This window comes from Trichothermofontia sp. (assembly GCF_053493415.1).
Map to the genome: position 1 here is coordinate 1 of NZ_JBRCAD010000178.1, position 53,532 is coordinate 53,532.

45 protein-coding genes are annotated in these 53,532 nt (G+C 54.1%); 23 read left to right on the forward strand and 22 right to left on the reverse strand.

Annotation, left to right across the window (positions count from 1 at the left end; all coding sequences use genetic code 11):
• Window positions 1–823: hypothetical protein (locus tag ACWIUF_RS15370; RefSeq protein ID WP_448573383.1), on the forward strand; the 823-nt coding region annotated here is incomplete at its 5' end.
• A gap of 166 nt (window positions 824–989) precedes the next feature.
• On the opposite strand, the gene ACWIUF_RS15375 is transcribed toward ACWIUF_RS15370, so the two are convergent.
• The 5 genes from ACWIUF_RS15375 to ACWIUF_RS15395 all read right to left on the reverse strand — a co-directional run bounded on the left by ACWIUF_RS15375 (window position 990) and on the right by ACWIUF_RS15395 (window position 6,143).
• Window positions 990–2,033 carry a glutathione S-transferase family protein gene (locus ACWIUF_RS15375; protein WP_448573385.1) on the reverse strand — a complete coding sequence of 348 codons (1,044 nt, stop codon included), beginning with the start codon at window positions 2,031–2,033 and terminating at the stop codon, window positions 990–992.
• 31 nt (window positions 2,034–2,064) lie between these two features.
• On the reverse strand, window positions 2,065–2,493 hold the full coding sequence (locus ACWIUF_RS15380; protein ID WP_448573386.1) for a hypothetical protein: 429 nt from the start codon (window positions 2,491–2,493) through the stop codon (window positions 2,065–2,067).
• Between the two features lie 15 nt (window positions 2,494–2,508).
• On the reverse strand, window positions 2,509–3,306 hold the full coding sequence (gene cobS / locus ACWIUF_RS15385) for an adenosylcobinamide-GDP ribazoletransferase (RefSeq protein WP_448573387.1): 798 nt from the start codon (window positions 3,304–3,306) through the stop codon (window positions 2,509–2,511).
• 128 nt (window positions 3,307–3,434) lie between these two features.
• The gene (groL, locus tag ACWIUF_RS15390) at window positions 3,435–5,105 is read right to left on the reverse strand and encodes a chaperonin GroEL (protein WP_448573389.1); all 1,671 of its coding nucleotides are present in this window, start codon (window positions 5,103–5,105) and stop codon (window positions 3,435–3,437) included.
• A gap of 78 nt (window positions 5,106–5,183) precedes the next feature.
• Entirely contained in the window at window positions 5,184–6,143 is a 960-nt protein-coding gene (locus tag ACWIUF_RS15395) for a DMT family transporter (RefSeq protein ID WP_448573390.1), read from the reverse strand.
• Between the two features lie 307 nt (window positions 6,144–6,450).
• Here ACWIUF_RS15395 and ACWIUF_RS15400 point away from each other — a divergent pair, with 307 nt between their 5' ends.
• Window positions 6,451–7,632, forward strand: coding sequence for a ferrochelatase (locus ACWIUF_RS15400; protein WP_448573391.1), 1,182 nt, complete (start codon window positions 6,451–6,453; stop codon window positions 7,630–7,632).
• 112 nt (window positions 7,633–7,744) lie between these two features.
• On the opposite strand, the gene ACWIUF_RS15405 is transcribed toward ACWIUF_RS15400, so the two are convergent.
• The 3 genes from ACWIUF_RS15405 to ACWIUF_RS15415 form a co-directional block, all read right to left on the reverse strand.
• Window positions 7,745–8,629, reverse strand: a complete 885-nt coding sequence (locus tag ACWIUF_RS15405; protein WP_448573392.1) for a class I SAM-dependent methyltransferase — start codon at window positions 8,627–8,629, stop codon at window positions 7,745–7,747.
• A 276-nt stretch (window positions 8,630–8,905) separates the two neighbouring features.
• On the reverse strand, window positions 8,906–9,607 hold the full coding sequence (locus ACWIUF_RS15410) for an energy-coupling factor ABC transporter ATP-binding protein (RefSeq protein WP_448573393.1): 702 nt from the start codon (window positions 9,605–9,607) through the stop codon (window positions 8,906–8,908).
• Window positions 9,608–9,722: 115 nt separating this feature from the next.
• Window positions 9,723–10,010 carry a hypothetical protein gene (locus ACWIUF_RS15415; RefSeq protein WP_448573394.1) on the reverse strand — a complete coding sequence of 96 codons (288 nt, stop codon included), beginning with the start codon at window positions 10,008–10,010 and terminating at the stop codon, window positions 9,723–9,725.
• 127 nt (window positions 10,011–10,137) lie between these two features.
• On the opposite strand from ACWIUF_RS15415, the gene ACWIUF_RS15420 reads away from it, so the two are divergent.
• Window positions 10,138–11,016 (forward strand): inositol monophosphatase family protein, encoded by an 879-nt coding sequence (locus tag ACWIUF_RS15420; protein WP_448573395.1) that lies wholly within the window; start codon window positions 10,138–10,140, stop codon window positions 11,014–11,016.
• An 87-nt stretch (window positions 11,017–11,103) separates the two neighbouring features.
• On the opposite strand, the gene ACWIUF_RS15425 is transcribed toward ACWIUF_RS15420, so the two are convergent.
• Window positions 11,104–11,541: a QcrA and Rieske domain-containing protein gene (locus tag ACWIUF_RS15425; RefSeq protein WP_448573396.1), complete on the reverse strand. Its 438-nt coding sequence runs from the start codon at window positions 11,539–11,541 to the stop codon at window positions 11,104–11,106.
• A 617-nt stretch (window positions 11,542–12,158) separates the two neighbouring features.
• On the opposite strand from ACWIUF_RS15425, the gene hoxE reads away from it, so the two are divergent.
• The 13 genes from hoxE to ACWIUF_RS15490 all read left to right on the forward strand — a co-directional run bounded on the left by hoxE (window position 12,159) and on the right by ACWIUF_RS15490 (window position 23,693).
• Window positions 12,159–12,698: a bidirectional hydrogenase complex protein HoxE gene (hoxE, locus tag ACWIUF_RS15430; protein ID WP_448573397.1), complete on the forward strand. Its 540-nt coding sequence runs from the start codon at window positions 12,159–12,161 to the stop codon at window positions 12,696–12,698.
• Window positions 12,699–12,766: 68 nt separating this feature from the next.
• Complete coding sequence (nuoF, locus tag ACWIUF_RS15435) at window positions 12,767–14,383, forward strand: NADH-quinone oxidoreductase subunit NuoF (RefSeq protein WP_448573398.1); 1,617 nt, start codon at window positions 12,767–12,769, stop codon at window positions 14,381–14,383.
• A gap of 176 nt (window positions 14,384–14,559) precedes the next feature.
• Entirely contained in the window at window positions 14,560–15,276 is a 717-nt protein-coding gene (hoxU, locus tag ACWIUF_RS15440) for a bidirectional hydrogenase complex protein HoxU (RefSeq protein ID WP_448573399.1), read from the forward strand.
• Window positions 15,264–15,809 (forward strand): NADH-quinone oxidoreductase subunit B family protein, encoded by a 546-nt coding sequence (locus ACWIUF_RS15445; protein WP_448573400.1) that lies wholly within the window; start codon window positions 15,264–15,266, stop codon window positions 15,807–15,809. Before hoxU ends, ACWIUF_RS15445 begins: the two co-directional genes overlap by 13 nt.
• 117 nt (window positions 15,810–15,926) lie before the next feature.
• A complete protein-coding gene (locus tag ACWIUF_RS15450; RefSeq protein ID WP_448573401.1) occupies window positions 15,927–16,544 on the forward strand; it encodes a CP12 domain-containing protein in 618 nt (205 codons plus the stop codon).
• A 150-nt stretch (window positions 16,545–16,694) separates the two neighbouring features.
• Entirely contained in the window at window positions 16,695–17,150 is a 456-nt protein-coding gene (locus tag ACWIUF_RS15455; protein WP_448573402.1) for a DUF29 domain-containing protein, read from the forward strand.
• A 65-nt stretch (window positions 17,151–17,215) separates the two neighbouring features.
• Window positions 17,216–18,643 (forward strand): Ni/Fe hydrogenase subunit alpha, encoded by a 1,428-nt coding sequence (locus tag ACWIUF_RS15460; RefSeq protein ID WP_448573403.1) that lies wholly within the window; start codon window positions 17,216–17,218, stop codon window positions 18,641–18,643.
• Between the two features lie 47 nt (window positions 18,644–18,690).
• Window positions 18,691–19,173, forward strand: coding sequence for a hydrogenase maturation protease (locus tag ACWIUF_RS15465; protein ID WP_448573404.1), 483 nt, complete (start codon window positions 18,691–18,693; stop codon window positions 19,171–19,173).
• Window positions 19,166–19,507 carry a hydrogenase maturation nickel metallochaperone HypA gene (gene hypA / locus ACWIUF_RS15470; protein ID WP_448573405.1) on the forward strand — a complete coding sequence of 114 codons (342 nt, stop codon included), beginning with the start codon at window positions 19,166–19,168 and terminating at the stop codon, window positions 19,505–19,507. The genes ACWIUF_RS15465 and hypA overlap by 8 nt, the downstream gene beginning before the upstream one ends.
• Before the next feature lie 2 nt (window positions 19,508–19,509).
• On the forward strand, window positions 19,510–20,424 hold the full coding sequence (hypB, locus tag ACWIUF_RS15475) for a hydrogenase nickel incorporation protein HypB (RefSeq protein ID WP_448573407.1): 915 nt from the start codon (window positions 19,510–19,512) through the stop codon (window positions 20,422–20,424).
• A gap of 100 nt (window positions 20,425–20,524) precedes the next feature.
• Window positions 20,525–21,742, forward strand: coding sequence for a site-2 protease family protein (locus ACWIUF_RS15480; RefSeq protein ID WP_448573408.1), 1,218 nt, complete (start codon window positions 20,525–20,527; stop codon window positions 21,740–21,742).
• Between the two features lie 183 nt (window positions 21,743–21,925).
• The gene (gene trpD / locus ACWIUF_RS15485; protein ID WP_448573409.1) at window positions 21,926–22,984 is read left to right on the forward strand and encodes an anthranilate phosphoribosyltransferase; all 1,059 of its coding nucleotides are present in this window, start codon (window positions 21,926–21,928) and stop codon (window positions 22,982–22,984) included.
• Window positions 22,985–23,066: 82 nt separating this feature from the next.
• Entirely contained in the window at window positions 23,067–23,693 is a 627-nt protein-coding gene (locus ACWIUF_RS15490; RefSeq protein ID WP_448573410.1) for a Uma2 family endonuclease, read from the forward strand.
• A 186-nt stretch (window positions 23,694–23,879) separates the two neighbouring features.
• On the opposite strand, the gene ACWIUF_RS15495 is transcribed toward ACWIUF_RS15490, so the two are convergent.
• The 6 genes from ACWIUF_RS15495 to ftsH2 form a co-directional block, all read right to left on the reverse strand.
• On the reverse strand, window positions 23,880–25,730 hold the full coding sequence (locus tag ACWIUF_RS15495) for a CHASE2 domain-containing protein (protein WP_448573412.1): 1,851 nt from the start codon (window positions 25,728–25,730) through the stop codon (window positions 23,880–23,882).
• A 407-nt stretch (window positions 25,731–26,137) separates the two neighbouring features.
• Window positions 26,138–28,366, reverse strand: coding sequence for a photosystem I core protein PsaB (gene psaB, locus ACWIUF_RS15500; RefSeq protein ID WP_448573413.1), 2,229 nt, complete (start codon window positions 28,364–28,366; stop codon window positions 26,138–26,140).
• Window positions 28,367–28,505: 139 nt separating this feature from the next.
• Window positions 28,506–30,800 carry a photosystem I core protein PsaA gene (gene psaA, locus ACWIUF_RS15505; protein ID WP_448573414.1) on the reverse strand — a complete coding sequence of 765 codons (2,295 nt, stop codon included), beginning with the start codon at window positions 30,798–30,800 and terminating at the stop codon, window positions 28,506–28,508.
• A gap of 732 nt (window positions 30,801–31,532) precedes the next feature.
• Complete coding sequence (locus ACWIUF_RS15510; RefSeq protein WP_265900284.1) at window positions 31,533–31,733, reverse strand: DUF2811 domain-containing protein; 201 nt, start codon at window positions 31,731–31,733, stop codon at window positions 31,533–31,535.
• A gap of 507 nt (window positions 31,734–32,240) precedes the next feature.
• Window positions 32,241–32,621 (reverse strand): hypothetical protein, encoded by a 381-nt coding sequence (locus ACWIUF_RS15515; RefSeq protein ID WP_448573416.1) that lies wholly within the window; start codon window positions 32,619–32,621, stop codon window positions 32,241–32,243.
• Window positions 32,622–32,757: 136 nt separating this feature from the next.
• Complete coding sequence (gene ftsH2 / locus ACWIUF_RS15520; RefSeq protein WP_448573417.1) at window positions 32,758–34,644, reverse strand: ATP-dependent zinc metalloprotease FtsH2; 1,887 nt, start codon at window positions 34,642–34,644, stop codon at window positions 32,758–32,760.
• A 394-nt stretch (window positions 34,645–35,038) separates the two neighbouring features.
• On the opposite strand from ftsH2, the gene ppk1 reads away from it, so the two are divergent.
• On the forward strand, window positions 35,039–37,171 hold the full coding sequence (gene ppk1 / locus ACWIUF_RS15525) for a polyphosphate kinase 1 (protein WP_448573418.1): 2,133 nt from the start codon (window positions 35,039–35,041) through the stop codon (window positions 37,169–37,171).
• Between the two features lie 80 nt (window positions 37,172–37,251).
• Window positions 37,252–38,565: a glycoside hydrolase family 10 protein gene (locus ACWIUF_RS15530; RefSeq protein WP_448573420.1), complete on the forward strand. Its 1,314-nt coding sequence runs from the start codon at window positions 37,252–37,254 to the stop codon at window positions 38,563–38,565.
• 126 nt (window positions 38,566–38,691) lie between these two features.
• Here the strand turns inward: ACWIUF_RS15530 and ACWIUF_RS15535 are convergent, their stop codons facing one another.
• Window positions 38,692–40,830 (reverse strand): glycosyltransferase, encoded by a 2,139-nt coding sequence (locus tag ACWIUF_RS15535; protein ID WP_448573422.1) that lies wholly within the window; start codon window positions 40,828–40,830, stop codon window positions 38,692–38,694.
• Window positions 40,831–41,045: 215 nt separating this feature from the next.
• On the opposite strand from ACWIUF_RS15535, the gene ACWIUF_RS15540 reads away from it, so the two are divergent.
• The 3 genes from ACWIUF_RS15540 (at window position 41,046) to ACWIUF_RS15550 (ending at window position 45,001) form a co-directional block, all read left to right on the forward strand.
• The gene (locus ACWIUF_RS15540; RefSeq protein ID WP_448573424.1) at window positions 41,046–41,276 is read left to right on the forward strand and encodes a DUF433 domain-containing protein; all 231 of its coding nucleotides are present in this window, start codon (window positions 41,046–41,048) and stop codon (window positions 41,274–41,276) included.
• Entirely contained in the window at window positions 41,273–41,614 is a 342-nt protein-coding gene (locus ACWIUF_RS15545; protein WP_448573425.1) for a DUF5615 family PIN-like protein, read from the forward strand. Before ACWIUF_RS15540 ends, ACWIUF_RS15545 begins: the two co-directional genes overlap by 4 nt.
• A 93-nt stretch (window positions 41,615–41,707) precedes the next feature.
• Window positions 41,708–45,001 (forward strand): glycosyltransferase, encoded by a 3,294-nt coding sequence (locus ACWIUF_RS15550; protein WP_448573427.1) that lies wholly within the window; start codon window positions 41,708–41,710, stop codon window positions 44,999–45,001.
• A 35-nt stretch (window positions 45,002–45,036) separates the two neighbouring features.
• Here the strand turns inward: ACWIUF_RS15550 and ACWIUF_RS15555 are convergent, their stop codons facing one another.
• From ACWIUF_RS15555 to ACWIUF_RS15580, 6 genes are all read right to left on the reverse strand, one after another.
• Window positions 45,037–45,516: a ribonuclease toxin HepT-like protein gene (locus tag ACWIUF_RS15555; RefSeq protein WP_448573428.1), complete on the reverse strand. Its 480-nt coding sequence runs from the start codon at window positions 45,514–45,516 to the stop codon at window positions 45,037–45,039.
• A complete protein-coding gene (locus ACWIUF_RS15560; protein ID WP_448573430.1) occupies window positions 45,491–45,874 on the reverse strand; it encodes a nucleotidyltransferase family protein in 384 nt (127 codons plus the stop codon). Before ACWIUF_RS15560 ends, ACWIUF_RS15555 begins: the two co-directional genes overlap by 26 nt.
• Before the next feature lie 65 nt (window positions 45,875–45,939).
• Complete coding sequence (locus ACWIUF_RS15565) at window positions 45,940–47,457, reverse strand: slr1306 family protein (protein ID WP_448573432.1); 1,518 nt, start codon at window positions 47,455–47,457, stop codon at window positions 45,940–45,942.
• A gap of 137 nt (window positions 47,458–47,594) precedes the next feature.
• A complete protein-coding gene (locus tag ACWIUF_RS15570; RefSeq protein ID WP_448573433.1) occupies window positions 47,595–47,972 on the reverse strand; it encodes a DUF760 domain-containing protein in 378 nt (125 codons plus the stop codon).
• A gap of 143 nt (window positions 47,973–48,115) precedes the next feature.
• The gene (scpB, locus tag ACWIUF_RS15575) at window positions 48,116–48,697 is read right to left on the reverse strand and encodes an SMC-Scp complex subunit ScpB (protein WP_448573434.1); all 582 of its coding nucleotides are present in this window, start codon (window positions 48,695–48,697) and stop codon (window positions 48,116–48,118) included.
• A 21-nt stretch (window positions 48,698–48,718) separates the two neighbouring features.
• Window positions 48,719–49,273 carry a DUF1499 domain-containing protein gene (locus ACWIUF_RS15580; RefSeq protein WP_448573435.1) on the reverse strand — a complete coding sequence of 185 codons (555 nt, stop codon included), beginning with the start codon at window positions 49,271–49,273 and terminating at the stop codon, window positions 48,719–48,721.
• Window positions 49,274–49,445: 172 nt separating this feature from the next.
• On the opposite strand from ACWIUF_RS15580, the gene ACWIUF_RS15585 reads away from it, so the two are divergent.
• A complete protein-coding gene (locus ACWIUF_RS15585; protein WP_448573436.1) occupies window positions 49,446–50,162 on the forward strand; it encodes a helix-turn-helix domain-containing protein in 717 nt (238 codons plus the stop codon).
• Between the two features lie 793 nt (window positions 50,163–50,955).
• Window positions 50,956–53,052, forward strand: coding sequence for a CARDB domain-containing protein (locus tag ACWIUF_RS15590; RefSeq protein WP_448573437.1), 2,097 nt, complete (start codon window positions 50,956–50,958; stop codon window positions 53,050–53,052).
• Window positions 53,053–53,532: the final 480 nt, after the last annotated feature.

Here is a 53,532-nt window from a genome sequence, read left to right on the forward strand (position 1 = left end):
GGAGAAGGGGGAACCAAACCCTCTTACTCCCCTCTCCCAGCTTGGGAGAGGGGCTGGGGGTGAGGGAGTCCAATGGCACTATCTCTACATCCCCCAAGGCGTGTTTGAACGCATGGCCGGTGATACCATTGCCGAACTGGCCCGTGCCTGTGCCCCTGCCTTACAAAACTTGCTGCAATCTGAGGAATTCCAAGACTTGCCCCTGTTTGTAAATTTGGGGCAATCCGACGAAGAAGTTGCTACTGTGGATAGCCTGATTGACCCAGCCATTCTCAAGGCGCTGCCTTCCCGCTATCGCCGCGCTGCCGATCAAGCCGTCATGCTCTATCGCTTCTTCGAGAACAAAGAAGGCATGAATTATGCGCCTGTCTTTACCGCCCTACTGGGTTCCATTGATGAAGTAGCAAAAGGCTTCCTGGTACGGCGACTGCAACCAGAGATGCCTGCTAGCGTGGATGACCAAAAAGCTTGGTTCGCTCCCTACTTGGGCGGTGTAGACCGTAAATCAGAGGACTATTACCGCAAACTGGCCCAAAATCTGAAACGGACGTTAGTGTTCAACAATGGCTTGTCACTGATTGGTTTGCTGCGATCGTGCCTAGACTACGCTCTCAATGACACCACAAAAATAGGGGGGGTATTTGAAGCCTTGCGAACTCAGTTGCGGTTTCAGGGTGGACGTAAGTTTTTGGAAACCGTGACCCGCATCAATGACTTTCGGAACACCTACATCGCCCACCAAGAGCAGGAATTGACGGATAAAACCCTGGCTGAGCAGGAACTCAAGATCTGGATCGAGGCATTGCACATGATCGGTAAGTAAACAAAATGTACTGGCCAAGCGAGATCACAAATCGTTGGCGTAGCCTCGACCTAGGAGTTTGGAGCCGACCGCCGCAAGGTGATCTGTAGGCATCAAAAGTGATCTGCGGCAGCTCATCTTAAGGTGTTGCAGGCTAAAGCCTGAACTACAAACGTTGCTTAGTTAATTAGGTGCTGCCCCCGGTAGTGGCAAGGCGATCGGCAGGTAGGTGATCGCGTCCGTGGGGAGCCGTAAGGACAGTCAGATCCGGTCCTACTGGGATGAGACCACCCGGATTCAGGGGAAACAGGTTGCCATAGTAGTCCCGTTTGATGATGTCCAGCCGACAGGTGTCGGCAATACCGGGTAGTTGGTAGAGTTCACGCAGGTAGCCACTTAGGTGGGGGTAGTCCTGGATACGGCGTTGGTTGCACTTGAACAAACCATAGTAAACAATATCAAACCGGATCAGGGTTGTGAACAAACGCACATCAGCGAGGGTCAGACGATCGCCACAAAGATACCGTTGTGCTGACAGGGTGGATTCAATCGCATCAAGGGTTGTGAAGAGTGCTTGGCAGGCTTGCGCGTAGGCCGTTTGGGTTTGGGCAAAACCGCAGCGGTAGACCCCATTATTCACATCCGTATAGATGCGATCGTTCCAATCATCGATCGCCGCCTTCAGGTCAGTAGGATACAAATCAAGCGCAGGGTTACGGGCAAAGGCATTGAACTCAGCATTGAGACTCACGATAATCTCGGCACTCTCGTTATTCACGATCGTCCCCGTGTGCGCATCCCAGAGAACAGGAACTGTGCAGCGTCCAGTGTAGCCCGGTTGGGCTTTTTGGTAGAGATCCGGCACCGTTTGACAACCGTGTTCGGGTTGGGTGAGCATCCACATCCCTGTCTGCGGAGAGGGTTCAACAATGACGATCGCGATCGCCGCTTCCAATCCCTTCAGGGCACGCACGACTAAGGTTCGATGCGCCCAGGGACAGCCCCAGCCGACAAATAACTGATAGCGGCCCGCCGCTGGCGGATAGACAGCCCCCGCTTGGGACGAAATCATCTGACGAAATTGGCTAGCCGGTCGCAGGTACTCCCCCGCCGCATTACGGGGGGCCATTTGGGCCATCATCGTCCGCCACATCGTCGTCCAGACAAATTTTCCTAATTTGATCACCGTACCGGGAGGCAGTGATCGACCCAAGCTCAGTTTGTTTTTCACCCTGTACCCCTCACGCTGGCAAATTCAAAATTCAAAATTCTTCCCCCTGGGTCTGGCCAAATGTCCAACGCCAGAGGGGATGGCTGGGTCCCTGTTGGTGAATGCGTTGGACCCGGCGCAGGAGTCGCTGCCGTTCCCGATCGCTGATGCCCCAGAGGGCATGTTGCGATTGCCAGAGTAGGGCCGAGAGCAGACTGGCCAAACATAGGGCTAAACCCAGGGTCGGCATGGGATTAAAGGCCAGCCCGTAACGTAGCGCAGACCAGGTGAAATGGTCGAACCAGAGGGTAACCTCCGATCGCAGAGCATACAGACTGAGGGGGGCAAGGCTGAGCCACAGGAGAATTACCGCCAGCCACCGTCCCCAAAGGATGAGTTGATGGAGCCGTTGGATCGCCACCTCGAATTGGGGATCAAGGTCCGCGATCGGGGCACTAGATTCGGGCTGGGACTTACTCATGCCGGGTCCGGCTGCTTAAAAAACGGTTGTTTCTAAAATCAGGGTAACTAAAACCAGCGAGAAGGTCTCGGTCCACTCAACCACTGCCCCATAGGTATCGCCCGTATGCCCCCCTAATTGCTGATTAAACCAAACCCCGGTCAAGATCGCAGGCAATAAGCCGACGATGCTCAGGGCAAATCCGGTCAGCATCACCGATCGCAAGCAGTCTGGGCGAAGCGCCTGTCCTAGCAAGGTCAGGTGGACAAAGCTGCCGAAACCCGCCAGTAGCACCAACAGGAGACCCGTGGGCAGCAATTCCCAGGGGGATTGGATTGCCGCTTTGTGGCAGGCCCCTTTGCCCGTGGGGCGCAGGTAGGGATAGCGCACGATCGCCAGCAGTTGCCCCCACCGTCCCCAGGCGGGCACCAGGAGCAGGGCTAACCAACGCCCCTGGGTTAAATCAGTCAGCGTTGCTACCTTGAGGAGGACGATCGCCACCGCCGCCATCACTCCAAAAGCGCCCGTGACACTATCCCGCATGACCGTTAACCGACGCTCAGGATCAGGAACGGCTAACCCATCCGCCGTATCGATCGCACCATCCAAATGCAACCCCCCTGTGAGGGCCAGCCAGCTAGCCACTAGGACGGCACTGCGCGTCAGAACGGGCATTCCCAGCAGGGATAGCCCCCCATCGGCGGCCACCAAAATGCTACCGATGAGTAAACCCACCAGGGGAGCCAAACGGGCAACCCCCTGGAAGTCTAACGGCCATGTGCTGGGGATGGGGAGACAGGTATAAAAGGCGATCGCAGCGACAAAACGCAGCATGGTTAATTGCAGATTGTGGGGTAGGCATCCTGACCTGCCTGGGGTAGGCATCCTGCCTGCCCCTGAGACAGCCGAATCTTCGATAGACTCAGACGGCTATCCCCTGTGCAACTTGTAATTTACTGAGCTTACATCATGCCCATGCCGCCCATACCGCCCATACCGCCCATACCGCCCATACCCCCCATGCCGCCCATGTCAGGGCCACCAGCCGGAGCGGGGGGTTCCGGTTTCTCCACAATCAGGGCTTCGGTGGTCAGCACCATCGCCGCAACGGAGCCAGCATCTTGCAGGGCCGATCGCACCACCTTGGCTGGGTCAACAATCCCGGCGGCAATGAGGTCTTCAAACTGCTGGGTCAGGGCGTTATATCCCACACTAAAGTCCTTCTCACGGACCTTTTCCACGATAACCGAGCCTTCCACCCCGGCATTTTCAGCAATCTGACGCAGGGGAGCTTCCAGGGCACGGATGACAATTTCCGCGCCGATCCGTTCTTCACCCTGGAGGCTGGCCACAAAGTCTTTCAACTGACCGCCCAAGTGGATCAAGGTCGTACCACCACCTGGAACAATCCCCTCCTCGACTGCCGCTTGGGTCGCATTGAGGGCGTCTTCGATCCGGAGTTTGCGGTTTTTCAGTTCCGTTTCCGTGGGGGCACCCACCTTAATCACGGCAACCCCCCCGGCAAGTTTCGCAATCCGCTCTTGCAGCTTTTCGCGATCGTAGTCGGAATCAGTTTCTTCCAGTTGCTTGCGGATTTGAGCAATGCGTTTCTGGACGGCGGTGGGGTTTTCGGTGGCCGAGACGATCGTCGTATTGTCCTTGGAGATGGTCACCTTGCGAGCAGTGCCCAGCATATCCAGGCTGACGTTATCAAGACCCAAACCCACTTCTTCGGAAATCAATTGGCCGTTGGTGAGGATAGCAATGTCCTGGAGCATGGCCTTACGACGGTCGCCAAAACCCGGAGCCTTCACGGCCACCACACTCAACACACCGCGCATCCGGTTCACCACCAGGGTGGCGAGGGCTTCCCCTTCCACATCTTCGGCAATGATCAGCAACGGTTGGCTAGAGCGGGCTACCTTTTCCAGGGTCGGGACGAGATCTTGAATCGAGGAAATTTTCTTGTCGGTAATCAAGATCAGGGCGTTTTCATACTCGGTGACCATCCGTTCCGGATCGGTGACAAAGTAGGGGGAAATGTAGCCACGATCGATCTGCATCCCTTCCACCACTTCCATCTCGGTGGTTAGGGACTTGGACTCTTCCACCGTAATCACGCCGTCCTTGGTAACCTTGTGCATCGCCTCAGCGATCATCTGGCCCACTTCCTCATCATTGCCAGAGGACACCGTGGCAACCTGGGCGATCGCATCCCCCTCAACCGGTTTAGCCACCGCCGCAATCCGCGTGACCAACTCGGCAATCGTCTTTTCCATCCCCCGCCGCAGGGCAACCGGGTTCGCACCCGCCGCCACATTACGCATCCCTTCGCGCACCATTGCCTGGGCCAGCACCGTAGCGGTGGTTGTGCCATCACCGGCAATATCCTTGGTTTTAGAAGCGACTTCCTGCATCAACTTTGCGCCCACATTTTGGAAGGGATCTTCCAACTCGATCTCTTTGGCGATCGTCACGCCATCGTTGACAATATCCGGGGCACCGAATTTCTTCTCCAGGACAACATTGCGACCACGGGGGCCAAGGGTGATGCGGACGGCATCCGCTAGGGCATTGATCCCCTGCTCCAGCGATTGTCGTGATTTTTCGTCAAACGAGATCAGCTTCGCCATATCTCAGGTCTCACCTTGTGTTAATACCAATAGTCCACCCTTGAATTTATCACTCAAGCTTGGAGAGTGCTAAACAAATTAAGGTGTGGATTTCTCCCGTTGGGGGGTGGTGTCGCGGCTGAGAAAGAGGACCCCCAGGGTGACGATCGCCACGCCCGTCAACTGTACCCCATTGAGATGTTCCTGGATCGCCAACCAGGCCAACACCACCGTTAAGGCGGGATTACTGGCCCCAATGATAGCGGCGGTGGTTGCCCCAATTTGGCGAATGCCTAAGTTATTGAGCAGATGTCCGGCCAAGGTGACGATCGCTGAAAAGCCCCCACCCACCCACAGGGGCCACCAGGACAAGGGTGCAGCCGCGTGCGGCCCCAGACTCAGGCTCCCAGCAGACAGGAGCAGGGTGACCGCAAAACTGATCCAGGTGAAGGGGACGGGGTGGAGGGACACAAAACTCTGCTGGGCGTTGATGGTATACAGGGCGTAGGCAAAGCCAGCCGTAATGCCACAGAGAATGCCGAGGGGACTGGCAACCCCGGCGATCGAGCGGCTGTGGGGTAAGGTCAAGACTGTCCCAACTAAAATCAGGCCCATGATGCCCCAGCGTTGGGGGCTAGGAGAACTGCCAAAGGTATACCAGGCTATCAGGGCCGTAAAAACGGGATAGGTAAAAAAGAGGGTGAGGGCAATCCCCGTGGGAATTAGGCCAACTGAGACATAGAGCAGGGCCAGGTACAGAAACATCAAACCGCCCCCAGCCAGCGATCGTCCCAGGAGAAACCGCTGACCGGACCTACTGATCACCTGCATATCCCGCCAGGTAGCTGGATAGAGCGTGGTAGCCAGGGCAGCCATCAGGGGGACCACGATCGCCATACGCATGAACAGTAGCAAGAACGAATGGGGCAGGGTAGGGGTGACAAAGCCCCCGGTGGGGAATAGGCCAAAGAGCGTCTGTTCCGTAAAGAGGACCCGCACAATGACATTTTGCAAGCAGAAACAAAAGGCCGCAGCCAGAACCAGCAGAAAACCCAACACAGCGATAGCCTCAAGAGAACGCGATACGCCAGGGTGAGCACTGGGGATGGATCACCGCTAAAATCGGGACCTCCCCCTCCCCCCCATACTCAGCGCCAGAACATTAAGGAAACCTACAACCTCCCCTATCCCCTCCAGGGGGATGCTAGCCTAAGTAAAACGGTTAGGACGAGTACCTTGTCAAGCATAAGGATGAGTGCTCTCGGTAGGCTCAGCCCAAACCGAGCAGTGCCGGTCCGCTGTGCGGTCTGGACTGCCTCCGAACACACTTGGCGAGTATTTCCTGATATTACGTGAGGTCTGCACTGTGGTTACAACCCCTGAATACGTCCAAAGGCCGGTTGCGGACAGGGGGGCGATCGGCGATCGCGTGGCTGTCCTACTGATGGGCTATGGCGAAGTGGAACGTTATGAGGACTTTGCCAACTATAACGAACAGGCCCTCAATCTACTCACGGCCAAGTTTGCCCCCGTGCCGACCTGGATTTATCCCCCTTTGGCGCGGTTGTTAGCGGTATTTGATTTGCATGAGTGGGGGCACCAGCATGGCAATTTCATTTCCCCCCACAATGCCATCTTTGAGCGGCAACGGGCGGGCATTGAGAAGCATTTACAAGCCCAATGGGGCGATCGGGTTAGGGTCTATAAAGCCTTTAACTTTTGTGCCCCCTTTCTGCCGGCCCAGGTCTTGGCCCAAATTCAGGCAGATGGGTTTGATAAGCTGCTGATTTATCCGCTGCTGGTCGTGGATTCGATTTTCACCAGCGGCATTGCGATCGAGCAGGTAAACCGCGCCCTCGCGGGGATGGGCACCGAGACCCCCCATTGGGTGAAGGGAATGCGCTATTTACCGTCGTTCTACGATCGGGCGGACTATTTAGATCTGTTGGCCGATTTGGTCGAGGCGAAGATCCAGGCGGATGTGATTATGGCCCATTTGCCCTCCCAGATTGGGATTGTGCTGATGAACCACGGCTGTCCGCACAAGGCGAAGGGATTCACATCAGGTATTACCGAAAGTCAACTTCTGTACGATCGGGTGCGCGATCGCCTTATTGAACGCTATCCCCTCATTTCCATCGGTTGGCTCAACCATGATACCCCCTTGATTGAATGGACCCAGCCCAATGTCCGACAAGCCGCGCAGAATTTGCTTGATTTGGGGGCAACGGCGATCGTGCTGATGCCGATTGGGTTTGCCACGGAAAACCATGAAACCTTGCTCGATGTCGGGCATATTATTGAAGACCTGCGACGGCGGCGGCCTGATGTTACCTATGTGCAAATGGACTGTGTGAATGATCATCCGGACTTTCTGCAAATGGCGGCGAGTTGGGTTAATCCCCTGATTGCCGACCTTTTGGCAGAGCAAAGTTTGGCGGTGAATCCAGCCCTTGCGATCGCCCACGCACCCCCTGCCCACGCGCACCATCATCACGCCCATGCTCACCCACATCCCCACGATCATCCCCATTCCCACTCCCACTAACCCTGGCGTCAGAGGGCAGAAGGGACCCGTAGCATTGGCCCATCTCTGGTGTTAATGCGCTCCGTTCGGGTTGAGCCGGTCGAGGGCGCGCCGGCTTAAACGTCATCGTCCTTTAGTCTCCCGCCGGGGTTTGAGCAGGTTGGCTTTCCGGCCAAGTACCCGTCCCTAGTTGTTCGACTAACGGTGATGAATAGACCGTTTGCAGGGTACCGCGCATAGCCAGTAATGCCAACCGATCGCTAACCCCTTGCTTCGCAAATCCCTGACTAAATTTGTAGCATTCATAAACCGACGTGAAGCCACTGGTTTGGAGACAGTTAACCAGGGACGGTCGGGTTAGCCAAAAGCTCTTGGGGTTATCGAGGGAAGCCCAAGCCGCCTGTTCCCGCTCCGCTGGGGAAGCAGCCTCGGCGTGCTCCTGGTAGTATTCCCCCCAATAGGTTTGACCTTGATAGGTCTGCTCAACTGCTGGCGTTAGACTAATGTGGGTATCCACGATCGCAAAGCCCCGGCAGCAGGCCGCGAGTTGCTCGATAAAGGCGAACACATCGGGGGCATCCAAATGATAGAGAATCCCCAGGCATAAAATCACATCAAACTGACCGTAGTTAGCCACGCTTAAGTTGCGCACATCATCCTGGTAAAAGGTCAGGCGATCGAGCCGATGGATATCCTTAACCAATCGGGCCTTTTCCACACTCGCCTTACGGCCCTCAATGCCGACGACCTCAGCCCCTTGCAGCGCACATTCGATCGCGTACCATCCTTCTAAACAGGCTAAATCTAAAATTCGTAATTGTGTCCACGGGCGACGGGCAATATCCGCCACAATTTGTGTGAGCCAACGGGGACGAATATCACGGGCCGATTGATTATCCAGGGTGTAAATACCGTGCCCCAAGTGGATATTGTGGGCTGTCCAAGGACCATATTGGGCGATGATCGCTTGTTTCGCCTGCTCAATTTGGGCGGCAGAGAGGGGGGCGTCAACCGACATGGGCATCTCTAGGGTAAGGGGTTAAAGCTGCTTGACTGACAACACTCGAACCGCCCTCACCCCAACCCCTCTCCCAGAGCGGGCGAGGGGCTTTTGCGCCAGTTTTTGGGGTTGAAGTCCCTTCGCCCCTTGTGGGCGAAGGGATTTAGGGATGAGGGGAAAAGATTGGTCAGTCAAGCAGGGGGTTAAAATCCTCTTGATTCTGCCCGGTTAAGGGATATTGTGCAATGGGCCATGAGGGGTCCGAATGCAACAGGCAAAACGCCAAGTTCCCGGTTAGGGAGGGGAACCGGATTGCATCAACTGCTGCTTACAGGTTTGGGGGTCGCCCTGGCTAATCACACGGCCATTCTGGAGCAGGAAAGCGCCATCGCAATAGTCCAGTTCCTCCAAGCGATGCGTGACCCACAGGGCGGTAATCCCGCGCTGTTTGACAAGAGCTTGTACCCGACTGACGAGATCCCGTTGACTATCAGGGTCCAGGAGGGCGGTGGGTTCATCCAACAGCAAAACCTGACTATGGCGGGCGATCGCCCCTGCGATCGCGACGCGTTGTTTCTGGCCACCACTCAGGGCGTAGATCGGTCGCCGCTCAAACTCAGTTAGGCCGACGGCGGCCAAACTCTCCCACACCCGCTCCCGAACTTTTTGGGGGGGTAATTGCTCAGCAACGAGGCCAAAGGCAACATCAGCCCCCACCGTAGGCATCACCAGTTGGTGATCGGGGTTTTGGAAGACAAAACCGACGGGTTGGAGGGCTTGGGTGTGGCCCGCTTGCGGAGTCAACAGGCCCGCCAGAATCCGCAATAGGGTGGATTTACCGCTGCCATTGGTACCCAACAACATCCAAAATTCCCCCTGGGGCACCCTCAGGGAGCATTGGTCAAGGACCCATTGTGCCGGTGTCCATTGAAAGGCAACGCGATCGACCACGATCGCTGGTGACGCAATTGTGGTGTCCGGGGGTACGTCATTCACCCGCGCCTGATCCCCCCTTGCCGCACTTATCCTGAGCTGATCCCCTATTCTGAGCCACGCTCTGATCCCCAGTGTTAGGCCATGCCACACTTCTGATGTCCTATCCTTTGATGTCCTATCCTTCTGCCTCATCCTGGGACAGGGCAAAGAAGCCAGGTGGGCGTCCGGAGGCGGCAGCGGTACCCGATTTCTCCGACACCTGGACAGCCAGGATTTCACTCGTTAGCACTGCAATTTTTTTATCCACCTCTTTCTCACAGGTTAACTCCAGGAGGGGGGTCGCTGCACTGTTCTGCATCACGGACAGAATATGCTGATAGAGCGCCATTGCATCCGCCTCAGACTTACGTTGCACCGAGAGGGAAACAGGGGAATAGCGCAGGACTACTTCGAGAAGAAACATGGGAATGGTGTGATGATGAGTACAGCAAGCCTATCCTAGCTGATCCCTGTCGCCTTAAGCAGCGGGTGGGTGCAGGTGGGGTCGATCGCGTATTATCTCTCAGCAGAGTTGTGACGGTTAGCTGCTCATGTCCCTTGTCCCCACCCCACGCCAAATTTTGGCGACATTGCTGCCGCCCTTGCGACTAGCCGCCGCCTATGCCCGCCAGATTCAACCCCGGATCACCCGTCGTCCGGCCAAGGCTGCTGATAGTGTTTTCGGGGCAGCCCTCAGTGATGCCGATCTGTCGATCCAAACCCTGGTGGAGGTGGCGCTGCTGGCCCATTTCCCGTCCCTCCGTTTCTATGGGGAGGAATACGAGCAGTCCTATAACACCAAATACTTACGGGCGATCACCCTAGGGGAGCCAAATGATTACCTGGTTACTCTGGACCCGATCGATGGCACCCAGTTTTACCTGGATGGGCACAACAATTATCAAATTATCCTGAGTGTCCTCAATACCGACGACTATGAAGCCGCGATCGCCCTCAGCCCTGCTCAAGATACCTACTGCTATGCTCTTCGGGGGCAAGGATGCTGGGTAGGTCCTCTAACAGCGGCGTTAGACGATTGTCAACCCCTCCGCATCCAGAATCCTCAACCCACCATTTTGCTGGGTTGGGGGATGGAACGGTATAAACCCGCCCTGCGCGATCGCTACACCGTGATCGATGTCGCCAAAGGCTATTCCGCCACCCAGCAGATTCCCAATGTCAATGGGATGCTCAGCGGCGAGTTGGCCGGCGTGATTATTCGCAATGGCAATTTTATCGATGGCGCTGCCCTAGCCTTTATGGCCCAGGAAGCCGGGGCGATCGTCTCCACCCATGCCGGTCTGCCCCCACCCCCCCTGATTGATTGCGTGGCCTATCGCCGACCTGGCCTAGTGATTGCCGCCTCACGGAAAGTTCAGCAGGACCTTCTCCAAGCGATCGCCGCCACCCCCGATGGCCCCGATCGCTAATGCTTAGCCGAAGTCGAAGCGGCTGGGAACCTATCCGTCCATAGGGAAGTTACGACTGACAAACGGTGAGATTCCCCCTCGCCAAAGTTAACCAGAAAAGTTAACCAGAACACTATCCCCCTCGATTTTAGCCACATAGACTGCTAGGGGCTTGTCTGCCGGACCCGCAACCAGTGCCCCCCTTTCGCTAAATCTGGCCTCGTGGCAAGGACAAACAAAAGCTTTAGCATCCCCTTGCCAATCGACCGTACAGCCATCATGGGTGCAAGTCGGATTCACCGCTAGTAGGGTATCTGTATTGGCGGGATCGCGGATCACTAAAACGGGTTGGGCCAGGTTCTCATTGAGTAAGCCCCCAGGGTTATCCAGGGCGGCAACAGGACCCACAACCTGGAAGCCATCGGGACGGACTGGAGCAGCGGTGTCAACATTGCTCCCGGTTTGGCCACAGCCAGAAACCACAACGGGGAGAGAACTCACCACTCCGCCAACGCCAACCCAACCAATAAATTCTCGACATCTCATAGGCATACCCCAATGACATTAACGGGCGGCTGGGGTCCCAGCCAACCAGGGACGATCGCGGCTAGATCAAATCATCAGGCCCGATCGCCTCGTTAGTCCCTAGCTTAACGATTCCTGGGCGCGATCGACAGCCACCTAGCATGAGGCCACACCGGGACGATCCAGTGGCGACAGAAGCACCCTATTGGTCCATTGAGGGAGGAGCAGTCGGTATTTTATTTAAACAACTTTTTTGTTGATTTTCACAACTATCCTCGCCCTTCAGTGCCAATATTTTTCCAGCACAAAACATTCCTCAAAAGAATCTAAAGTTATCGGTCAACCTAGGGGGGAGATGCGACAATAGTTTTAGATTTTTTCAATATCAGTTCCTCATTTTTAAGTCGCTTGTGAATTACTCTGACTATGGTGGCAGATAGGTCTAATCCCAATTCTGCAAAATCAGTCAGGAAGCCACTTATAGCCGTTTTGTAATAATCTTGCAATAAATGTATATATTCATTACCGGGGTAACTAAATTCATCAGGAATAGGGATTCTGGGGGGATCTAGATCTGTCAGATCTGTCAGGTTTGCCTAGAGCTTCTTCATTAATTCTTTAGATTCCAAGGAAGTCCGATGTCGCCACTATCGCCAACTCCAACCACCGATCGCCCAGCCGCCGCCCCCAATAATGAGCATCCTAGCGGGGACAAGCGTTTTAAGGTATTAGACATCACCATGAAGCGCAACCAATACCGCTCTGATGCCCTAATCGAAGTTTTACATAAAGCCCAGGAAGCCTTTGGCTATCTGGAAGAAGACGTATTGCACTACATTGCACGGGGGCTAAAACTTCCCCTCAGTCGCGTCTATGGGGTTGCGACGTTTTACCACCTCTTCTCGCTCAAACCCAGCGGTGCCCACAGTTGTGTTGTTTGCTTAGGGACCGCCTGCTACGTCAAAGGGGCGGGGGAACTGCTCGCGGCGCTGAAACAGGAAATTGGCCTGAGCGAGGGCGAAACCACCCCCGACGGTCAGGTGTCGCTAGTTACCGCCCGCTGTATTGGGGCCTGTGGCATTGCCCCAGCGGCAGTCTTTGATGGTCGCGTCGCTGGTAAGCAAACCCCCGAAGCCGTCCTCGCAGCCGTCAAGGCATGGCTCCCCGATGCGACGTAATGCCTTTTGCCTTTTAACTTTTGCCTTTTAACTTTTGACTTATTGCCATCCACCAAGGACCGTGACCTATGGATTTAGCTGAACTGCTTGCGATCGGGCAAAAGGAACGCGATCGCCAGAAACAAACCCGGATTCACTGTTGTACCGCTGCCGGGTGTTTGTCCTCCGGATCGGCGGCGGTGAAAGCCCAGTTGGACGCTGCGGTCGAGGCTGAGGGATTGGGGGCATCGACGGAGGTATGCAGTGTGGGCTGTATGCGCTTCTGTGGCCGGGGTCCCCTGGTGGAGGTGGTTGACCGGGATGGAAACCGGGAACCCATTCTGTATGAACAGGTGACAACGGCGGATGCAGCCTCGATCGTGCAAGCCCTCAAGGGAGGAAAAGCTACAGCCCCCTTGGGCGATCGCACCCATCCCTTCTTTGCCCGCCAATTCCCGATCGTCTTGGAAAACAGCGGCAAGATTGACCCAGAACGGATTGAGGAATACATCGCCGCCGGGGGCTATCAGCAACTCTATCGGGTGCTGTACGAATATGATCCCGCTGAAGTGGTCGAGGAAATCACCCGCAGTGGTCTTCGAGGGCGGGGCGGGGGCGGCTATCCCACAGGGCTGAAGTGGGCCACGGTGGCCAAGATGCCGGAGGGGCAAAAATACGTCATTTGCAATGCCGATGAGGGTGATCCGGGGGCCTTCATGGACCGCAGTGTGCTGGAAAGTGATCCCCACCGGGTGCTGGAGGGCATGGCGATCGCGGGGTATGCGATCGGGGCTAACCACGGCTTTATTTACGTCCGGGCCGAGTATCCCCTAGCGATCCGGCACCTGCAAAAAGCCATCCAGCAAGCCAAACGCTACAGCCTCCTCGGTAGCCAGATCTTTGGCTCCCCCTTTGATTTCAAAATTGATATTCGGGTAGGGGCGGGGGCCTTTGTCTGTGGGGAAGAAACCGCGCTCATTGCCTCCGTGGAAGGGCGGCGCGGTAATCCTCGTCCCCGTCCGCCCTATCCGGCCCAGTCTGGCCTGTGGGGATGTCCCACCCTGATCAATAACGTGGAAACCCTGGCCAACATTCCGGCAATCATCCGGGAGGGGGGCGAGTGGTACGCCAACATCGGCACCGAAAAGAGCAAGGGCACCAAGGTATTCGCCCTCACGGGCAAGGTGCGCAATACCGGCCTGATCGAAGTCCCGATGGGAACCACCCTGCGCCAGATTGTCGAGGAAATGGGCGGGGGTGTGGCCGCAGCCGGGGGCGTTAAGGCTGTGCAAACGGGGGGACCCTCTGGCGGTTGTATCCCAGCCAGTGCCTTGGATACTTCTGTGGATTATGAGTCCCTCACCCAGTTGGGCAGCATCATGGGGTCCGGCGGCATGATCGTCATGGACAACGAAACCAACATGGTGGATGTGGCCCGGTTCTATATGGAATTCTGTCGAGAGGAATCCTGTGGCAAATGTATCCCCTGCCGCGCTGGGACGGTCCAGCTTTACGACATGCTGACTAAGCTCCTCAACCAAGAGGCAACGGCAACTGATTTACAACGTCTTGAAGATCTCTGCCACATGGTGCGTGATACCAGCCTCTGTGGTCTGGGCATGACAGCCCCGAATCCAGTGTTGAGTACGCTGCGCTATTTCCGGCAGGAGTATGAGGCGTTGCTGCAACCGGTAGGGGGGAAGTAGGAGAGAGGAGCGAGGAGCGAGGGCGTTTTGGGGTTAACCAGACGGTTGGGTTTCGCAAGACTCGACGCCAACCGATAAAAGCCTTCAACCCTAAGCATGATTCCCTGTTCCCATCATTGCAAGTTCCATCATTGCAAGCTTTCTGGTCCAGTGAGGTAAGACGAGGTAAGAACACGATGTCGGTGAGAACACTCAGTATTAATGGCATAGATCTGGCGGTGGAGAGTGGCACCAGTATTCTGGCGGCGGCAAAGGAGGCGGGCATTACGATTCCGACGCTGTGCCACCTGGATGGGGTGTCGGATGTGGGGGCCTGTCGGTTGTGCCTGGTGGAAATTAAGGGCATGAATAAGCTGCTCCCGGCCTGTGTGACGGAGGTGGCGGAGGGGATGGAGATCCAGACGGAGACGCCGAAGTTGCAGGAATATCGCCGCATGACGGTGGAGTTGCTGTTCTCGGAGGGGAACCATGTCTGTGCCGTGTGTGTGGCCAATGGGAACTGCGAGTTGCAGGATATGGCGATCGCGGTGGGGATGGACCATACCCGCTTCCCCTATCGGTTCCCGGATCGGGATCTGGATGTGTCCCATCCCATGTTTGGCATTGACCATAACCGCTGCATTTTCTGTACGCGCTGTATGCGGGTGTGTGATGAGATTGAGGGTGCCCATGTGTGGGATGTGGCCCAACGGGGAGCGACGGTGCGCATGGTAACGGGGTTGAATCAACCCTGGGGTGAGGTGGAAGCCTGTACGTCCTGTGGCAAGTGTGTAGAAGCCTGTCCCACGGGGGCGATTTTCCGGCAGGGGTCAACGGTGGCTGAAATGCAGCGCGATCGCAGCACCCTGGAGTTTTTGGTAACGGCACGGGAGAAAAAAGAATGGACAAGATAAAACTGGCGACGATCTGGCTGGGGGGCTGCTCTGGCTGTCACATGTCTTTCCTAGATCTGGATGAATGGCTGTTTGATCTGGCAGATCAAGTGGATCTGGTCTTTAGCCCGATCGCGGATGTTAAGACCTACCCGACGGGGGTGGATATCTGTCTGGTGGAGGGATCGATCGCCAACGAGGACAACCTGGAACTCGTAAAACAGGCACGGGCCAACACAAAAGTGCTGATCTCCTTTGGTGATTGTGCGGTGACGGCCAATGTTCCGGCGATGCGTAACCCGTTGGGCAGTGCTAAGCCGGTCCTGGAACGCTGTTACCTCGAAATGGGGGACTTGCAAGCCCAGATCCCTAACGAGCCGGGGATTGTGCCACCCCTGTGCGATCGCGTGCGTCCCGTCCATGAAGTTGTCCCTGTGGATGCCTATTTACCGGGCTGTCCACCGCCCGCCGATCGCATTCGGGCTTTCTTGGAAATGGCTCTGCGGGGGGAACCCTTGCACCTAGAGGGCCGGGAAATGTTGAAGTTTGGCTAAGAAGAGCGTATTGACTGCACAAAATGCGGCATAACGTAAGTGGAAGGGTAAGTAGAAGTACTCAGTCAGCTTATTTACTATTTACTCACAGCGCATTAAATCAAGGGAAACGCAATCATGATGAAAAAAGCGTCGGAAATCATGACTCAGGATGTGGTCACCATTCGGGGGTCGGCCACGGTGGCAGAGGCGATCGCCCTGATGAAGGAGCGGCATTGGAGTGCCCTGATTGTCGATCGTCGTCATGAGCAGGATGCCTATGGCATTGTGACGGAAAGCGACATTGTTTATAAGGTGATTGCCTATGGCCTCGATCCCAAGAAAATGCGGGTCTATGAAATCATGACTAAGCCTTGCATTGTTGTGAATCCCGATTTGGGTGTCGAGTATGTCGCTCGGTTGTTTGCCAATACGGGTATCCATCGTGCCCCGGTGATTAAGGACAAACTGCTGGGGATCATCTCTCTGACGGATATTCTAGAAAAGGGTGATGCTTTTGAGCGTCCCAAGGCCGTCCTCCTCGAAGAGGCCATCCAAGCGGCGATCGCCGAAGCGCGTAAAATTTGCGCCGAAAAGGGTCCCGGCTCGAAGGAGTGTGCAGCGGCTTGGGATGCCGTGGAGGAAATGCAGGCGGAAGCAGCCCATCAACAGGCCAAGCGGCTAGAGAAAACAGCGTTTGAAGAATACTGCGAAGAATTTCCCGATGCTGCCGAAGCCCGCATTTATGAAGTCTAAAAAGCGTTCTTGCTAGATAGCTTAATACCTGCATCTATCTAGCCATTCATCATCTTGTGGGGTAGGCGTCCCGCCTGCCAAGATTTTAGACTAACAGGCACGATGCCCATCCCACTGATTCAGTACCCCGATCGCCAGATCCCATTGCCTATGTCAGTTGTTCATCAGAGTTTAAGCCCAACCGCCTACGAGACAGACTATCTCGCTTGGCTAGAGACCACGATCGACCATTTGCGCGATCGTCGTTATGAACAGGTGGATTGGGCCAATCTCATTGAAGAACTTGAAGATATGGGTCGGAGTGAGCGGCGGCGACTGGAAAGTAACACAATTATTATCCTCTTGCATCTCCTGAAATGGCAGTATCAACCCCAAGCAAGGACTGGCAGTTGGGAAGCCAGTATTATTGAACATCGGCGGCAGGTGAGAGAAGCCTTACAAACCTCCCCCAGCTTAAAGTCCTTCCTGCATGACATTCTAGCCAAATGCTATTTTGAAGCGGTGAAGCAAGCGCGGGCTGAGACCCAACTACCTCTAGTAACTTTTCCCGAAGCCTGTCCTTATACGATCGCTAACCTACTCGATGATAACTTTCTTCCCAATTAACCTTCTCATGTCCTGATTTAATGTCCCAATTGGGCTGAATTGATCCTCTACCCGCGCAAGTGATTATGCCTAAAACAGTTGTTATTGATCCGGTTTCACGCATTGAAGGCCACGCCAAAATCTCGATCTTCCTCGATGATGCGGGTCAGGTGTCTGATGCCCATTTCCATGTCACCGAATTCCGGGGCTTTGAAAAATTCTGCGAAGGCCGACCGATGTGGGAAATGGCGGGGATCACCGCCCGCATCTGCGGCATTTGCCCCGTGAGTCACGTCATGGCTTCGGCGAAAACGGGCGACAAAATCCAAGCGGTAAAAATTCCGCCAGCGGGGGAAAAGCTACGGCGGTTGATGAACCTGGGCCAAATTATCCAATCCCATGCCTTGAGTTTTTTCCACCTGAGTAGTCCTGATTTTCTACTGGGTTGGGATAGTGATCCCGCAACGCGCAACGTGTTTGGTCTGATGAGTGCCGATCCGGATCTCGCCCGCAGTGGCATTCGCCTACGCCAGTTTGGCCAGAAAACGATCGAACTCTTGGGTGCAAGCAAAATTCACCCGGCTTGGGCGGTTCCCGGCGGCGTGCGAACGCCCTTGACGGAGGAAGAGCATCGTTGGTTGCGCAGTCGTCTACCGGAATCACGCCAAACGATCGCAACGGCCCTAGACCTGTTCAAACGGTTGTTGGATCAATTTGCCACCGAAGTTGATGTGTTTGGGAACTTCCCCTCGTTGTTCATGGGCTTAGTGAGTCCAACGGGGGAATGGGAACACTATGGCGGTCATCTCCGGTTCTGTGATAGTGAGGGCAATATCATCGCTGATGGCCTCTCGGAAGACAATTATCAGGACTTCATCGGTGAGGCGGTTGAACCTTGGTCTTACCTCAAGTTTCCCTACTACAAACCCCTGGGCTATCCGGATGGGATTTATCGGGTCGGTCCTTTGGCGCGGTTAAATATTTGCGATCGCATTGGGGTAGAAGCCGCCGATCGCGAACTGTTAGAATACCGCGATCGGGTTGGCGGACGGGTCGCTAATTCCTCTTTCTACTACCACTATGCTCGTTTAATCGAAATCCTGGCGGCTCTGGAGTTAATCGAACGCCTAGTAGATGATCCGGATATTCTCTCCCACCGTACCCGTGCCTCAGCAGGGATCAATCAATTAGAAGGTGTGGGCGTGAGCGAAGCACCGCGTGGCACCCTATTCCACCATTATCAGGTGACGGAACAGGGGCTAATCAAAAAGGTAAACATGATCATCGCAACGGGGCAAAATAACCTGCCGATGAACCGCACCGTGGCCCAAATTGCCCGCCATTATATCCAAGGCCCAGAAATTCCAGAGGGGATGCTCAATCGGGTTGAGGCTGGGGTCCGCGCCTTTGATCCTTGCCTGAGTTGTTCCACCCACGCGATCGGGCAAATGCCGATGCAAATTGAGTTAATTGCGGCAGATGGTCAGGTGCTCGATCGTCGCTGCCGGGATTAAGGAGTCAAAGAAAAGGCTAATTGAGTCCTGCTAGGCTCCGTAAACCCATGACGATCGCAATTATTGGCTATGGCAATACCCTCAGACAGGACGACGGAGCCGGTTATCTGATCGCCGCGACCGTACAAACTTGGCAACTGCCCCAGGTGATCGCGATCGCCTGCCCCCAACTGTTACCGGAATTGGCCGCGACGATCGCTGAGGTCGATCGCGTCCTCTTCGTCGATACCTGTTTGCCCACCGTGACCACCACGCTCCAGCATTGTCCCCTGAATTTGCCAGCAGAGAACCGACCGCTGGATGCCCATGTGTCTGACCCACGATCGCTGCTGGCCTTGGCCCAATGGCTCTACGGCAAGTGTCCCCCTGCCAGTTGGTTGATGATTCCTGGCCATCAATTTGAGTTAGGCGAAACCCTATCTCCTGATACCGAAGCCGCAATGGCCGCCGCTTTAGAATGGATTCGGGACTGGTTAGCCGAACCGAAAAGTGTCACGCAACCCCAACCGTTGGAGACGTGCCATGCATGAAGTCAGTTTGATGGAGCAAACGGTGGATATGGCGGTTTCCTGCGCGATCGCCCAAGGAGCGGAAAAAATCCATGCGATTAAGCTGCGGATCGGTGAGCTATCGGGGGTAATTCCCGAAGCAATGCAATTTGCCTTTAGTGTAGTGACCGAGGGCACGATCGCGGAAGGTGCGATGCTCGCGATCGAATCCGTTCCCGCCCGGTGTTATTGCCCTACCTGCCAACAGGAATTTCAACCCCCAGATTTTATTTATGTGTGCCCTACTTGCGAGCAATTGAGTACCGAAATTCGCCAGGGGAAAGAATTAGAGTTAGCCGCCGTGGAGGTGTCGTAATTATGTGTCAAACCTGTGGATGTGTGGTTACTGGAGAAGTCGCGATCGATGGCGTGGCGGTTAACGCTAGCATACCTCATACCCACTCTTATCATCCTGATCAAGACCCTGCCCATCCCCACACCCATGATCATGACCATAACCATGACCATGCGCATTTTCATCACGATCACCCTCATACCCATGCAGAGCACCCCCACGGCGAGGCTGTGACCACGATTGCGATCGCCGATCCTCCGGTTGCGACGATCCCACCCCGCACCTTGACGATCTCCCAAGGAATTCTCAGCAAAAATGATCGACTGGCTGAACGTAATCGGGGTTATTTTCAAGCCAAAGGGCTATTGGTTCTCAATGTAGTTTCCTCCCCTGGCTCCGGGAAAACGGCCCTCCTGGAACGCCTGTTACAAGATTGGCCCCAACAGGGTGAGCAGCAGCGGGGAGTCGGCGTTATCGTTGGGGACTTAGAAACCGATAATGATGCCCAACGGTTGCGCACAGCGGGAGACGCGATCGTGCAAATTACGACGGGTACGGCTTGTCACCTGGAAGCCGATATGATTGCCCAGGCAGTGCAAAAACTTGACCTCGATCGCCTGGATTTACTCGTCATCGAAAATGTCGGTAATCTGGTGTGTCCTGCGGCCTATGATTTAGGTGAAGACTTGCGCATTGTCTTGCTATCCGTTACCGAAGGGGAAGATAAACCCTTGAAGTATGCCCCGATGTTCAAGACGGCAGATGCGATCGTGATTAATAAAATTGACATTGCTGAGGCAGTGGGCTTCGATCGCGAGCGGGCGATCGCTAACCTGCAAAAAGTTGCCCCCCAAGCCCCAATTTTTGAAGTCTCCGCCCGCACCGGAGCCGGATTGACCGCATGGTATCAGTACCTACTAGAGCAGCGGCAGGAGTAGTCATCGCCATCGTCAACAACCGCTTCAGGGTTAAGCACTGTAGCATTAAAGCAGGAGGCGCTTGCTCAAGCGCCTCCCATTGGCAAGAACTTCCTAAAATATGATGCAAGCAGGCTGGCGTATTGGCTCACTATTCGGGATTCCCCTTTACCTGGACCCTTCCTGGTTTCTGATCGTTGCCTTCGTGGCTCTGGTCGAAGGAAACCAATGGTTGTCGGATTATCCCAACTGGGGACCCACAATCGCCTATGGCGCGGGGCTACTCATGGCCCTACTGTTATTTACCTCGGTGCTATTGCACGAACTCGGACATAGCGTTGTGGCCATTTCCCAGGGGATTAAGGTCAACTCCATTACGCTATTCCTCTTCGGGGGCATTGCCTCGATCGAAAAAGAATCCAATACACCGGGGCAAGCCTTTCAAGTTGCGATCGCGGGGCCACTGGTAAGCTTTGGCTTATTTCTGTTTTTTTCTTTTCTGACGAAATTACCTGGACCAAGTGAGGGACCCCTTCAGGTTTTAACCCAACATCTAGCCTCCATTAATCTCGTCCTCGCCATTTTCAATTTAATCCCAGGCTTACCGTTAGATGGGGGCCAAGTACTCAAAGCTGCCGTCTGGAAAATTACGGGTAATCGCTTCGCGGGTGTCCGGTGGGCAGCGCGATCGGGCCAGTTTCTCGGCTGGAGTGCAATCATGCTTGGCTTAATTGCTTTCCTCTCAAAACCGGGTATGGGTGGTTTATGGTTGATGTTACTAGGCTGGTTTGGGGTGCGCAACGCCGATGCCTATAGCCGTTTGACCAACCTTCAGGAAGTTCTGTTGGAACTGAAGGCAAGTGATGCCATGACCCGTGAGTACCGCGTGATCGATGCCAACCTTACCCTACGCCAGTTTGCCGACAATTACCTGTTAGAGGAAACCCATGTTCCCACGTACTTTGCCGCTTCCGATGGGCGTTACCGGGGCTTAGTGGCAATCGCTGATCTACGGCACATGGAACGCAGCCTATGGGAACTGCGTACCCTCAACGACATTGCCCAACCGCTAACGACATTGCCCACTGTGGAGGAAAAAACCTGTCTTGCGGATGTCATTAACCGGATGGAAGATGGCCAACTGTCCCGTATTACCGTCTTATCCCCGGCTGGGGCGGTGGCTGGGGTAATCGATCGCGGCGACATCGTCCGGGCGATCGCCCAGAAACTCCGCGTCCCGATCGCTGAGGCCGACATCCGCCGAATCAAGGAAGACAGTACCTATCCCCCTGGCATGCAACTACAAGTCATTGCCCGCATGACCACAAAACCTGACTGAGCAGGGAAGTTTTGAATTTTGAATTTAACGCGGCAAGTGCCCCGTAACCCGTGAAGCCGGGTGGGCGGTGACGTGATTCGCACCCCATAACCCTGTACAGTTTTACCAAGGTTTAGCATTGTCGTGTTCAGGCATTCGCTAAACCCTTCCTATTCCCTATTTCCTGTTCCCGATTCCCTAACCATGAGTTCTCCTGCACCCCCCGACCCGACCCTATGGCCCACTCTCCTTCAGCAACTTCTCGATCACCAATCCCTCTCGCGCCCGCAAGCATCCGAGTTGATGCAAGGTTGGCTCGATGAGGCGATTCCAGAAGTCCTATCGGGGGCCATCCTAGCGGCGCTTCAGGCGAAGGGGGTTTCGGCGGATGAACTGGCGGGGATGGCGCAGGTGCTCCAGGCCCAATCCCGGACGGTTGAGACGGATCTGCCCCTCCCCACACCGCTGATTGATACCTGTGGCACGGGCGGCGATGGGGCTTCGACGTTTAATATTTCCACTGCCGTGGCCTTTGTGGCCGCGGCGGCGGGGATTACCGTTGCCAAACATGGGAATCGATCGGCCTCTGGCAAGGTGGGGTCGGCGGATGTTCTGGAGGCGATCGGGGTGAATTTAAGTGCCCCACCGGAGAAAATCCGCGCTGCCCTCAATGAGGTGGGGGTGACGTTCCTGTTTGCACCGGGTTGGCATCCGGCGATGAAAGCAGTCGCTCCCCTGCGCCGTACCCTCAAGGTGCGGACGATTTTCAATCTGCTGGGTCCCCTGGTGAATCCGCTGCCGTTGACAGGCCAAGTGTTGGGGGTACCGGCATCGGCGTTGGTGGCGACGATCGCCCAGGCCCTCGCTCAACTGAACCTCCCCCACGCGATCGTTCTCCACGGTCGGGAAAACCTGGATGAGGCAGGATTGGCGGCTCCCACTGATCTGGCGATCCTATCCCAGGGGCAAGTGCATACCGCAATCCTTGATCCCGACTTGCTCAATTTAACACCGGCCCCAACCCATGCCCTGCGGGGGGACGATGTGCAAACCAATGCGGCCATTCTCCAGGCGGTACTCCAGGGGGGCGGCACTCAAGCCCAGCAGGATGTGGTGGCGTTGAATGCGGCCCTCGCGTTGCAGGTGGGCGATCGCGTTCCCCTAGAGGCCCACAGCCAGGGGATTGATCTGGCCCGTGAGATTCTCAAGAGTGGGGCGGCCTGGGATAAGGTACAGGCTTTGATCCGATTTCTTCAGGCCTAAAGGGGGGACAAGGCAGGATGCCTACCCCACAACTCCCTGGCGAGATAATGCACCGAACGGGGTTAAATGCAGAGGTGGAAGCATGACGCAATCTCAACTAGAACCCAAACTATATAGCTTTGATGAATTTATAAGCTGGTATCCCGAAAACTCGAACGTGAGGTACGAACTCCACGATGGAGTCATTGTCGCCATGCCCAAACCTAAGGGGAAACATTCAAGTTTAGCGGGTGCTTTGATCGAGCAACTGTTGATCACGATTCGACAAATGGGTAAAGGCGGTATTTGGATGATTCCCAGGGAATCTATTGTGAAACCCAAACGTGAAAGTTCGGGCTACGAGCCGGATATTATCGTCTTGGACAAAGCAGTTCTTGGGATGGAACCTCGGTGGGAAAGCGAATCGATTATCCAAAGTCCTGAATCTGTTAAATTAATTATCGAGGTCGTTTCAACAAATTGGCGAGACGATTACTACAATAAACTTCGAGATTATGAAGAAATGGGTATCCAAGAATATTGGATTATCGATTATGCAGCATTAGGAGCAAAGAAATTTATCGGCGACCCCAAACGACCCACAATTTTTGTCTGTTATTGGGTTGATGGCGAATATCAAATGAATTCCTTTAACGACGAGAATCCAATTGTTTCTCCAACATTGCCATTGTTTAACTTATCTGCAAAGCAGATTTTCGCTAATTTATAAGTATTTAATAGTGAATGACTTGATTAGTGAATGGGCAGAATTACGACACGGTGCTTTTGGTGTTGCTAATTTATTTTCCAGCCTTTATTAAGGATCAACTTGCACTTTTATGCAAGCTGAACACCATCGAAAATAAGCTCGATGAGTTGTTGGAACCCTAACTGCAAGTCCAGCAAAAACATAGGTTTAGGGTTTTGGCACCTGAATCTGGCCGAGATGGCGTCGTCCGAGGATCGCAAAGACGAGGGTTTGTTGCTCTCGTCCCCGTAGCTGGAAGGTATTCACGGGACGAGCAATATAATAGTCCTGGACGCAAGTTAAGGTTTCACCCGTGACCAAAATGTTATAGGGATTGCCCATCGTGACTTCCTTATTCATCGCCTCTAGACGGGCTGCAATATTCACCGTATCGCCGAGCACCGAGTAATTCAGTCGTCGCTCACCCCCTAAGCTGCCAGCTACAACTAATCCCGTATGAATGCCAATGCCCACCTTAACCTGGGGCTTGCCTTGTTGTTGAAATTGCTGGTTGAGGGAATCTAATCGTTCATGAATGGTGATGGCCGCCTCGATCGCCTGTCGGGCATCTCGCTGAATTTCCACCGATTGGGTGCGCGGGAAAGGAACTCCAAACACCGCCATCACCGCATCCCCAATATATTTATCCACCATCCCCCCATGATCCATGATGCAATCGGTCATCATTTCTAGATAAACATTCAGCCAATCCAGGAGTAGGCGCGGGGCAATTTTTTCCGCGATCGAGGTAAACCCCCGAATATCCAGAAAGAGCACTGTTACCACCATTTCCTGAGCTTGCACCTGCCCAGATTGAAATAATTCAGAACGTCGTTCCCAGATTAGGTCCGTCATTTCCGGCGAAATATACTTGGAAAAGATCGAAAATAGCCATTGTCGTTCGTATTGTTCCCACAGTTGCCATCCGATCCAGGTCAATATAATCGTCCCGATCGGTGCAGCTACCGGCAGCCAAAGGTTAGCACCAGCAAATAGGAAAAAGGTCCCTAACCCGGTACTCACGATCGCCACCAGTACGCCACCTAAACGACGGCGCGGGGTTTGCTGACGACATACCCAGGCCAACAGGAACGGGATCGCTAGCAAGCCTAGGGCAAGCGCCAGTCCGTCTGCTCGTCGCAGTTCACGTTGCTGTAAGAGGTTATCAATCACCGCTGCATGGAGATAGACCCCTGCCGTCGGTGGACTATGGTGAAAGGGTGTATACAAGGAGTCTATACCCGTTGCGGTCGGTCCCACGAGGACAATTTTGTTACTGAAGACCTGGGGAGAAATTTGCCCCGATGCCACAGCCGCAAAGGAATAGGTTGTAATACCTGATGTTGGCCCAATCCAGTTTACCCACAGCCAGCGATCGTCTCCTGTCGTGAGGGGTGGGGGAATCACGGGTAGGCCTAGCGAGGATTGGCTATTCCCTGTGGGGGGGGCCAGGGTTATGGTGCCCTTAAGACTTTGTTGATAAACCTGGAGGAGGGCAATTGCCAAGGAGGGGTAGGTTCCCAGATACAGCGCAAATTGGCGGGTAATGGCATCCGCATCCGCTCGGTTATAAATATGCCCCTGGTGCGCTACTTGGGCTAATTCGGGGACAATCGGAATCGGGTTGCCGTCAAAATCGCCACCGACGGCCAAAACCACATTGCCGCTATAGGCGATCGCTTCCGCAAACGCCGGATCATCAGCAGTAGGTTCCGCGAACAAAATATCAAAACCAATAGCCGCAGGCTGGGACACGGCTAATTTCTGCAAAAGCTCGGTATAGTGACGCCGAGGCCAAGGAAATTGACCGTATTGCTGTAAACTCGCCTCATCGATCGCAATCACCACGACCTCCTGACTCCAGGTCAGACGGAAGAGGCGCTGACGCAATACAACGATCTGATTGTAGGCCAGATACTCCAGGGGTTGCCAAATCCCTAAGCGCCAGAAGGCGATCGTCAGTAACCCCACGATCCCCCCAATTAACAATGGGTGAGCCGTCTTCAAATATTGCCGCATCTATGACCGCATCCCCTCGTTCTCATTGACAAAATGCCCCTGCTAAATTTTCCCCTCCCCGCCGGAGAAATTAACGCCAGCCGTAGCCACAACGTCAAGATTGACCATATCTTCATACCCTGCCTCATGGGTTAGGCATTGCTTCATCGAAAGGCAACCCTTACCAGGAGAATCTTTTGATAACTGAGTCGTTGGGAGTCTTTATATCTTGGTGTCTCTTGGTGTTTCTTAGTGTCTTTGTGGTTCCCACTAACCTCTGATCGCAGTTCGCCCAATCTCCAACCCTCTCCAATGGCTTAGCCGCGATCGCACCCACACAAAAAAGAAGGAGCAGGGCAAACACCCCACTCCTCCCATTAAGCCTTACCACCACCGGCGGCTAGCTCAAACGGCAATCCATCCAGTAGTTAACCGAACTTACCTGCCGTCGAGGCAATCAAGAAGGCCGCATAGGTGACCACAAACCCAGCCGTAAAGTGGGCCAAGCCAACCAGGCGAGCTTGCACGATTGACAGCGCAACCGGCTTGTCTTTCCAGCGAACCAGATTCGCCAGCGGCGTGCGCTCATGCGCCCACACCAGCGTTTCAATGAGTTCTTGCCAGTAACCACGCCAGGAGATCAGGAACATAAAGCCCGTCGCCCAGACCAAGTGACCCAGCAGGAACATCCAGGCCCACACCGACAAGTTATTGGTGCCATAGGGGTTATAACCGTTGATCAACTGCGAGGAGTTGAGCCAGAGGTAATCCCGGAACCAACCCATCAGGTAGGTCGAGTTTTCATTAAACTGAGCCACGTTACCTTGCCAGACCGACAGATGCTTCCAATGCCAGTAGAAGGTCAACCAGGCAATGGTGTTGAGCATCCAGAACATGGCGAGATAGAAGGCATCCCACGCCGAGATGTCGCAGGTGCCGCCCCGGCCAGGACCATCGCAAGGGAAGGAGTAGCCGAAGTCTTTCTTATCGGGCATCAGCTTGGAACCGCGAGCATCCAACGCACCCTTGACCAGGATCAGGGTGGTGGTGTGCAGGCCGAGGGCGATCGCATGGTGCACCAGGAAGTCACCAGGGCCGATCGTCAGGAACAGCGAGTTGCTGGCGTTATTGACCGCATCCAGCCAGCCCGGTAGCCAAACATTCCCGTAGTTGGGCCAAGCCGTGCTAGCAATGCTATCCGGGTTAGAGAGCAACACATTGAAGCCATAAAGCATCTTGCCGTTACAAGCCTGTGCCCATTGCGCAAACACTGGCTCGATCAGGATTTGCTTTTCGGGGGTGCCAAAGGCAACCACCACATCGTTGTGAACATACAGCCCCAGGGTATGGAAGCCGAGGAACAGGGAAGCCCAACTCAAGTGGGAGATCAGGGCTTCCTTATGCTCCAGCATCCGCGCCAACACGTTATTCTTATTGGCTTCAGGATCGTAGTCACGAACCAGGAAGATCGCACCGTGGGCAAAGGCCCCCACCATCAAGAAGCCAGCAATGTACTGGTGATGGGTATAGAGCGCTGCCTGGGTGGTGAAATCCTGTGCCAGGAAGGCATAGGGCGGCATGGAGTACATGTGCTGGGCCACCAGGGAGGTGATCACACCCAAGCAGGCCAAGTGCCAACCCAATTGGAAGTGCAGAGAGTTGTTGTAGGTATCGTAGATCCCCTTGTGGCCGTCACCAATCATGCCGCCGAAAGGCGTGCCCTTGGGCGGATTGTGGGCCTCTTGGATTTCCTTGATGCTGTGACCGATCCCAAAATTGGTCCGGTACATGTGGCCCGCAATGATGAAGATCACTGCGATCGCCAAGTGGTGGTGAGCAATATCCGTCAGCCAGAGCGCCTGGGTTTGCGGATGGAAGCCACCCAAGAAGGTCAGAATTGCGGTACCCGCGCCTTGCGACGAACCAAACACATGGTTGGCCGTATCCGGGTTTTGCGCATATACCCCCCAGTTACCGGTGAAGAAGGGCACGAGACCCGCCGGGTGGGGTGCAACGGACAGGAAGTTATCCCAACCCACGTGCTGACCCCGCGCTTCGGGGATGGCCACGTGAACCAGGTGACCGGTCCAAGCCAAGGAGCTAACCCCGAACAAACCTGCCAGGTGGTGGTTGAGGCGGGATTCAGCATTCTTGAACCAGGACAAGCTAGGACGGAACTTGGGTTGCAGGTGCAGCCAGCCCGCAAATAGGAAGATCGCCGACAGGATCAGGAGGAAAATTGCCCCAGAGTACAGATCGCCGTTGCTACGCATCCCGATCGTGTACCACCACTGATAAACCCCAGAGTAGGAGATATCAACTGGGTAAGAAGCCCCTCCCTGCGTAAAGGCGTCAACCGCTCCTTGACCAAATTGCGGGTCCCAAATTGCGTGGGCAATCGGGCGAACATTGAGCGGATCTTTGATCCACTGCTCAAAGTTACCTTGCCAGGCGACATGGAAGAGACTCCCAGAGGTCCACAGGAAGATGATTGCCAAGTGACCGAAGTGGGAAGCAAAAATCTTTTGATAGAGATTTTCTTCGGTCATGCCGTCATGACTTTCAAAGTCATGGGCCGTGGCAATGCCATACCATATCCGACGTGTCGTCGGGTCCTGAGCAAGGTCTTGGCTAAATTTTGGAAATTTGGTTGCCATAAACCTTCGTGAATGATGAACAACGAGTTCGAGATTGACAGCGGTGGACTAGCAGCTAAGTGACCCTCACTTTAGGTTTGGCCCAGATCTCTGGGAAACACCCGTGGGCAATGGCCACCTAACCACTAGGTAGTCCACCTTAGCCAACCGAGATAATTCGCGCTAGGAAGAACGCCCAGGTGGTCACAATTCCCCCTAACAAGTAGTGGGCAACCCCAACCGCACGACCTTGGATGATGCTCAAGGCACGGGGCTGGATCGCGGGTGCCACTTTCAGCTTATTGTGTGCCCAAACAATCGACTCGATCAACTCTTGCCAGTAGCCACGGCCACTGAAGAGGAACATCAAGCTAAACGCCCAGACAAAGTGACCGGCCAGGAACATCAGACCGTAAGCTGACAGCGCGGAGCCGTAGGAGGTGATCACCTGCGAAGCTTGCGCCCACAGGAAATCGCGTAACCAACCATTGATGGTAATGGCGCTTTGGGCAAAGTTACCCGACGTGATGTGGGAAACGGTGCCATCTGGAGAAACAGTACCCCACACATCCGACTGCATCTTCCAACTGAAGTGGAAAATCACGATCGACAGGGAGTTGTACATCCAGAACAAACCGAGGAACACGTGATCCCAACCCGACACTTGGCAGGTGCCGCCACGGCCGGGGCCGTCGCAGGGGAACCGGAAGCCGAGGTTAGCCTTATCGGGGATCAAACGCGAGCTACGGGCGAAGAGCACGCCCTTGAGCAGAATCAGCACCGTCACGTGAATCGTGAAGGCATGGATGTGGTGAACCAGGAAGTCTGCCGTACCGAGGGTAATCGGCATCATCGCGACCTTGCCACCGACAGCGACGAGGCCGCCGCCAAAGGCATGGCTGACAATTTCACCCGCATTGGGAGCCGTGTTGCCGGGAGCCAAGGCGTGGAGGCTTTGAACCCATTGGGCAAAGATCGGCTGCAATTGAATGCCGGTATCCGAGAACATATCCTGGGGACGACCAAAGGCCCGCATGGTGTCGTTGTGGACGTACAGGCCGAAGCTGTGGAAGCCCAGGAAAATACACACCCAGTTCAGGTGGGAGATAATCGCATCGCGGTGACGGATCACGCGATCGAGCAGGTTATCCACATGTTGCGAAGGCACATAGTCACGCACCATGAAGATGGCCGCGTGGGCAGCGGCACCAACGATCAGGAAGCCGCCAATCCACACGTGGTGGGTGAATAGCGATAACTGGGTTGGATAGTCCGTCGCAATGTAGGGATAGGGGGGCATCGAGTACATGTGGTGGGCGACCAGGATGGACAGCGAACCCATCCAAGCCAGGTTCCACGACAGTTGGCAATGCCAGGAGGTGGTGAAGATCTCGTACATCCCCTTGTGGCCTTCGCCCGTGAAGGGACCCTTGTGGGCTTCGAGAACTTCCTTGAAGCTGTGACCAATGCCCCAGTTGGTGCGGTAGTAGTGACCCGCCACAATGAAGAGTACGGCCAGAGCCAAATGATGGTGCGCCGTATCCGACAGCCATAGCCCCCCCGTGACCGGGTTGAGGCCACCCTTGAAGGTGAGGAAGTCGGCGTATTCAGCCCAGTTCAGCGTAAAGAAGGGGGTTAAGCCCTTCGCAAAGCTGGGATAGAGGTCGGCCATGAGGCTCGGGTTCAAAATCCACTCGTGCGGTAAAGGAATATCCGCAACGGTTTTGATCACCTTGCCGCCAATGGTCAGCGGGCTACCGGCATCAATGGCATCCAAGCAAGCGTTGATGGGCAGAGATACGTGGATCTGCTGACCAGCGTAGCCCAGGCAGCCGAGGCCCAGTAAACCCGCCAGGTGGTGGTTCATCATGGACTCGACGTTTTGGAACCACTCCAGCTTCGGCGCAGCCTTGTGGTAGTGGAACCAGCCTGCAAAGAGCATCAGACCGGCCATCACCAGGGCACCGATCGCGGTGCAGTACAACTCATAGGAGTTGGTGATCCCGTTGGCCCGCCACATTTGGAACAGACCGGAGGTGATTTGAATGCCGTGGAAGCCACCCCCAACGTCGCCGTTGAGGATCTCTTGACCGACGATCGGCCAAACCACTTGAGCGCTGGGCTTGATCCCGGTCGGGTTCGTTAGCCAAGCTTCGTAATTAGAAAAACGAGCGCCGTGAAAATATGCGCCGCTAAGCCAGATGAAGACAACAGCTAGGTGACCAAAGTGCGCACTGAAGATTTTGCGAGATATATCTTCGAGGTCGCTGGTATGACTATCAAAATCGTGAGCGTTGGCATGAAGGTTCCAAATCCAGGTGGTGGTTTTGGGTCCCTTCGCAAGGGTGCGATCGAAGTGACCGGGCTTACCCCACGTCTCGAAGGACGTTGGGACCGGGTCCTTGTCAACCACAACCCTTACTTTTGCCTCGCGCTCCGGCGGACTAATTGCCATGGAGATTCTCCTCTCGCTAGACAAGGAACGAGGCTGCTACTGTCCCAAAATAAACAGTTTTGAGTACTGTACCTTTTTCCCGGCCATTTCTGAGAACTTGCGATCCAAATTTTGGATTCGTTTGCCCAAAGACTCAGCCGCCACACGAACGGACTGAGCATCGGCATCAGCATTACAGATGGAGCAGGGTATGCATCTCCGCGTTCAGCAGGGGCCGAGCCAGGAGAACACACAAGGACTCATGGGACAGAGTTCTTTAGAGCGTATTATAAAGGTCGGTTAAAATCCCACAGGAAACCCGTTAACAAAAATCAAAACTTGATCATCGAACATCGGTAAAAAACCATAAATCTGAAAGAAATTTCCAAATATTTACACTTCCTGTTATTTTTTTACAAAAGTTAAGATTGACGGTCCTCTATTGTATGCATAGGGGCGAGTTCGGATGGATAGGCTAGGGCGATCGTCTCTTGCCCCTAGGGAAGTCTGGCGCTCTGTCAAGCTTAATTTAGTCAATTGGAGGATTGACCACTCATCCGTCCATCCGGGGGGTGACAGGCAAGATCACTTGTTTTGAGGAAGCGGGCGAGACGCCTACTCCACCATGCACTAATGATGTACTCAGGCTCCGGCTGGCCTTAATACTAAATAACCATCCCCTCCAATGTGGAAGAGATGGCCAGGATCACGCGAGCGCTAGGTTAAGCGGCAGGCGGGATGCTGCGTCGAGGTCTAGACGGGGTGTTTGAAGAGCGTATCCAGGTAGACACGGGCGGCTCGCCGATCGCAATCGCCATTTTGTAACAAAAAGAGGGAGAGGGCGGCAGCAAACACCCGATCCTGGTCCCAATCGGGGTGGGCCTCCAGGTAAGTCTTCAGCGAATCGTGAAGGGATTCGGGGATCTCTGCCAGAATGCTGACCATTGCGTTCATGGAAACCTCGCTTCCGGGGATGAGTGAAGGATAGGGGCGTCACGGCTGTGATGTTCGGGTGAATGTCAGACAGCCCAAACACCCCCCAAGCCAGTGTGACAGGGGGTTAGACCGATCCTCGACGGGCATGACGGGGCACCCCTGATCGATGTCGGTCGCATCATTTTGCGCTATGGGGGGGTAGGGTTGTCAACGCTGCGAAATGTTGCGATCACCTGACTCGAAAAATGGCCGGAACGAGATTACTAGGGTTTGCGGCGTTTTAACGTTACATTCCTTTACAAAAAAGGCTGGGAATCAGAGGAACGCAGGGCAGGAAGCAATATCCCCAGAAGATTCGGCAAAGGCTATTAACAGCGTGAGAGCCTGTGGAAAACTTTTCGAAACCTGTGGAAAACTTTGGCCTTGCCTGGGGAAAACCTGTGGAAAGCTTGGGGAAAAGTTTGGCTCAGAATAAGAATTGCAAAATTTTGGGGTCAATCTTGTGGCGACGGGATGGGGCCACACCTAGCTTTGCCCGTGACGACGGCCCAATTCGTAGACAGCGCCGCTGATACAGGCGATCAGGCCCATGCTAATCGCCCAACTGGTGCCTAACCCCACTTCGACACCGTAGTTACACAAGCCCCCGATCGCCAGGAAGGGCACAATGCTAAGCAGGGAGGCATTAAAAGCGTTTTGGGCTTCGCGGCCCCGGCGAGTGCGCTCAAATTCTTCAGCGGAGAGGTAGAGGGAGCGTTCGGCAAAGTTCATCCAGCGCTGGAGTTGTTCGGTTACCCAGTCGCTTACGGGGGAGAAGCCCCAGTAAAGGGCCAGGGACCACAGACTGGCACCAGCGATGGTGGTGGCGCTGAGGTGAATGGGGAAGGGAAAGGGAATGAACTCCATAGGGTTTAGGGGGGCTGGGACAAGGTGACAGGTGGGTATCTTAACCACCAAGACACAAAGGACACAAAGATTACACTAAAGTTCTTCGTGTCCCTTGGTGCCCTTCGCGGCTTAGTGGTTTAAGACCGATCGGTGTTTAAATCTGGAAAGCCAGTTGCTCTTTCTCCGGCACATCGGCGTACTCGGAGACAATGCGCCGGAATTCTTCACCGTCGATCGTTTCTTTCTCGATCAGCAAATCAACCAGGCGATCCATGACTTCGCGGTTGTCGCGGATCATTTGGCGGGTTTGGTCGTAGCAATGTTCCACGATCGATCGCACTTGGGCATCAATGCGGGCCGCAATTTCTTCAGAATACTCCGATCGCGTCATCCAGTCCCGCCCCAAAAACACCTCACCCGATTGGCTTTCCAGCGACAGAGGACCCAGATCCGACATCCCAAAGCGGGTCACCATCTGGCGGGCCATATTCGTCACCTGCTGGAGGTCATTCCCGGCCCCGGTGGTCACTTCCGCATCCCCAAAGATGATTTCTTCAGCCGCCCGTCCGCCCAAGGCACCACAGATGCGGGCCAGCAGTTGGGCACGGGAGACCAGCATTTGATCCTCTCCCGGCATAAACCAAGTCAGGCCCCGCGCTTGGCCCCTGGGGATCAGGGTGACTTTTTGTACGGGATCATGATCCTTGAGCAGGGTCCCCACGATCGCATGACCGACTTCGTGGTAAGCAATCAATCGCTTGCTCTTGCTGTCAATTAACGGGGTGCCTTCCATGCCCGCGACCACGCGATCGACGGCATCATCGATTTCGTGCATGGTGATCGCATCCTTGCGGCGGCGGGCGGTCAGGATCGCCGCTTCATTCAGCAGGTTAGCCAGATCCGCGCCCGTAAAGCCGGGACTGCGACGGGCGATCGCCTCCAGGGAGACTTCGTTGGCCAGCTTCTTGTTGCGGGCGTGGACCTTGAGGATTTCCAGACGACCCTTGATGTCGGGAGTGTCCACCGTCACCTGGCGATCGAAGCGCCCCGGACGCAGGAGCGCCGAATCCAAAACATCGGGTCGGTTGGTCGCGGCAATGATAATGATCCCGGTATTGCCCTCAAAGCCATCCATTTCGGTCAACAATTGGTTCAGGGTTTGTTCCCGCTCATCATTACCGCCGCCGATCCCAGCGCCCCGCTGGCGACCCACCGCGTCGATTTCATCAATAAAGATGATGCAGGGGGCATTTTCCTTCGCCTTTTTGAACAGGTCCCGCACCCGCGAGGCCCCCACACCGACGAACATTTCCACAAACTCAGAGCCAGAAATACTGAAGAACGGCACCCCGGCTTCCCCGGCGATCGCCTTCGCCAGCAGGGTTTTCCCCGTCCCCGGTGGTCCCACTAGCAGCACGCCCTTGGGAATGCGGGCACCCACGGCGGTAAAGCGTTCTGGCTTCTTCAGGAACGTCACGACCTCCTGGAGTTCTTCCTTAGCTTCCTCAACCCCGGCCACATCATCGAACAGGACCCCGGTTTTGGCCTCCATCTGGAAGCGGGCGCGGGATTTACCAAAATTCATCGCCTGTCCAGGGCCGCCGGGAACGTTACCGGAACGCCGGAACAGAAAGAATAACCCGGCAATCAATAGGATGGGAAAAACCAGATTACCCAGCAAACCCCAGATCGCGCCATCATTACGCGGCGGATGAGTATCAATACGGACATCGGACTCGCGCAGTTTTGAGATCAACTCCGGGGCATTGAGGGGCAGATCGACCCGTAGCCGTTGGATGCGATCCTCAATATCTGGATCTGTGGCTTCCACGATCGCCGTGCGGCCCCCTTCGTAGAGGTCAACACTTAGGACTCGACCCGCCGCCAGATAGTCAAGGAAACGCCCATAGGTCATCCGCGTACTAGCCGTATTACGGCTCATCATGCTGTTCGCGGAGGCAAACGTCCCCTGCCAGAGGAAGAACCCCACAATCAAGGCGGGCAGTGCCCATAAAATGGCAAGTCTCCAGGAAAATTTCATATTGCTTACTAACCTCTACACAATAGTGCCGCCGGACCCAGGTCCTTGGAGTCATGGCCCCTTGAAGTCATGCTCCCCTAGTGTCTGCACCCGATCCACGGCTCAGCGCTGCGAAAACAGATCGGAAAATTTCAGTTTAGGCAAGACACTTTGACAATTTCTTAACTAAATTTAACTTGATTCTCAGATTTGGAGCAAGTCATGGGGATAAGCCAGTAGACACAGCTATCCCGCGATCGCGCCCAGAACCTATAGTTGACTTAGGCGGCGGGCGTAGGCGAGATGGGCATATCCCGGCACAGAACCCCAAAGGCACGAAGGTCCCAAGTTCGCTTTTCCCCTTCCCCCTTCCCCCTTTAACCTTACCCTTCACCCTTACCCCTGGACAGACGCGGTGAACCTGCAAGACCCCCAGTACTTTTTTAATCGTGAGCTAAGTTGGCTGGAGTTTAACCACCGGGTGCTCCAGGAAGCGTTGAGTCCCCGGACCCCTCTGGTGGAGCGACTGAAGTTTTTGGCAATTTTCAGCAATAACCTGGATGAGTTTTTCATGGTACGGGTGGCCGCCCTGAAACAACAGGTGGAGGCTCAGGTCCAAAAGCGATCGCCCGATGGCCGCACCGCTGAAGAACAGTTGGCCGCGATCGCCGAGCGGTTACGGCCCCTGTTGCACAAACAGCACCAGTACTTTGAGCAAACCCTACGCCCCAAACTCAGCCAACATGGTGTGTACCTGCTGGACTATGGGGATCTGAGTGAGGCCCAACGGGAATACCTCCAGCACTACTTCGAGGAGCAAATTTTTCCGGTTCTGACACCGCTGGCCCTCGATCCGGGGCATCCCTTTCCCTATATCTCCAACCTCAGCCTGAATTTGGCGGTCCTGGTCAGGGATTTGACCAGCGGCGAGGAACACTTTGCCCGTGTTAAGGTACCCGATGTCTTACCTCGTTTTCTCAGTTTGCCGGAACCCCTGCGGGTACAGCGCAAAAAGCAGGTGGCGGTGTGGACGGGGGTGCCCCTAGAGCAGGTAATTGCCCATAACCTGGAGTTCTTGTTTCCTGGTATGGCGATCCAGGAATATTACCCCTTCCGGATTACCCGCAATGCGGATTTGGAAATCCAGGAGGATGAGGCGGCGGATTTGTTACAGGCGATCGAGCAGGAACTGCGCAAGCGACGCCTGGGGGGATCGATCGTGCGGTTAGAGGTCCAGGCTTCCATGCCGACAACGGTACGGGATACGCTCATGCGGGAGATGGGACTACAGGCCAGTGATGTCTATGAGGCCCACGGATTGCTCAACCTGGGGGATTTGATGTCCCTGATGGGGTTGCCGCTCCCGGAATTGAAGGACCCGCCCTGGTCGTCGGTGATCCCGCCTAGCCTGCGTCCAGCTAACGAGCCGAGTCTAAACATCGGGGTGATGGAGAGTGAGGAGGGAGAGGATATTTTCAGCATTATCCGGCGAGGGGATATCCTGGTTCACCATCCCTACCATTCCTTTACGGGGACCGTGCAGCGTTTCCTCACCCAGGCAGCCTATGATTCGGGGGTTCTAGCCATCAAGATGACTCTCTATCGCACCTCCGGGGACTCCCCGATCGTCCAAGCCCTGATTGCAGCAGCCGAAAATGGCAAACAGGTGGCGGTGCTGGTGGAACTCAAGGCCCGTTTTGATGAGGAGAATAATATCCAGTGGGCACGGAAGCTGGAACAATCGGGTGTCCATGTGGTATATGGACTGGTGGGCCTGAAAACCCACACGAAGATTGCGATGGTGGTGCGGCGCGAGGGGAGCAAGATCCGTCGCTATGTCCATATTGGGACCGGTAATTACAACTCGAAAACGGCACGACTGTATACCGATTTGGGCATCCTCAGTTGTCGAGAGGAATTGGGGGCCGATCTTACCGATCTGTTTAATTACCTGACGGGCTATTCGCGGCAGCAATCCTATCGACAATTGTTGGTAGCGCCCGTCAATTTGCGCGATCGCATGATTGCCCTGATCGATCGCGAACGTGAACACGCCCAAGCGGGTTACCCTACCCGGATTGTGGCCAAGATGAATGCTTTAGTGGACCCTCAGATTATTGCAGCGTTGTACAGGGCCTCCCAAGCGGGGGTGAAAATCGACCTGATTGTGCGGGGGATTTGCTGCCTGCGGCCAGGGGTTGAGGGGGTGAGTGAGCATATTCGCGTGATTAGTATTGTGGGGCGCTTCCTGGAGCATTCTCGGATTTTCTACTTCCATAATCGTGGTCAAGAAGCGGTTTATATTGGCAGTGCGGACTGGATGCCGCGCAACCTGAATCGGCGGGTGGAAGCCGTCACTCCGATCGCTGATCCGGCCCTCTCAAAGGATCTCCAGGAAATTTTAGGGATTATGCTGGCTGATAACTGTCAAGCTTGGGAACTTCAGCCGGATGGGAGTTATTTTCGCCGCCAGCCCCAACCGGGTTGTGCCGAACAGTCCGCCCAGGTGATTTTAATGGCATTGGCCCGGCGATCGGTGACGGGATAACGTTCCCTGTGCCATAGTCTGAGAATGTCACGGCTGGTCGCGATCGGCCACTCCCTACCCCTTGCCCTCCAGTCGAACCAATGAAAACCCTAACCATTGTTAAGTCTTCCTGGTTGAAGAAATCAACACGCCCCGCTTTGGTCCTCTCTAAACAAGAAAAGCTTGCCGTTACCATCGGCAGTGAATTCAAGATTAAATATGCTTTTCGTGTCGGCACTCACTGCTGGGTTGAACTCCTCACTCCTCTGCCCCCCATTGGGAAATTCGGTTATTTCTTCTTGGCCCATGTTAGGGTTAATCTCGATGAACTTCGGGGTGTCTGGCTAACCACCACCGATAGTCAAGTTCTGTTAGAGGCAGGGCAACTGCGGCCAGCCTTAGAAAGACTAAAATCTCTGAATTTTAATACCCTCTATCCAGCAGTTTGGACCGGTGGTTATACCCTCTATCCCAGTCGTTTAGCGACAGCCATGTTTGGACAAACACTCCATCCTCGAATGCAGGCGAGGGGGGGAGATATGCTGGCTGAGATTGTGACCCTAGGGCATGAAATGGGCTTTCGGGTACTCCCCTGGTTTGAGTATGGTCTCATGACCACCCCACCCCCAGGCCCATTGGCCGTCCAAAAATCTCAATGGCTAACCCAGGATTTTCGGGGCGAATTAATCCGCCTCAAGCCCAGCGGCAAAGGTGGAACCGTTCCGGACGATTGTGTTTGGCTAAATCCCTGTCGGCCAGAGGTGAAGGCATTTTTAGTCGCACTGATTGCCGAGGTTGTTCGGCACTATCCCGTGGATGGCATTCAACTGGATGATCACTTTGGGATGCCCAAGGAAATGGGCTATGACCCTTTTACCAGGGATCTCTTTTTGAAGGAAACGCAGCGTCGCCATTTACCGAAGCATCGTCGCGAATCACATTGGCAAAAATGGTCAGATTGGCGGATCAAACACGTGACAACTCTGATGCGGCAGATCTTTAAGGCCGTCAAACTTATCAACCCTGACTGTCGTATTTCACTTTCCCCTAATCCGCATGGCTTTTCAACCCACGAATACCCGGCGAACTGGGGAGCATGGGAACAGGAAGGACTGATTGAAGAATTGGCAATCCAACTGTATCGACCAACCCTAGCCGCGCTGAACAGTGAATTAAGAGAAAAAACTCTCCTCCGGGCACGCGATCGCATTCCCACCGCGATCGGGTTATTCACGGGCTATCGCAGTTCACCGTGGGCCGCCTCGGTCATTCGGGAGCAAACCCAATTCGTCAGAAGCAAGCATTTTTCCGGGGTTGCCTATTTCTTTTATGAAACACTGGTGAATCAGCGCATTGATCCGGGCCTAGGAAACCCGATCGCCCGCAGTCGCGCCGATCTCGATTTTTTAGCTTAAAGTTTCTGGTTTAAGCAGGCGCTTATGGACCATTGAACCATTACCTGGATACATCCATGCTCATGACGTAGAACTGGCTCTGCCGATTTACCTCAGCAACAGACAGGCGCAAGTCAACTCGGAAACCTAGCTAGGGCGCAGCTTATGGGCGACGGCTTGGGGATCGGGCAGGTGAATCTGGGCGTATTCCTGGCAGACGAATTCAAAAAACTCCCGCACCTTGGCGTTGAAGGGCGCTTTGCGGAACCGTTGACTGCGATCGTAGGCCGCCCGTTGCATGGTTTGTAGGCGATCGGGATCGGAAACCAATTCTAGGGTTTGGGCCTGCATTTCCGCGATCGAATTAAACCGCATCCCCGATATCCCCTGCTCCACAATTTCCTGCTGCCCACCGCCATCCGTCACGATCGGCACACAGAAGCTTTGCATCGCCTCCACCGTCGCCATGCCAAAGTGTTCATAGAGTTGGGGGTTGATCTCCCCTAGGCCGCAGGCGTGCCAGAAAATGCTGGCTTTGGCGTAGATGTCTTGGAGTTCGGGACGGGGGACGTTGGTCTTTACCACGATCGGCGCGTCTCCCTGCCTGATCAGCGCCTTCACCTTTTCTAAATAGGGATTTCCCGGTGTACTGCCCCCCACGACCCAGAACTGCCAACCGGCTAACTCACTGGGATGCGCTCGGACTAAATCTTGGAACGCCTGGATCATCTCCAGTTGCTTCTTATTGCCGCCCGGTTCCAGACGACCCACCGAGAGAATAATTTTTTCTTTCTTTGGGGGATTCTCTGGGGTAGCCGTGCCCATTTCCACCGGCGGATAGAGCAGGAAGGTGGGTTCCAGTTCCCAGCGTTTACGCAGCCATTTGCTGGTGAATTCGCTGTTGGTCAGGATGAAGGTGTAGTCATCCACGGCGAAGTAGGGACCGCGCTGGGTGTCGGGGAAGTGGCAGAAGAAGACCGATAGGGGCGAGAGGGGTTTCACTTTCTCCAGCATGTTGGCGTTGCCGAAAAGGTCATAGTTCCGGCTTTCTGCCGCAATTGCATCAAAGGGGTTCTCCGGCAAATCGTTGGCCAGTCCAGAATCGATATGGTGTGCCCCCCGCTGCTCATAGAACGGTAACGGGACCACTTTCACCTGACAGCGGGACAGGTCGAGGCCATACCACTCCTCTAGCTGGGCGATCGTCACGGTCTTATTGGCAATGAACGTAATGTCGAAGAGGTCCTGGATGGCAGCGGCGGCAGTAGCGACATAGTTTTGTCCCCCGCCAATGAAGTGCAGGCCGTGGTCATAGATGCCCAATCGCGGTTTGCGGTAACCCAGCAGGACCTCTAGGCGTTGCAAGAGGTGATCGGTCGTATCGACCCCGTAGAGGATAATCAGCAATTCCTGAAGCTTGGGAAGCACCTGGGTGAGGGTCTCCGGGTCCTGATGCTCGAACAACTTTTTCAGCATGGCGGGCACCGTTTCGTGTAGGAGGTCGTACTGATGCTCCGTGAAAAAAACTGAGGTGGCGATCGCCTGGGCGAGGGCCTGGGGTTCGTGCTTGGCAAGGTAGAGAAATCGATTGCGGTTACAGAAATATTCCGCCAGGGTATTGCCCTGACTGGACCCCCGGAATTGGTGATACGCGATCGCCGTGGGTAGGTAATACAAGCCCCAACCCTGATCGCGGCAACGACGGGCGTAGTCAATATCCTCCATATACATGACGAAATCTTCGTCGATCGGTCCCACCTGCGCTAGACAGGTTCGCCGAAAGAGGATCGCCGCCCAACAGAGTGCCGTCACCTCGCCGGGCGTATCGTACTGGCCCTGATCAACCTCCCCAAAGCCGCGATCGGCCCAGTAGAAATTGTCTTTTTCCTCAACCCCAACGCTATTAATGCGGCCATCGGGAAACAACAATTTGCCGCTGATCGCCCCCACCGTCGGCTGTTGCTCCAGGCCCGCGACTAGGAGGCGTAACCAGGCACGATCGACCGTGGCATCGTTGTTGAGAAAACCAATATAGTCCCCGTGCGCCGCCTGAATCCCTAGATTGAGCGCCTTGGTAAAGCTATTGATGGGATTCTGGATCACCTGTACCTGGGGAAACGCCGCAGCCAACAAGGCCAGGGAATCGTCCTGGGAGCCGTTATCGACTAGAATCAACTCTAGTAAATCGGCAGGGTAGTCGAGGGCGTGCAGAGAGGCAAAGAGGTCCTTGAGGTAATGGACGCCATTGTAGTTGACCACAATCAAGGAGCAGGTAGGTAGGTTCATTGGGGATTCGGGGCGATCGATTCGGCAAAATTTAGACGCTACTGCACTACTATACGCGCGAGTATTACACAACGGCTGCACAACGATCGGGCAACGGCAAAGCTCAACAGCAGTAGGTGAGCTGTAACTTGCGACTGACCCCCCGGCGATCGTCCATTGCCGTCAGGCGCTAGCCTGCTCTAGACTTAAGTAGACACAAGTGACCTGTTCGTATTATGGGCTATCGCGACATTATTACTATTGAGCCAGACAAGCGTGGTGGCAAACCCTGCATTCGTCGGATGCGAATCACGGTCTACGATGTTCTAGGTTGGTTAGCGGCTGGTATGTCTACCGCTGAGATTATTGACGACTTTCCAGAATTGACAGAAGCCGATATAAGGGCCTGTTTGGAATTTGCGGCTGATCGGGAGCATCGTTTAGTGGTGTCAGCGGGTGCTTCTTGAAACTCTTATTCGATCAAAATCTGAGTCGGAAGTTAGTCAATCGTTTGGCAGATATTTTCCCTGAATCTAGCCATGTTCAATTTCATGGTTTAGCAGAGAAAACAGACACCGAGATCTGGGAATTTGCTAAAGCAAATGGCTTCTGTATCGTGACTCAAGATGCAGACTTTGCTGAAAGAAGTCGGCTGTACGGTTCTCCTCCTAAAATTATTTGGTTGCGATGTGGTAACCTACTAACAAACGAGGTTGAGGCTCTAATGCGTTCTGCTGTGGAAGCCATTCAATCGTTTTTGGAAAACTCTAGATTATGCTGCCTTGAGCTTCATTCTAGAGACTGATTCAGAGGGGGAGGATCGCGGCAGTACTAGATCCAAAGCCCCAATTAGGCTAGACTCTCCTATCTAGGGATCGGTGAAAACTGAGGAATTATCGTGACGGCAGCCGCAACCGCATTACCACGGGTAAGTATTTGTATTCCAACCTATAACGGTGAGGCGTTTTTAGCCCAAGCACTAGAGAGTGCGCTGGCCCAAACCTATCCCAACCTGGAAATTCTTCTGTCGGATGATGATTCCACCGATCGCACCCTCGCGATCGCGCAGGCATTCCAAGCCCGTTCCCCAGTGGATTTTCTGATTCTGCCCCATGCCCGGTTGGGATTGGTCGAGAATTGGAATTTTTGTATTGAAAAAGCCAGTGGCAAATATATTAAATTTCTCTTTCAGGATGACACCTTAGAGCCGACCTGCGTTGAAGAGATGGTTGCCTTGGCGGAGCAAGAGGCGGCGATCGGTTTGGTGTTTGCCAAGCGCCATGTGTTGCTGGCGGAATCGGCCCAGGATGATCCCCATTGTTTGATTGTGTATAACGGCTGTCAGAATGTCCATGCGGCCTGGTCAACCTTAGAGCGGGTGCAAAGGGGTGAGACCTTACTCGGTGATCCAAATTTACTAGAAGAGCCGATCAATAAAATTGGCGAACCGACAGCGGTGTTAATTCGCAAAGAAGTCTTTACGGAAGTAGGACCTTTTGATCCTGAACTAAAGCATTTAATTGATGTAGATATGTGGCTGCGCATCATGAGCCGCTATCACATTGGGTTTATCGATCGCACCTTGGCCACGTTCCGACTCCATCCGCAACAACAGACCAATCGTAACTTTGAAGCCGGAGCGACGGTTGTCGAGGGCTATCGCCTCTGTGCCAAGATTATTTATCATCCAGATTATCGCTTTGCCAATGCTGCGTTCAAGCAACGGGTGAGTGAGATCTTTGACGATCGCGTCGCCACGCCGTTAGCAGAACTGGCCAAGGGTAAAGCCTATGCCCGCCATCTGGAAACAGTGATTCAGAAGACCCAATCTGAATTGGAAGCAACCCAAACTGAACTAACCCAAACACGCAACTATTTTGAGGGCTATACCCAACATTTAACTAAGCGCTGGCAAACGACCCAGGCCACCCTCGATCGAACCCAGGCTACCTGCGATCGTGCCCAAGCCGAAGCCCGTCGCGCCCAAGATTTATTAACCCAGAATCGCACCCTGTTAGCGGCAATGCTAACCAGTAAGTTTTGGCGACTTCGCCAGACCTGGTTCAAGCTTAAATTACAGCTAGGACGTGCGATCGAAGCCACCGATTTCTCCAGTTTCCTGGGCTTAGCCGTTCCCCCGCCCCAATTGAAACCTCCGGCTAACCAATCGCTCGATGCCCTCAAGCAGGAACTGACCCAGGCGTGTCAGCGGGATTTGCAAACCTTCCTGGATACCCTCTCGATTTTAGCATTTCCCCGTGTTGACCAGCCGGAAGTTAGTGTGATTCTGGTCCTCTACAACCGAGCCGAATTGACCTTAGCGTGTTTGCGATCGCTGCTGGGAAATAACTTTAAGTCCCTAGAAATTATCCTGGTTGACAATGCCTCGACTGATGCAACCCCCCAATTACTCCAGCAAATTCAAGGGGTAACCGTCATTCGCAATCGGCAAAATTTACATTATCTACGAGCCTGTAATCAGGCGGGGAAAGTGGCCAAAGGTCGTTATATCTTATTCCTGAATAACGATGCCCGTTTATTCCCCGATAGCCTGACCCATGCCTGGAACCTGATGCAAAAAGAGGCCGCGATCGGCGCAGTTGGGGGCAAAATTATTCTGCCTGATGGCACGCTCCAGGAAGCTGGGAGTATCATCTGGCGAGATGGGTCCTGTTTAGGGTATGGGCGTGGCGATAATCCCCATGCACCGCCCTATCAATTCCGGCGACCTGTAGACTATTGTTCTGCGGCCTTTTTGCTGACGCGGCGGGATTTATTGATGCAGGCGGGTGGGTTTGATTCAGCCTATGCCCCAGCTTATTACGAGGAAACGGATTACTGTGTGCGACTGTGGGAACAGGGAAAATCGGTTATCTATGATCCCCAGGTGGTGATTCAGCATTATGAATTTGCCAGTTCTGATTCCCAGAAACGTGCGATCGCGCTTCAGGCGGAACATCAGGCCATTTTTGCGCAAAAACACGCGACCTGGTTAGCCCAACAATACGAACCTCGGCCAGAAAATATTGTGCTGGCTCGAATTGCGCGTACCCAGCAGCGGCGGATTTTGTTTATTGACGATCGTGTTCCCCATCGCTACCTGGGGTCTGGCTTTACCCGCGCCAATCGTATTCTTCGATTAATGGTGAAATTGGGCTATTTTGTCACGGTTTTTCCGATGAATTTTGCCGTAGAAGATTGGCAAACCCTGTATAGCGATTTACCCCCAGAAGTGGAAGTGATCGACGGTTCTGGAACCGCCCGATTACAGACTCTCTTGCAGGAGCGACCAGGGTTTTATCACCTGATCTTTGTCAGCCGTCCCCACAATATGCAAGGCATCAAAGCAGTCTTGACGCAAGCTAATCATCCTCGTGATGAAATCCCCATTATTTACGATGCGGAAGCCCTCTATTGTCTACGCGATGTTGCCCAGCAAAAACTAACGGGGACTGAACCAACGCCCGACGCGATCGCCCAACACATTGCAGCGGAAGTCGCCATTACCCAGGGGAGTCAATGCGTGATTGCGGTTTCCGAAGCCGAACGTCAGCACTTTATGACCTATGGTTGTTCTTCGGTGTATGTTTTAGGTCATGCTCTTGAGGTGCAGCCAACGCCAAATGCGTTTAGCGATCGCGCTCAACTCCTGTTTGTCGGTGCGATTCACGATGCCCATTCCCCCAATGCGGATTCCGTCGTTTGGCTGAGTCAGAAAATTTTCCCCTTAATGCAAAAAACACTGGGTCCAGGGGCAGAACTGGTGATTGCGGGAACCAACGCGATCGAAGCAATTAACTACGAAATTTGGCGGGATGGCAATCCGGCGATCAAGGTATTAGGGACTGTTCCCGACCTGACTCCCCTCTATAATCAGGCGCGTCTGTTTGTCGCCCCGACCCGGTATGGAGCCGGGATTCCCCATAAGGTCCATGAGGCGGCAGCTAGGGGGGTTCCGGTTGTGGCCACTTCCCTGATTGCCCAACAATTAGGCTGGGAGTCGGAAGTTGATTTACTCGTCGCGGATGACACCGAAGGGTTTGCCGCAGCCTGTGTGCGTCTCTACCAGGATCAAGATCTCTGGGAGCGCCTCCAACAGAATGCCCTCAAGCGTGTGCAGGTGGAATGTGATCCCCACCAATTTGAGGCAACATTGCAACGGATTTTGGCCGACAGTCAGGCCAGGGAATGATCCCAATCTTTCACAGACTAACCTATGTGTATAGTTTAACTTGAGCGTGGCTGGGCGAGAGTATCGAGAAAGGCTTTGAACTGCTCTAAGTCAGCTTGGTAAAGGCTTTGAAGGCATTGGGCTTGGGTAATGACGATCGCGACTCGCTGCGGGTCGAGTTCAATGGTGTAGGCATTACGGAAAACATGGCGAAATCGGCGTAGCTCATCCAATTCTTGATAAGATGCTTCACTCCAGAGTTTTGGACGTATGCCTTGAATATCTAGCGTCATGCGCCTTAGTAAAGTGCTATGCCATTGGCTGCGATCGTCAATCTGATTTTCAAACGTCCGAGCAATATTTAAACAAATGTTTTCAAAGGCTGAATATAAATTATTTAAGTAATAGCTTGCAGTAATGACTTGTTCCTGACTTTGTAAGCTATTAACATAGAGATTTAAATATTTGTACAACGTCTCAATTTCTCGACAGTCTGCTTCAATGTTGGCTTTAAGAATAGCAATTTGAGGCATCATAAATCAGTTCTCCCGTTTGACGTACCGTATTGCTAAAGTGGCAGGGCTGATTGATTTCGCGCAAATCAATTAACCAGTCGGGACACGCAGTTTCTAGGTCGCGCCAGAGGGCAAAGTAGGTGGCAGCGTCGGTACCCGCAACGGCAATATCAATGTCAGAGCGATCGCTAAAGCATCCGGGTTGGGTCACCGATCCAAACAGATAGATTTGGGTAATGCAGGGATAAGTCGGTGCAACGTCAAGGATCGCAGCGATCGCGGCGTTACGGGCTTGCTGGCGATGGGTTTCTCGCTGAGCCTGTTGCAGAGCTAACCGTTGTCTAAAGTTTTCGCAGCATTGTTCCAGATCGATTGCCATTAGGTTCTCCTTCGTTAGGCGCGATCTACCTCCTTCTACACACTGCGGCAACCTAGCTTAGCGCATCAACTTTGTGATGGAGTAGCATCGGCTGGCGTGGTATTCGGTTGGGGTAAAGCCGCGATCGCTTGTCGGGCAAAATCCTGGAGGATCGTACTGCGTTGAGTGCTTTGAGCAACGGTTTGGACAATTTGCCGGAGGCGATCGCCCCTATTCCCCGTCTCCGGAGCGACTTCCACCTGGGCAAAGTACTCCACCAAACTGAGACCGGCTACGCGGGTGAGATAGGCCGCACTCACCCCCTGGATCGCCGCCCCCACGACAAAGGTTAGGGACGTTCCCTTCAGCACATTCCCCAGGAGTTGGGTTGAGACTTCCACTAATCCCAACTTCAGCATTTGACTCGCCAGGATTGTCGCCAGGGTTTGGGCCTGCTGCCAGGACAAGGGACACTGGTAGATCGCCCCCAAATCCAGCACCATCTGGGCATTAATCGCCGTCGTCGCTAGCAGATCGAGGGTGGGCACCGGATTGAGGGAGGTTGCGGCGGCGGCCACCCACTGATATTGCTCAATCACGGGCAGGGCACGTTGACGGCGGAGTTCGTTCCGGGCAGTGCGGGCTTCCTGCTGGAGTTGCTGGGCGAGCCGTTGGGTTGTGGCCAGGATCAGGGCAGGCTGTTCCGTTTTGACCAGCGTCGTGAGGCGATCGGTCAGGGCAGTGACATCCGCCGGACGCGCTTCTAACCACTCCTGCATCGAGCCATCAGCTTGCTGTTGCCGCACCTTGAGGGGACTGGGGGCCGGGGCGATCGCTACCAGATCCGCCGAGTCAAGCGTACCCTGGAGATGTTGGCGCACCTGTTGCAGGACGATCGGCCACTCATCCGGTAAATACTGATCCTGCTTCGTCAGAGCTACCACCGTCCGTAGATTGACCTGTTGCAGTTGGTACAGGGTATGGCGCTCTGACTCCGTGAGGTCCCCCGTAACCAGGAAAATCACCACATCCTGGGTTACCAACCAGGGCCAACGGGGCACAGTGGCGATCGCCTGCTCACAGGTGAGCGGTAAATCCGCCATTTCCTGCCAGGTAATTCGGGGTTCTTCCCAGGGAATACAATGCCCCTGCAAATGGTTGAGCAGCGTGGTTTTGCCGACTGATGGACCACCCACGATCGCTCCCCGCAGGGTTGACCGTTCCATCTCTGGGCGTAGCGCCTGCCACCGGGTTTGCAATGCCTGTAATTGTTCAGAAACGCTTACCGCAAGGGGACCTTCAGGCGTGGTGGCTAATTCTTGGTTCAATTGCTCAATGGCGACAGCAGCTTGGGCGATTGCCGCTTCAACCGCAGTGCGATCCAAAGGACGAGGGGGCGGGGCGATCGTGAGCGGCTGCGATCGGGGTTTCATCACCAGAATGCCCCCCGCTAGGGCCAAAAGTCCAAGGAAGCTGATCGTGCCCACTTCCGCCAGTACCTGCTGAAGACTATCTAACAACCAGAGGCAGACCGACAGCGCCAGCCCTCCGATCAGAATCGGACGTTTGTAGATGGGGCGTTTGGTATCTGTGTCGGCGGCCATTGGCTCCCCCTCCCATAGCGATCGAGCGTCTGTGTCAATTTTATGGGTAAGTGGAGAAGTCGGTAACCTCTGTGACAAAACTCAGTTTTCACGCAGATTTTGTCAAAACGGAGCCAGCGTAGGCGCGGGGCCGGGGCCTATTCCAGCGGGTTAGTGGCCGGTGGGTTGGCCATAAACCGATCCCAGGGCGTTGCGAAATTGCTTTCCCCCGTGAGGTGGACATCCAGTTCCATTCGCTGCTCCATCTGTCGCAGGAAGTAGCCCGTCATCATGGCTGAGGCCAGCAACCCCGCCAGGTTGTCACGATCGGTCGTGATTTGAACGTTGAACCCTTCCGATGGCAGCATTCCAACCATGCCCTGGACATTTTGGGAGATAATCTCTTTGATTTCAGGGCTAACTGACTTTACAACCCGTGCCAACACTTCTGGTGGTTGGTGTTGGAGATATTGCAGCAGCAGATTGGTCTGGCTGTCTTCCACGTCCGTATTCAGAAAGTCAGGGTTAAATACCATGAGTACTCAGGATACACATTCGTTATTTACTAATCTAAACGGTTCTGTCGATTTTCACCTCCCTAAATTTGCGTGGGTTCGCCGGAGTGACCGGTTGCTTTGCCCAAGGAAAGGCGCGAAGGCTGGGTTTGGGGCCGGTAAATCTACGGGGAGGGGGTTAGCGTATCCCCGTTAGGATCGCTATCTACAGGGGCAATCGGGGTAATGGCGTCGGATTCTGGGGTCTCTGGTTCGGCGGCGAGCATCCCTAGGTTCGGGATCTGGGGCAGGGACTCGGTTTGGAAATATCGAAAAAACTTATCGGTGAGCAGTAGGCGGGCGGAACGGCTATCGGCCACCCGACGTTTACGCACAAATCCCTTTTCGATCAATTCCTGGACGTGCTGGTAGGCCCCCGATCCCCGCAGTTCGACCAATTCAGTTTGCAAAATCGATCCCTTCAGGGCGATCGCGGCTAGAGTGCGTAGGGCCGCAACACCCAAATCCAGGGGGATCAGTTGCTCGACGAGGCTCTGGAAGGCGGTGCGCAGTTGTAGGCTATACCCCTCAGTCGTTTCAATTACTTCTAGGGCACTGTCGCGATGGTTGTAGTCGTCCATGAGTTCCAAGAGGGCTTCTTCAACGGCATCGCGATCGCGGTTGGCATATTCGGCAATTTGGGCGATCGTCAGGGCTTGCCCTTTGAGATAGAGGATGGCTTCAACCTTGGCACTTAAGGAAGACATGGGCGATAGGGCGATCGGAGTCTAGGTCTGATGTTGGCGCTGCCATTGGTGACGGATGTGTTCGATGCGTTTGCGGTTGACCCCTAAGTCCGATTCCCCCAGTCGCGAGGCCGATCGCACTTGAATGACTCGGTGGGCGCGATCGAGCCAAAATTCAACATCATCAACAAACCCCAACAGCGGGGTGGTAAATTCGGCATATAGATAGGTATCGGTGGCCTTGACGATGTGGGTGCGTTCCTGCTGTTCAACCACTGTTTTGAGATCGGCAAAGGCGGCTTTGGGATTACCGGTATAGGGCAGGGGGTCGATTTTGTGTTGAGCGTCCTGGCTCTGGCTGGAAACACAGTTGGGGGTACTGGGGCAGGGGGCCAGTTTTCCAGCTTTAATGCCTAGGTTGCTGGGTGGGGTACCCGGAAAGGAGAGGAGGCTACCGACGATCGCGCTGCTGGTTGGTGCAAGGTGCAGGGACGCGAGCGCGGGGGGGCTGATCCCCAGATTGGGCAGGGGAGAGGTGAGCCAGCTTTGCCAGCAGAACAGTAGGGATACGGCCATCATCCAAAGATTCCCACCCACAAGGTTCACCTCACGCTTTAGAGATTTTGCTGTCTGGGTTCAAGTGCGCTTAGGAGTCAATCATAGCGCTCCCCAATCAACATGGACGCGATCGCCAATAAACGCGCTTAAGATAGCCATTAAGTATAGACGCATTTCGCAAGGTACCCTTAGCCAGTGGGATGGGCCAGTCATGTCACACGCGTCGCCATCGCTAGGACAGATCACGGATTTCACGCCGGAATTGCGTCGCCAGATGCAGGCGGTTGGGATTCCCAGCTTTGCGGCTCTAGAGCAACGGGCGGGGGTTTCGCGGGGGCAGATTCGCCATTTGCGGCAAGGACAGGCGGGCGGGATGTCGCTGGATGTGTTGTTGCGCCTCAGTCGATCGCTGCAAATGCCATTATTAACGTTTTTGGAAACCTTTACGCCACCGGGGACGCTGGCGAGTTTGGCAATCGAGGCTCCAGCGTGTCCATCTCCGGTAACCGCAAGCACTGATCTGGTGACGCAGCTAGCGGCCTATGCCCAGGAATATGAGCAACTTCAAGCCCAGGTGGCCCAACAGCAGCGATCGCTCTTAGCCCAGTTTCAGCGGGATAGTTTGGATATGCTGGAGCCGTGGTTGCGATCGTGGCCAAAGGCAGAGGCGGCGGTGGCCAATAAGCCCGATTTACCGGCTGAACGGCTACTCAAGCTGGTGCAACCGATTAAGCAGCTTTTGCATCACTGGGGCGTGGAGGCGATCGGTTCTGTTGGCGCGATCGTGCCCTTTGATCCTCAGCTTCATCAACTCCAGGGGGAAATGGTAGCACCGGGGGAACGGGTTCAGGTGGTAAATGTGGGCTATCGGCAGGGCGATCGCTTGCTCTGGCGGGCTGAGGTGAAATTAGCAACAGCTCAACCTTGACAATCGATTTTTTTAAGTTATCGTCAAGGGGACAATTGAATCTTTAAGCAGGGTCTTGGCACGCATTGTGGGTGTCAGTTCTCTGTTTATGCCATATACACCGTTGATGTGATGTGAGAAGAGTGAGGAGCAGGGTATGGCAACGATCGCGATCGCAGGATCAGGCGTCGATTCTAGCTTGACAACAGAGTCGCTGCTGCCCAATTGGTATGAGAATTTTTATTTGGCCCAATTACGAGCAGGGTCTAACAGTACGCTCTCGTATATACCGCCTTCCAGGCTCCCACTACCCTCGCAATCAGAAAGTTCTGATCAAGGATCTGGCCCTATCTTCAAGAATAGCATTACCGTCAGCTATGGTGCTGGATTTACGAGTAACCCGCAAGCACGAGCTGCATTCCAGTTCGCAGTAGACATCTGGAATAGCCTCATTGTCTCTCCAATTGAGGTTGTTATTAATGCCAGTTTTTCTAACCTTGGTCCTGATATTTTAGGCGGGGCTAGTCCTGAGAGCTTTATCAGGAATTTTCCGGGTACTCCTCCTGATAAAAACGATATATTATATCCAGTAGCATTAGCTAATCAATTAGCTGGTGAAGATCTAAATAATGATGATCCAGAAATTATTGCTCTATTTAACAATACAGGTGTTGATTGGTATTTTGGCTTAGATGGTAATCCCGGGGGATCGGAATTCGATTTTGTAACTATTGCCCTTCATGAAATTGGACATGGACTTGGATTTTTTGATTCCTTCTTCTTTGATTTTGATAATAATCAAGGCAATTGGGGATTGACTGATCCAACTCTACTGTTTCCAACAATTTTTGATATTTTTGTCGAGAATGGTACTGGCGATATCTTAATTGCTGACTTTCCTAACCCTTCGATTGAGCTAGGCAATGAGCTGATTAGTGATGATGTATTTTTTAATGGCATTAATGCAAGTGATGCGAATGGCGGGGCATTGCCTAAGTTATATGCGCCTGTTCCCTATGAGTCTGGAAGTAGTATTGCTCACCTAGATGAAGATACTTTTCCAGCAGGTGATCCTAATTCATTGATGACTCCTTATATAGATTTTGGGGAGGCTATTCATGATCCTGGACCAATTACATTGGGAATCCTCAAGGATTTAGGCTGGGAATTGCAAGAAACTACCCCGGATTTAGCAGATCTCACTATTACGAAGACTGATAGCCCTGATCCCGTTGCGAAGGGGGGGACGCTCACCTATACGCTGACGGTCAGTAATGCTGCGAATGGGGTTGATGCGACGGGAATTGAGGTGCGGGATATTCTGCCGACTGACTTCACGGTAACCGACATCACAGTTGGTAGTGGTGGTTTTGTCGCACCGACTTTACCGTTAGCGAGTAATGAGATTACGTTCACTAATGGAACACTGGCATCAGGGGCTAGCGCCACGATTACAATTACCGGAACGGCACCGGATACAGGGGAATTTCCGCGCACGATCGAGAATACGGCGGTGGTCGATCCGGATGACTTGATTGAGGAGGCCAATGAGAATAACAATACGGTGACGATCGCGACCCAGGTGAATTCGGATCTGCCTGATTTGACGATTACCAAAGCTGATACTCCCGATCCAGTGTTGGTGGGCGGTACCTTAACCTATACATTGACGGTGACGAATGTAGCGGGTGGAGTTCCAGCAACCAATATTGAGGTAAAAGATACCCTACCCAGCGGGTTCAATTTCTTGTCAACAGGGGTTAGTGGCGGTGGTTTTACAGCTAGTCAGTCCGGTGACATCGTCACCTTCTCTGGGGGCAGTCTGGCGGATGGGGAAAGCGCCACTCTCACCATCACCGGCAGTGCGCCGCAAGAAGCGGGTACGCTGACCAATACGGCGGTGGTTGATCCCAATAACCAGATTGCGGAGCGCAATGAGGACAACAATACGGCCACGGCAATGACCACCGTGGCCACGGTTCCCCCAATTCCACCCATGCCGACGCCGCCAAATATCCCTGGCCCCGGCTTCCCCAACGTTCCCGGCTTCCCCAACTTCCCCGGTTTCCCGCCCGTCTTTGTGCCCCCGGCCCTCACCCCGACGATCGAACCACCGCCTGGGGGTGCCCTGCCACCAATCTATCTCTCAACGACCAGTCCCAATAACTTTCGGGGAACGGAAGCACCGGAATTTATCTATGGCGGTCCTTTTGATGACACGATCGATGGTGCGGGCGGTAACGATACCATCCTCGGTCGTGAAGGGCGTGATCTGTTGATTGGCGGCAATGGCAGTGACAAATTATTCGGCAACCAAGGGGACGATCGTCTCTATGGCGGTGATGGCGATGATACCGTTTACGGCGGTAAAGATAACGACTTTATCAACGGTGAACGGGGTCATGATTTCCTGCGCGGTGATCTGGGTGACGATACGGTGCGGGGTGGTGATGGCGATGACACCCTTTACGGTGGTAAAGGCAATGATTGGTTGCTGGGTGATAAGGGGGATGATTACCTGAGTGGTGATTTGGGTGATGATGTCCTGGATGGCATTGGCCGCGATCGGGATTCGGTGGGTGAGATTGACACACTGATTGGTGGGGAAGGTTCCAACCTCTTTGTTTTGGGGACGACCCATACGATTTACTATGACGATCGGAGTCCGGGCGCGGGCTATGGCGACTACGCCTTGATCGAAGACTTCAACGCCTCCCAAGATCGCCTGCAATTGAAAGGCGGCGTGAATTACCTCCTGAACTTTAGTCCCAATGGGCTACCTGGTGGTACTGGAATTTATGTTGATGATGGTTCGAGTCCAGGGGTTTGGGATACGGAGGATGAACTGATTGCGGTTCTGAAGGATATTGCACCGAATAATAGCCTATTTGATCGCATGAATTTTGTGTAAACCAGATTTAACTGGTTGCGCGGCTGTGGGGGCGGGTTGCATCAGAATATCGACGGATAACGCTAGGAATTGTGAACCCGCCCTTGGATTAGGATTTTGACTTTGGTAGGGGCGAGTTGCGCCAGAAGATCGACGGGTAATGACAGGATTGTTAACCTGTCATTGAAGTCAATAGGATCGTTATTGAAACGTGATTAAACATTAGCGATCGCGCTATCCTCATGTCTTCTTTCTGCTTTGTATATTCAGCAAAATTTTATAGTTGACAATCTCGAAATTTGCGTTATTGTTGAGTGGCAAATCGTTCACTCAGTTAATGATTAGGGCTTTATGATGCTAAGCAGAAGTGTTGAAAGTTAGGTTAAGCGATGGAAAAAAGGGACAGAATGCAGTATTCTGTCCTCTAACAAATAAAAAATGATGTTCTATGATAGCCTCATTCCCGAAGCTTGTCAAATTGATCTTGAAGCAGCTTTGTCC

Bases quoted from the DNA above. Each gene is read 5' to 3' on its own strand.
- ACWIUF_RS15380 (WP_448573386.1), bottom strand. From the start codon at position 2,493: ATGAGTAAGTCCCAGCCCGAATCTAGTGCCCCGATCGCGGACCTTGAT.
- cobS (WP_448573387.1), bottom strand. From the start codon at position 3,306: ATGCTGCGTTTTGTCGCTGCGATCGCCTTTTATACCTGTCTCCCCATC.
- groL (WP_448573389.1), bottom strand. From the start codon at position 5,105: ATGGCGAAGCTGATCTCGTTTGACGAAAAATCACGACAATCGCTGGAG.
- ACWIUF_RS15405 (WP_448573392.1), bottom strand. From the start codon at position 8,629: ATGTCGGTTGACGCCCCCCTCTCTGCCGCCCAAATTGAGCAGGCGAAA.
- ACWIUF_RS15415 (WP_448573394.1), bottom strand. From the start codon at position 10,010: ATGTTTCTTCTCGAAGTAGTCCTGCGCTATTCCCCTGTTTCCCTCTCG.
- ACWIUF_RS15420 (WP_448573395.1), top strand. From the start codon at position 10,138: ATGTCCCTTGTCCCCACCCCACGCCAAATTTTGGCGACATTGCTGCCG.
- ACWIUF_RS15425 (WP_448573396.1), bottom strand. From the start codon at position 11,541: ATGAGATGTCGAGAATTTATTGGTTGGGTTGGCGTTGGCGGAGTGGTG.
- hoxE (WP_448573397.1), top strand. From the start codon at position 12,159: ATGTCGCCACTATCGCCAACTCCAACCACCGATCGCCCAGCCGCCGCC.
- nuoF (WP_448573398.1), top strand. From the start codon at position 12,767: ATGGATTTAGCTGAACTGCTTGCGATCGGGCAAAAGGAACGCGATCGC.
- hoxU (WP_448573399.1), top strand. From the start codon at position 14,560: ATGTCGGTGAGAACACTCAGTATTAATGGCATAGATCTGGCGGTGGAG.
- ACWIUF_RS15445 (WP_448573400.1), top strand. From the start codon at position 15,264: ATGGACAAGATAAAACTGGCGACGATCTGGCTGGGGGGCTGCTCTGGC.
- ACWIUF_RS15450 (WP_448573401.1), top strand. From the start codon at position 15,927: ATGATGAAAAAAGCGTCGGAAATCATGACTCAGGATGTGGTCACCATT.
- ACWIUF_RS15455 (WP_448573402.1), top strand. From the start codon at position 16,695: ATGTCAGTTGTTCATCAGAGTTTAAGCCCAACCGCCTACGAGACAGAC.
- ACWIUF_RS15460 (WP_448573403.1), top strand. From the start codon at position 17,216: ATGCCTAAAACAGTTGTTATTGATCCGGTTTCACGCATTGAAGGCCAC.
- ACWIUF_RS15465 (WP_448573404.1), top strand. From the start codon at position 18,691: ATGACGATCGCAATTATTGGCTATGGCAATACCCTCAGACAGGACGAC.
- hypA (WP_448573405.1), top strand. From the start codon at position 19,166: ATGCATGAAGTCAGTTTGATGGAGCAAACGGTGGATATGGCGGTTTCC.
- hypB (WP_448573407.1), top strand. From the start codon at position 19,510: ATGTGTCAAACCTGTGGATGTGTGGTTACTGGAGAAGTCGCGATCGAT.
- ACWIUF_RS15480 (WP_448573408.1), top strand. From the start codon at position 20,525: ATGATGCAAGCAGGCTGGCGTATTGGCTCACTATTCGGGATTCCCCTT.
- trpD (WP_448573409.1), top strand. From the start codon at position 21,926: ATGAGTTCTCCTGCACCCCCCGACCCGACCCTATGGCCCACTCTCCTT.
- ACWIUF_RS15490 (WP_448573410.1), top strand. From the start codon at position 23,067: ATGACGCAATCTCAACTAGAACCCAAACTATATAGCTTTGATGAATTT.
- ACWIUF_RS15495 (WP_448573412.1), bottom strand. From the start codon at position 25,730: ATGCGGCAATATTTGAAGACGGCTCACCCATTGTTAATTGGGGGGATC.
- psaB (WP_448573413.1), bottom strand. From the start codon at position 28,366: ATGGCAACCAAATTTCCAAAATTTAGCCAAGACCTTGCTCAGGACCCG.
- psaA (WP_448573414.1), bottom strand. From the start codon at position 30,800: ATGGCAATTAGTCCGCCGGAGCGCGAGGCAAAAGTAAGGGTTGTGGTT.
- ACWIUF_RS15510 (WP_265900284.1), bottom strand. From the start codon at position 31,733: ATGAACGCAATGGTCAGCATTCTGGCAGAGATCCCCGAATCCCTTCAC.
- ACWIUF_RS15515 (WP_448573416.1), bottom strand. From the start codon at position 32,621: ATGGAGTTCATTCCCTTTCCCTTCCCCATTCACCTCAGCGCCACCACC.
- ftsH2 (WP_448573417.1), bottom strand. From the start codon at position 34,644: ATGAAATTTTCCTGGAGACTTGCCATTTTATGGGCACTGCCCGCCTTG.
- ACWIUF_RS15530 (WP_448573420.1), top strand. From the start codon at position 37,252: ATGAAAACCCTAACCATTGTTAAGTCTTCCTGGTTGAAGAAATCAACA.
- ACWIUF_RS15535 (WP_448573422.1), bottom strand. From the start codon at position 40,830: ATGAACCTACCTACCTGCTCCTTGATTGTGGTCAACTACAATGGCGTC.
- ACWIUF_RS15540 (WP_448573424.1), top strand. From the start codon at position 41,046: ATGGGCTATCGCGACATTATTACTATTGAGCCAGACAAGCGTGGTGGC.
- ACWIUF_RS15555 (WP_448573428.1), bottom strand. From the start codon at position 45,516: ATGATGCCTCAAATTGCTATTCTTAAAGCCAACATTGAAGCAGACTGT.
- ACWIUF_RS15560 (WP_448573430.1), bottom strand. From the start codon at position 45,874: ATGGCAATCGATCTGGAACAATGCTGCGAAAACTTTAGACAACGGTTA.
- ACWIUF_RS15565 (WP_448573432.1), bottom strand. From the start codon at position 47,457: ATGGCCGCCGACACAGATACCAAACGCCCCATCTACAAACGTCCGATT.
- ACWIUF_RS15570 (WP_448573433.1), bottom strand. From the start codon at position 47,972: ATGGTATTTAACCCTGACTTTCTGAATACGGACGTGGAAGACAGCCAG.
- scpB (WP_448573434.1), bottom strand. From the start codon at position 48,697: ATGTCTTCCTTAAGTGCCAAGGTTGAAGCCATCCTCTATCTCAAAGGG.
- ACWIUF_RS15585 (WP_448573436.1), top strand. From the start codon at position 49,446: ATGTCACACGCGTCGCCATCGCTAGGACAGATCACGGATTTCACGCCG.